This window comes from Megasphaera sp. UPII 135-E (assembly GCF_000221545.1).
Classification (GTDB): domain Bacteria; phylum Bacillota; class Negativicutes; order Veillonellales; family Megasphaeraceae; genus Megasphaera; species Megasphaera hutchinsoni.
In genome coordinates, this window is sequence record NZ_AFUG01000008.1 from 1 (window position 1) to 57671 (window position 57671).

Here is a 57671-nt window from a genome sequence, read left to right on the forward strand (position 1 = left end):
ATACAAGTAATAACTAAAACCTAAAAAAACCTCTCATGTGAGAGAGTTTTTTTTGTATGAGTAATCAATAAGCCGAGTTTTGTTCTGCTACTGCAGCGACAATCATCTATCTAGTCATGCCATTACTGACATGATCCAGCGACACAACCCGGAAGATCAGCGGGCCGCTTCATCTCTTCCCTATTCGGTCTTGCTCCAGATGGGGTTTACCTAGCCGGTATGTTACCATACCGCTGGTGCGCTCTTACCGCACCGTTCCACCCTTACCACATACGTGGCGGTACACATTTCTGTGGCACTATCCCTAAAGTCACCTTCGCCGGGCGTTATCCGGCATCCTGCCCTATGGAGCTCGGACTTTCCTCTGATGTATTCCACCAGCGATTGTCTTTCATACTCATTTGTTTATTGTATCTTACTTGCTAGCATTCGTCAATTTTTTCTTGCAATACCTGACGAAAAGCACCTATCTGTTCTACTATATCCGTAGCACCTACCAAGGCACTAATCATGGCAAAGGAACGAAATCCTTCCGTATATAATTGCCGTATATGTATAAGATCAATCCCACCAATTGTCACCACAGGAATAGGCAACGTCAACGCATAGGCTTTATCTACATCTGCAACAATATCATGCACATCCATTTTTGATGTTGTCTGATACATCGGTCCTAATCCTACATAATCAGCACCATCACGAACAGCCTTTTTCATTTCTGCTATCGTATGCGTTGATACACCTACCACAATATCTCGCTGTGCCAAACGTCGTACCCACGCAACCGGAGCATCATCTTGCCCAACGTGAATTGCCGGTGCTTCACAAGCTATGGCTAAATCAATAGAATCATTCATAATAAATGTCGCCCCATATTCATTACACCACTGACAAATATCGCGAGCTTCTTCATATTTTTCTTGCCAACTTTTTTCCTTTTCTCGATATTGAATAATACGTACACCTGCACCTAATAACGCTTTTGCTACTTGTCGATTCGTACGCCCTCTAGAAAAAGTTTCACCTAAAATAGCATATATGGGCTCTGTTCGGATTTGATGGACATGGTCATCATGCTTCATCATAGCATTACCTCCTTATAGCCTTTGTATCATATCCATTGCCGTCGGATCAACCACACACTGAATATGCCAACCTTGCTTTTCGTTTTCAGCTTCTATATTCTGTTTCATCCTATCGATAACAGGAAATTCCGTACCAAAATGGCCAGCATCCACCACTAATATCCCCTGTTTGATTGCTTCTTGTGCGGCATGGTATTTCATATCACCTGTGACGTATAAGGTTGCCCCAGCGGCTTTAGCCGTAGCAATAAATTCTGCACCACTACCGCCTAAAACAGCGATTGTCTGAATCTGTCGATCCATCGGTCCCGCATAGGACACATGCGTTAGATGTAATGCCTCTTTAACCCATTGTACCGCCGCCATAGAAGATAAAGGAGTTGCCAACTCACCTAAACGCCCCAATCCCAATGCAGTACGTTGCTGATATAATGGATAAATGTCATAAGCTGGTTCTTCATAAGGATGTACAGCAAGCATCGCTGTAATAACTTCGCCTAAACGCGACCCTTCAACAATAGTTTCTATCCGCTCTTCTTCGACTGTTTCCAAAACATCCCGTTTGCCAATAAAAGGATGAGTCCCTGCTAACGGTTTAAATCGCCCCTGCCCGGCTACACTAAATGAGCAATAACTATATGCACCAAGATGTCCCGCATCATGCTTGCCTAAGACTTCACGAATAGCATCACCATATCCCTTTGGCACGTATATGGCAATCTTATATAACGATTCCGACACACCTGGAATAAATGGACGCACATGCTGTAATTGCAAATGCTCGGCAAGGACATCGTTAACTCCACCCGTAGCACTATCTAAATTCGTATGTGCCGCATACACTGCAATATGATGAGAAAGTAATTTTTGATACATCCGACCATCATACGAATCGGTGCGAATAGCCTTTATTCCCTTCATAATAAGTGGATGGTGGCTAAAAATAAACGATATTCCTTCTGCAATCGCATAGTCAACCGTACCTTCCATCACATCTAACGTAACCAAAACCGAAGAAACGGGATCTCCCTGATTCCCTAGCAATAAGCCTGGGTTATCCCACTCCTCCTTTAAATAAAGAGGTGCTATCCCTTGTAAATATGTAACGATATCCCCTACGGTAGTTGCCATTTCATTGCCTCCAATTGTTCTACTTCCCATTGTAATTTACGAATTTGCTCTTCCATATTTTGTCTGCTTCGTTGAAAGCCATGCAAAATACGTTTTTTTTGCGAAATAAGTAAATATAATTTACGTTCTACCAATTTATCTTGCCGTTGCCAATTTATCGGACCTACTTCCATTTCCCCATACGATAATTTTTTCCCTTTTCCTGGACAGACTCGCATAACATCATATAAATGACCATCTTGCACTAGTATTTCATCTTCAATATGCCAATCATGTTCACTGATAAAACGCCGCACAGCTATCGCATCTCGCATAGGCTGTAATACCATAAAAGAAAATGTCTGCCATAAAGAAATCGATTTAGCTAATATATCCCGTATTAAATAACCGCCCATACCAGCTATCACGGCACCTTCTACTTCACCTTGCTGAATGCACGTAAGCCCATCCCCTAAACGGCAAGTAATGCGTTCTTCTAACTGAAATTCTCGAATATGTGCTTGAGCCGCTTGTAACGGTCCTAATCGGATATCCGCAGCAATAGCACGCGGCGTATATTGTTTTTGACACATATAAATGGGAATATACGCATGATCCGTGCCAATATCAGCAAACGTTTTTCCATGAGGAATCAATTTCGCCGTTACGAATAATCGTCCCGTTACTATCATACCTTGCACATCCTTTACCTATAATGGGGAGTATAGAAACAGGACTACCACTGGCAGTCCTGTTTCTATACCCTTAAAATTCTGGTTCAATAAGTCCATACTTTCCATGTTTTCGTTTATACACAACATTAATTTTATCCGTTTCAGCATTTAAGAATACAAAGAAATCATGTCCTACTAAGTTCATTTGTAAAATGGCTTCTTCCGTATCCATCGGGCGTGCCGCAAATTTTTTAACCCGTGCTATTTCAAATTTTTCTTCCGGTTCTACCTTACCTTCAATTAAGGAAGCATGAAAAACGCTTTCTTTCATCCGTCGTGCCAACCGAGTTTTATATTTATGGATTTGCCGAACCAATTTGTCATATGCCAAGTCAATCGAAGCATACATATCTTCATTAGCTTCAATACTACGTAACACAACGCCATCAATACGCAGTGTAATTTCTGCAATCTTGCGTTCTTTTTCGATAGACAACATCGTTTGAGATTGCACTTCATTGTCAAAGTATTTCAATAATTTTTTCTCATTTTTTAATACATACTCTTTCAAAGCTGGTGTAATCTCCAAATTTTTACCACGAACGATCATTGCCATAAGTCATCCCTTCCTTTCCTTGAAAATCAACAATCGATTTTCATTGCTTATTTATAGTATTCGATACGTCTATGCAAAATCCTTTTATCTCTTTTTATAATAATAAAAAATCTATCAATTATCCCCTTTTAATTATTGACATAAATATATTATGCTATCACACCATTCAGTATTTTTATATTTTCGTATAAACGGCTATATTTTGTACACTATAGTTATCAAAAAAGTAATCCCCAAAACCTACATCACTTGTATATTATTATAATTATCGCCCCCTTCCACCACAATTCATGAAGATTACCCATATAACATATATTGCACTATCGTTTAACACTTGTGTTTTTTTCAACGCTTACGCCCAGCGATCTATTCTAAAACACTTGTAAACTTAGCAAAAATAATATCACCTGCTATCTTTGTTCAATTGCACGATGGAATATACCATTGTTATTAACGAATATCTGAAGTCTTTTACTGAATCCGATACCTCCGGCGAAGTCGTTCCTACAAATGAGCGTACATCCGACATACGCCCAAAGAGCATAGGCGAGGCTACTAGCGGTGATCCTTCTACCGCTACATGCGATGTCGATCCGGCTGTACTAATGAGTTATTTAAAAATATTAAAAGACCATGACATCCTCACCGAAGAAGAATACAAAGATAAGGCAAAAAAAATAGTAGATCATCTCTAATAACAACTATGCCCAATACCACAAGAACAGGCAAACGTCATTCTTTTTCTTCAACGTTTGCCTGTTCTTTTCCTTATTCCATCCTATTTAATTAATTCATAAATTAACACAAGTTAGCTTGTTTACTTACTTTTCTCCCATATCCAAGGTAATAAATAACTAGACAAACTACCGCTACAACCGCTGCTACCATATATAATTGCGGTAATGTCAATATACCATGCAAAGATCCCAATACATACGGACCTACGCCAATACCTAAATCCAATGTAACAAAATAAGTTGATAAGGCGACACTAACACGATGAGGTTCCGTAATTTTAATACATACAGCCTGACCATTAGACATAAATGTACCATAACCTAGTCCAATAAATACACCCGCTAACAGTAATTGCCAAGACATAGTCGTTTTCGCCAAAATTAACAATCCCACAGCAAGACATACATAACAGGGATATAAAACATAATTTTCCCCTTTACTATCAAAAATAACGCCGCTCAATGGACGAGTAATCGTAATGACTACGGCATATACGACAAAGAAAAAAGTACCTGCTGCAACTAAGTTAATTTCTCTTGCATAGGCTGCTAAAAAAGCAACCACGCTCGAATAAGCGAAACCCATTAAAAAGCCCACAAAAGAAATTAACAATACTTTTGGTTCGACATAATTTTCTAAAGAAACTTTCTTCATTCTTTCCCGTTCTTCATCAGTCAAGTCTATCTCTTCTACCCGTAAGAACAAGTTCCCAATCATACATAGAACCAATAACACACAACAGAAACCTACAATAAAACGGAAATTAGTAATCTGCATTAACAACATACCTAAAAAGGGGCCAATAGCTGCAGCTAAGCTCGTACTTAACCCATAATAATTAATACCTTGTCCTCGTTTCGATGCAGGAATACACTGTGCAACAATCGTATTAGTCGCCGTCGATACCATTCCATAAGCCAACCCGTTTAAAAAACGTACTAATAACATAATGCTTAATGACGGCATATAAAAATATAATAACATGGTGATAAAATAAAATATCGTGCCGCCATAAAGAGTTCGTTTTCTTCCATATAATTCTATCGCTTTCCCAATTTGTAAACGTGCTAATAAGGTACCAACGATAAAAATTCCCGATGCTAATCCAGCTTGTCCCAAACTAGCATGAAGTTGATCCTTTGCCACCACGGCAATAATAACCATCAATAAATAATAAATTAAAAAGACAATAAAGTTAATCCCCGTATCTAAGAGAAAATCTTTATTCCAAAGTGATTCTTCAGACATAACTTACTTACATCTCCTTTTATTTGATACCATTGATTGTATACCTAATATTCCGCTTTGTATAACAAAAAATATATGATATCATTCATAAGAAAATGTGATAATATATGTCTATTGTTTATCATGCGAATCATATACATGATACGTTTCTTGAATGTAAGAAACAAAAAGTTGAATGGCGTTATAATTAGGATTCGTCTTTTTGTACAACAAATAACAAGGCAATGTAATCGGCGGAATTAAATCATAATATCCCCGTTCTACGCCCATAGCATGTAAAAATCGTTTTGGTAAAAGCGAGCCCATTCGATTTTGCTGACAATAATTCATAATCGCATAGGGCGTTGAAAACCACGCTTGTGTTTTTGGACGCACACTACTATATACAGAAAAATAGTGATCAATATAATCATGCATCACATACTGTGGCGAATATTGTGCCAACGGATTAGATGCAATTGTATCTGCCGTAATCGGTTCTTCCAATCCATCTAAATGAGGTGCGTAATACACTAAATCTTCATTGCAAAAAAAAGCCTTTTCATATGCACTAATATCTAATGAAGGTAATTCAAATAAGGAAATAATATCCAATTTGTCTTCACTCAACCACTGTAACATTTCCCGTGCTTCCATATTATATACACGCAACGCGGCACTATGATGATGCTTTTGAAAATACGCCAAATGTCGATTCATTTGCACATCGCCAAGGGAAAGCATCGTCCCTACCGAAAGTGTCTCAATATCTCCACTTAATGCCCGTATATCACATAAACAAGTTTCTAATTCACTCACCAAAGGCGAAATTCTTTCATAAAATAGTTCTCCATCTTTTGTTAAATGACTGCCCCGATTAGAGCGTTCAATAAGCTGTATTCCTACTAATTCTTCTAAGCGCTTCATCTGAAAACTAAATGCCGATTGCGTAATATTAGCAGCACGGGCAGCAGACGTAAAATTCTGATATTTTCCATAGGTAATAAAATTCTTTAATTGTTGTATACTCGGCAATTCTGACATCATTTACTCCTCCATGTCTTCATGTACTAATCGCAAAAAAAGACGACACCCCATCGTGCCGGCAGATATATATTCAGTAAATTAAACATATCATCATTGGACACAGACAATATATTTAGTCTACTGTTTCAAGTTCTTGTATAACTTGAAGGACACCATCAAACTCTTCGTCCGTTGGTGATACAAAAATAGTCTTACCATCTTCCTCTTCGACTCGAGCTATAATACCTTCTTCTTCTTCGGCTGCTAAAATATCTTTATCTACAGAAAAATCATCACTATCATCTGCAACGGGTACTAACATCGCAAACTCTTTACCTGCATATGTAAAATGTTCTTTTTCAAGACAATAAACTTCTGATCCATCTTCGCCAACCATGGTAACCAATTCTACTTCTATTACCTCGTTTGACTTATCTACAGTATGTTCCATCTATACTAGTATAACGAGTCATTCTCGTTATGCTCCTTTCTTATTAGTATATTTATTTTAATCGTTATTTTATCAATATGCAATAATAATTTTATAAAAAATTATTTTTTACATTTCATCTGCAAAAAGAGAACTTATGAATCTATTTTTGTGCATCTAAATAATTTTGTAAAATAAGAACAGCTGCCATCGTATCCAAAAATTGTTTCCGCTTTTCACGACGAACGCCACCTTCCATAAGTACCTGTTCAGCCATAATGGTAGTCAAGCGCTCATCCCAATACACAAACTCCATTTGGGGCATTTTTTTTTGCAAATAACGGACAAATACTTCGATAGCCTTAACATTGTCACCATCCGTTCCATTCATATGACGTGGTCTCCCTACAACGATACGTGTAACTTGTCGTTCTGTTGCTACGGCTTGTATTGCTAACCAATCTTCTTTTTCATTTTTTCGCTTAATCGTATACACGCCTTGTGCCGTAATCTGCAATGCATCACTACAAGCTACCCCAATCGTTTTAGACCCAATATCCAATCCTATAATTCTCATGCATTATAGCCCTTTCTGTTGTATATAAGATTGAATTAATTCTTCTAATAGCTCATCACGATTTAATCGACGAATGTTGCTTCGTGCATTATTATGGCTGGTAATATAGGCGGGATCGCCTGAAAGGAGATATCCTGCAATTTGATCCACTGGATTATATCCTTTTTCCACTAATGCATGATATACATCTTCCAGAATCATCGATGCCACGTTTTGTTCTTCATTTCGATTCCGTACAATCATCGTTTCATCTTTTACTGCCATACACTCACGTCCTTTCATACTGAATTATTTCAGTATATGATATATTGTTTCTTTACCTGCAGCCAGTGCCACTGCGATATTATCGGTATTTTTACCCCCAGCTTGCGCCATATCAGGACGCCCGCCACCATTACCACCAGCTTTTTGTGCTGCCACTTTAATAATATTACCTGCATGCAAACCGCGTTTTGTATCATTCTTAGCAACCTTGCATACAAAATTAACTTTACCTTCGTGAACCATACCTAAAAGAATAACACCTTGCTGCTGCTTGTCCATTAACGCATCAGCTAATTCACGTAAACTATCCATAGAATCACAATGCACCTCTGCTACTAATACAGATACATCGCCACACTGTTCCTGTTGTGCCAACAATGATTCCATATCCGATAAAGCCGCATCCTTTTTCAATTGCTGCAACTCATGTTCTTTGTCTTTTAATTCTGCTGTCAGCTGCTGTACACGTTGTACGACTCCATCTGATTGTGTTTTTAATATATGTGCCACTTCTTGCAAACATATAGCATCTTGCCGTGCCTTTTCTAAAGCTGCCTTGCCTGTAATAGCCTCAATCCGTCGTACACCTGTACCCGTTCCAGCTTCACTCACAATGCGAAAGGGACCAATAATCCCCGTAGAATGCACATGAGAACCACCACATAATTCACAACTAAAATCACCAATGGAAACCACTCGAACGACATCTCCATACTTTTCACCAAATAAAGCCATCGCACCTTTTTCTTTTGCTTCGGCTTGACTCATTTCAGCTAATGTAACTGGTATATTTTTCAAAATTTCTTCATTAACCAAGGTTTCTACTTCATATAACTCATCTGTCGTAACCGGTGAAAAATGAGTAAAATCAAACCGTAAGCGTTCCGGTGTAACTAAGGAGCCCGCTTGATTAACATGATTACCCAAGACACGCCGCAACGCTGCATGCAATAAATGCGTAGCCGTATGATTGCGTGCCAAAGCAAGATGCCGTTCCGTATCAACTGCTAAAGAAACAATTGTATCCGTCTTTAAATATCCTTCCATCACCGTTGCAATAAGATATAAAATCCCATTCGGCAACACCTTCGTATCGGTTACAACCGCACGTCCTGACGCCGTAGAAATAACGCCTGTATCGCCCATCTGTCCGCCACCTTCTGCGTGAAATGGCGTGCGATCCAAAATAATCGTTACCGTTTCACCATCATGAGCGGCTTCAACTTCCTGTCCATCTTTTCCCAACATAAGAAGGTGTGCTTCCGTAGCCGTTTCATCAAAAATCAATTCGGCTGAATTCAACGCCGTCGTATCTGGCGTTAAGACTTTTGCAACCACATCAGCACGGGCGGCTCTCGCTCTATCTTGCTGCTCTTTCATGGCTGTTGCAAACCCATCCATATCAATAGAAAAACCCTTTTCTCCAGCCATTTCTTCTGTTAATTCTACGGGGAAACCATAAGTATCATATAACTTGAAGACCGCACTTCCTGATAATGTTTTGGAATTACTTGCTTCTGCAATTAACGAATCAAGTAATTCCATGCCTTGAACCAAGGTCATACTAAATTGTTTTTCTTCCGTTTCAATTACTTTTTTAATTAACGCTTCATGTTCACGTAATTCAGGATAGCCATCAGACATAATAGTCAATACCGTATCCACTAAACTACTCAAAAATAACTGTTCAATCCCTAATAAACGTCCAAAACGTACCGCTCTACGCAACACACGTCGTAATACATACCCTCGCCCTTCATTAGAAGGTAAAATACCATCACTAATCATCATGGTAATAGCACGAAGATGATCTGCAATAACCTTCATAGCAATTTTTTGTTGAGGATCATCATAATTACCCTGACAGATATCCCGTACCTTTTCAATGATTGGGAAAATTAAATCGGTTTCAAAATTAGATTCTTTCTTTTGAATAACTGATGCCAAGCGTTCTAACCCTGCACCCGTATCAATATTTTTCTTCGCTAATGGTTTATATTCACCTTCAGCCGTACGATTAAATTGAGAAAACACCAAATTCCAAATTTCTAAATACCGATCACAATCACAACCAACTGTACAAGTATCTTTTCCACATCCCCGTTCGGGTCCTAAATCATAAAAAATTTCACTATCAGGTCCACAGGGGCCTTCGCCAATTTCCCAAAAATTATCTTTACATTTAAAAATACGATCTTTGCTTAACCCAATCATATCATGCCAATAAGAATAAGCCTCTTCGTCATCAGGATAGACCGTTACATATAATTTATCCGTATCCAATTGCAATACTTCAGTCAAAAATTCCCATGCCCAAGCAATGGCTTCTTTTTTAAAATAATCCCCAAACGAAAAATTACCCAACATTTCAAAAAAAGTATGATGTCTTGCCGTTCGTCCTACATTATCAATATCGCCCGTCCGAATACATTTTTGACTCGTCGTTACGCGATAAGACGGAGGTATTAATTTTCCCGTAAAATAAGGTTTTAAAGGAGCCATACCAGCACCAATCAATAATAAACTGGGATCATTATCGGGAATTAGAGGAAAGCTATGTAATGGCAAATGTTCCTTTCCCTTAAAAAATTCTAAATAAGCTTTACGTATTTCATTCCCTGTCATGTACTTCATGCTAACACTCCTCTATAATCTTATATTCACTCACATACACTTATATATTATTTTATTATAAGCGAATCCGCTTTGCACCAATATAACGAGTAGACCAATATTCACTTTCTAAATCATCTACGCGAATCCCACCACTCGTTGTAGCACTGATAAATTGATGTTCGCCGACATAAATACCTATATGAGATATATCATCCGCGATATATGTAGAAAAGAAAACTAAATCACCAGGAAGTAATTTTTCTTTTTCGATTTTTTCTCCCACTTGATACTGTTCATTCGCCATGCGTGGTAATTGTACCCCATTATGTGAAAAGACATAACGCGTAAATCCCGAACAATCAAAACCATCAGGCGTATTGCCTCCAAATACATAAGGAACACCCAAGTATTTATATGCCGAAGCAACTACTTTTTTTCCAAACCTATTAAGCGGGCTAGAAATATGTTCCTCTCTTAACGATTTAGCTAATATAAGCCGCGGTTTCATAAGTTTTCGCTGATCTGCTAAATCCCTTATCGATACACTATGTTTCTTCGTTCGCGGTGTTTCCTCTCTCACAAAAGTAGCATTTTTAACCTGTTCTTCTGCCAATAATGAATGCCGCTTTCCCGTCAGCAAATAATACGTCCAATTGCCTACAGTACCACTAGCCTGAAGATGTTGTTTCTGCTGAAAGTCGGCTACGGCTTTCGATGTTTCTGCAGAATACATACCGTCATCCTTGATATTATACCCCATTTTACGCAATTGGCGTTGTAACATCACCACATCACGGCCTGTGCTTCCTATTTTTAATGTCGTTGCCGCCGCACTACTACCGGCCATCGTCACCATCATACAGATCCCAACTACTGCGATTTTTCCTATATGCCACATAAAAATTCCTCTCCGTCACCAAAGGACCTACGAAACACGCCTAACTACCATCGATACTAAGCGATCTCCTCTGTACCTGTTTTCAGGATTGACTCTTTTTATGATTTCTTCCCATATCGTATACTTATTCTACTTATTCTTCTTTTTCGCCTAATTCAGCTCGTACCCAATATAAGGGTCGATTTTTCACTTCTTGGAAAATACGACCAATATATTCTCCAATGATGCCTAAAAAAATAAGTTGCAAGCCCCCAATAAGGCAAACAACAACCATACTCGTTGCCCATCCTGGAATAGCTTCTCCCGCAATCTTACAATATAGCACATGCAAAATAATTAAAATGCTGATCATGCCACTGATAAGGCCCGTGTACAAGGCTAGTCGTAAGGGTATTTTTGAATATGCCGTAATCCCGTCTAAAGCAAAATGAATCATCTTCCGAACAGAAAACTTCGATTTTCCTGCAAATCGCTTTGGTGCTACAAAGTTCACTTTTATTTGACGATACCCTATATCTCCAATCATACCACGGATAAAGCGATCATGTTCCCGGAAGAGAGAAAATGTTTCCAATACCCGCCGATCTATCAAGCGAAAATCCGAACCACCTGGCGTAATATGAACAGGTGATAAGGCATTAAGCAAAATATAATACCACTTTGATGTCAACCGTTTCAAAATCCCCACATCATCTGTAGATTCTCGTACAGTCTGCACAACATCATACCCTTCTCGCCATTTTTGTACTAAATCAGGAATCATTTCTGGCGGATGTTGCAAATCTCCATCCATCGTAATGATCGCATCTCCTCGTGCATGATCCATGCCACAAGTAATGGCTAATTGATGTCCAAAATTTCTTGCCAAAATCAATGCACGCACATGCAAATCCTGTTTAGTCAAGCGACTCAACAAAAGAGGTGTTGTATCTGATGAACCGTCATCAACGAAAATGATTTCAAAAGCCATATCTAAGGTAGCAACATTTTTTATCACTTCTGTGTAAAATTTTTCAATGTTTAATTGTTCATTATACACGGGAACCACTATGGATAACATTTTTTTTTCATTTTTCTTAAAAACATTCATTGTTCATTATACCATCCTACTATTTTTACTGTCAAAAACAGGACCTGCAACTGCCTATATACATATAAATTATATCAAAATTTAACATTTTTTTCTAGTTTTGCTCATAGAAAAAGCATCTCGACAATAAGTCGAGATGCTTTTTACGCCAAGTGTTCTAAACATCGTTGCAATACCAATTGAGACCCTTGCCGCTTTAATGATGAATATAAAATAGGAGTTTCAGTTTGTGAAAATATTTCTTTATATAGGGACATATTTTTTTGTCGCTCTTTCGCCTTTAATTTATCTGCTTTCGTAGCAATCAATTGCACCTTAACAGAAGAAGTAATCAACCATTCATATGCTTGAATATCAATTTCAAGACCCGGATGCCGAGAATCTACTAATAGACATAATAAACGCAATGAAGGAGACGTTTGTACATATTCACGAATAAAATGGCTCCACATTTCACGCTGCTTAATCCCCGTCTTAGCATAACCATATCCAGGTAAATCAACTAAATAAAAAGGATGTCGCACTTCTTCTCCAACAGCACGCAATTCAGCCCGATAATAATTGATAGTTTGCGTTTTTCCTGGTGCACCACTTACCCGTGCTAACCCTTTATAATTACACAACGAGTTAATCAAACTAGACTTGCCGACATTAGAACGCCCTAAAAAAGCAATTTCCGGTAACTGCTCAGCTGGATATTGCTCTTTTTTCACTGCTGTCGCCGTATACCGAGCATTAATAATTTCCAATGACTCCATATGCACCTCTACACTAACGCTTCTGCCAACACTTCATCCATCGTTTTGACAAAAACAAAATCGACATCTTTCTTAACACTTTCTGGAATATCCCGCATGTCTCTTTTATTTTCCATAGGTAATAAAATTTTCTTTATACCCGCTTGATGTGCAGCGATAACTTTTTCTTTAATACCACCTACAGGAAGGACATTGCCACGCAAAGTAATTTCGCCTGTCATAGCCACATCATGACGAATCGTACGTCCCGACAAAGTCGATGCCAAGGCCGTTGCCATGGTAATTCCCGCTGAAGGACCATCTTTAGGAATTGCCCCTTCTGGCAGATGAATATGTAAATCCATCGTTTTATAAAAGTCTTCATCAATGCCCAATTCTTTTGCTCTACTACGAATATAAGTCACACCGGCACGTGCAGATTCTTTCATGACATCACCAAGTTGTCCTGTTAAGGTGAGCCCCCCCTTGCCTTTCACGGCAACGGCTTCCGTTTCCAAGATAACGCCACCAACTTGTGTCCAGGCCATGCCCGTAACACGTCCTACTTCATCTTTTTTACTGGCTTCTTCCGAACGGAATTTAACAGGTCCCAACATTTTTTCTAAATTTTTGACAGATACCGTCATTGCTGGTTTTTCTTGTAGTAAAAGAGACTTACCAACTTTACGACAAATTGCACCAATAGTTTTTTCTAAGTTCCGTACGCCCGCTTCGCGCGTATAGCCACTAATTAAATGATGCAAAACAGCATCAGAAAAAGTAGCCTGCTTTTTCGTCAATCCATTTTCATGAATTTGTTTCGGGACTAAATATTTTTTCGCTATATTTACCTTTTCTTCTTCCGTATAACTAGAAAACTCAATGATTTCCATGCGATCTCGCAAAGGATTGGGAATATCACTAATCACATTCGCCGTAGTAATCCAAAAGACCTTGGATAAATCAAATGGCAAATCAATAAAGTGATCGACAAAGGAATTATTTTGTTCCGGATCCAAGACTTCTAGCAATGCCGATGAAGGATCTCCACGGAAATCTGAGGTCATCTTATCAATTTCATCCAGTAAGAAAACAGGATTTTTAACGCCTACTTGTTTTAATCCTGCAATAATTCGACCTGGTAAAGCACCAATATATGTACGTCGATGCCCACGAATATCCGCTTCATCACGTACACCGCCTAAAGAGATTCGCACATATTTACGATTCATTGCACGGGCAATTGAGCGAGCAATGCTTGTTTTTCCCGTTCCAGGAGGCCCCACTAAACATAAAATAGGCCCTTTTAAAGTTTTCGTCAATTGCTTAACGGCTAAATATTCAATAATACGTTCTTTTACCTTTTCTAAACCGTAATGGTCTTCATCCAAGGCATTTCGAGCTTCTTGTAAATTTAATCGATCACGTGTTTCCTTTTTCCACGGCAATGCCAAAACCCAATCTAAGTAAGTACGCACAACAGCTGATTCAGCCATCATATTCGACATACCATCCAAACGCGAAACTTCCTTCAATAGAGGTTCTTCTATTTTCTTTGGTAGTTTTAGCTTGGCAATTTTTGATCGTAATTCTTCTATTTCAGAATCTCGATCAACCGTATCTCCCAGTTCTTGATGAATCACTTTTATTTTTTCACGTAAATAATATTCTTTTTGTTGTTGATCCATCTTTTCTCGCACTTCGCGGTTTAACGTAATTTCTAATTTCGCAATTTCAATTTCTGAATCAATAAATTTACGGACCAATTCCAACCGGTCCACCACATTCATAGTTTCTAAAATCTGTTGCCGTGCCACATAAGAAATTGGCAAGCGGCTGGCAATAAAATCGGCTAACCTGCCTGCTTCTGTAATATCTTTAGCCCGTTCTTCAAGGTCATCGGAATTACGTAAATTATCTGCCCACTTGACAAATTTTTCTATAACAGTACGACGCAACGCTTCTTCCCGTTGTGCATCATCATGTATTTCCTCTTGTTGTACGGCAATCATTTCAATATACTTTTCTTTTTTTCGCATACCTTGCAACTGTACCCGGGCAATACCATTGAGCATTACCCGTACGAGATCTCCCGGTAAACGCAATACTTGATCTACCTGTACAAGTGTTCCTATATCATATACATCTTCTAATGATGGCTCATCTTCATCTGGATCTATTTGTGTAGCAACAATTAAATAACGATTATCTTCCATTGCCGCATCAAGGGCTGCTAATGATTGTTCTCTGCCTAAGTCAACATGACTTAACCATTTAGGATAAACAACAATGCCACGTAAAGGAATAAACGGCAAAGTCATAATTGTATTTGTGTCCATGTACTCACCTTCTTCATTTTAAAATAAAACTCATTTCAAAAAGAGAAATGAGTTTTATTTTCACTGCTATATCAACTGCCTTGTTTTAATACCAGTTCTGGTTTCTGATTATCCGTTACACAAGACTTATTGACGATACATTTTTTGACATCCTTACGACTAGGTACTTCAAACATAATATCTAACATAATACGTTCTATAATTGAACGCAGTCCCCGTGCTCCCGTATTACGTTTTAAGGCTTCTTTCGCAATTTCTCGCAAGGCGTCTGTTGTGAATTTTAACTCAACATTATCCATTTCCAGCATTTTTTTATACTGTTTAACCAAGGCATTCTTAGGTTCTGTCAAAATATGTACCATGGCTTCTTCGTCTAAAGGATTTAACGTAACTAAAACTGGTAACCGACCTACCAATTCAGGAATTAGTCCAAACTTTTGTAAGTCCGTAGGTAATACCTCTTTCAAAGTTTCTTCCAACTTTTTTTTGCTCTTCGAGTGAATATCGGCACCAAAACCCATTTTTTTATCGGCCGTTCGTTTTTGAATCGTTTTTTCAATTCCATCAAAGGCCCCGCCACAAATAAATAAAATATTAGTAGTGTCAATTTGTAGCATTTCCTGACTCGGATGCTTTCGTCCACCTTGAGGTGGTACACTCGCAACAGTTCCTTCTATAATCTTTAATAATGCCTGCTGAACACCTTCACCAGAAACATCTCGCGTAATCGAAGGATTTTCAGATTTTCGTGAAATTTTATCAATTTCATCAATATAAATAATACCACACTGTGCTTTTTCAATATCAAAATCAGCCGCTTGAATTAATTTAAGTAAACAATTTTCAACATCTTCACCAACATAGCCAGCCTCAGTTAAGCTAGTTGCATCGGCAATAGCAAAGGGAACATCCAACAATCGAGCCAACGTTTGTGCCAATAAAGTTTTCCCGCTCCCCGTAGGTCCCAACATGACAATATTTGATTTTTGCAATTCTACATCATCTTTTTCTGTATTCGATCGCAATCGCTTATAGTGATTATACACCGCAACAGATAATGTCTTTTTCGCAGCTTCTTGACCAATAACATATTCATCCAATGTTGCTTTAATTTCTTTTGGCTTTGGTAATTCTTTCAAAGTAAAGCCGCTAGACTCTGCTCTCTTTTCTTCATCCATAATCTGTCGGGCCACCGATACGCACTCACTACATATATATATATTATCAGGGCCTCCAATTAACCGCTCTACTTCTTTTTTTTTGCGGCCACAAAAACTGCATCGCGGTTCTTCATTATGAGTCATCTGGTCCCCTCCCTTTTACCTACTGCTCTGGCTTCGGACGAGTTAAAATGTCATCAATTAACCCATATGCCTTAGCCGCTTCTGCCGTAAGAAAATTATCTCGCTCTGTATCCTTTTCAATTACCTCTAACGGTTGTCCCGTATGAGCAGATAAAATACCATTCAATTCTTTACGCATTCGCAATATTTCACGTGCATGAATTTCAATATCCGTTGCTTGTCCTTGTACACCGCCCAACGGTTGATGAATCATAACTTGAGAATGGGGCAAAGCAAATCGTTTTCCCCTTGTACCAGCAGCTAATAACACGGATGCCATACTTGCAGCCGAGCCAATGCATATCGTAGAAATATCGGGTTTAATATACTGCATCGTATCATAAATAGCTAACCCTGCCGTAACAACGCCACCTGGACTATTAATATACAAATAAATATCTTTATCAGGATCTTCTGCTTCTAAAAACAGCAATTGTGCAATCAACACATTCGCCATATGATCCTCAACTTGTCCACTCAAAAAGACAATTCTATCCTTTAACAAGCGTGAATATATATCGTAACTACGTTCTCCCTGTTCCGTTTGTTCTATTACCAAAGGGACATACATATTCATATTAGGCACCTCCAGACATTATGCTTCTGGTTTTTCTTCTGGTTTTTCTTCAACCTTTTCATTTGTATCAATAGCTTGCCCTAAAATAAAGCTAGCTGCTTTTTTGCGACGAACAGATTGAATAAGCAGTGGAACCCGATGTTCTTTAACAATAATTTTATATACTTCTTTAGGATCAGCACCAAAATTTTGTGACATCGTAAAAATTTCAGCATTCAAATCTTGTTCTGTTACATCAATATTTTCTGCTTTAGCGATACATTCTAAAACCAAATCCATTTTGACATTTTCTTTGGCTGGTTGAGCGTATTGTTCTTTCAATTTTTGAATATCCTGTTTTGTATATTTTAGATACGCATCCATATTCATGCCTTGTGTTTCTAATTTCATCGCCATTTCATCGATCATCTGATCCACTTTATTGTCAACCATCACTTGCGGAATATCTACTTCGGCGTTTTGAATGACCGTCTTTAATACTTCATTATTAAATTTTTCTACAGCTTGCAATGATACTCGTGCAAAAATACGTTTACGTAAATCTTCACGTAATTCTGCAATGGTTTCAAATTTTCCTGCTTCTTTAGCAAATTCATCATTTACTTCAGGATATTCTCTCCGCTTTACATCTTGTACAGTAACCGCAAAAACAGCTTCTTTGCCAGCTAAACTTGCTTCATGATATGTTTCAGGGAAAGTTACCTTAACATCTTTCGATTCGCCCGCTTTCATTCCCACTAACTGTTCTTCAAAACCGGGAATAAAACTGTGTGAACCAATTTCGAGCGGATATGCTTTTCCTTCGCCACCTTCAAATGCAACTCCATCAATAGATCCTTTAAAATCAATGATGGCAAAATCTTCATTTTCAATAACCGTTCCTTCTGGTGCCACTAATAACTTAGCATGTTGTTTTTGTAAATTTTTTAATTCTTTATCAATATCTTCATCGGTAATATCAACAACGTCTTTACCAATCTTAATTCCCTTGTATTCTCCTAATGTAACTTCTGGTTTTTTAGTTACCGTAGCTTCAAAAACAAAATCGGCACCCTTTTCAGATGAAATAATATGAATTTCTGGATCTGTTACGGGTTCAATAGCTTGTTCGCTTAATGCATCGGGATAGGCCTTATTCATAATGGCTTCTTCAATTTCCTGTTTAACAGCCTCTTTTCCAAGAAAGCTTTCCAACACCTTCCGTGGTGCCTTACCTTTACGGAATCCAGGAATATTCACTTTACCTGCTAACACATTGCAAGCGCGGACAGCAGCTTTAGCAGCTTCCTTTTCCGGTACTTCAATATGCAGTATTACTTGATGCCGGTCTACTTCATTAACTGTTACATTCATTATAAATATGTCCTCCTTATGGGTCATGCCCTACCTATTCTCTAAAATATTATATTACGTTCTCCATAATATCATATTTTTACTCTTTTTACAATAAATAAAACAGCCCTTTTAAGTATATTTTCTTTTATTATTCAAAACGATATTATCTTAACCCTCAAAAAAAAAGAAAGAACCAGTTTATATAAAAACACTACTAAAACCGTTCTTTCTTTATAGTCTATTTTCTCATTATTCAACAGTCACACTTTTAGCTAAATTACGAGGTTTATCTACATCATTTCCCTTTACAATCGCCGTATAATAAGCTAATAATTGCAAGGGTATCGCCGATATAATCGGCACTACAAACGAATCACTCGCAGGTATAGTAATGATAGAATCAACCGTTTTTTGTACTTCCGTATCACCCGTTTGTACGATCCCTATCACCCGTGCCTCCCTTGCCTTGACCTCTTTAATATTACTAATCATTTTCTCTTCTACATCTTTTTGTGTAGCTAACGCTATCACCGGCATTTCCGGTACAATAAGTGCTAATGTCCCATGCTTTAATTCACCGCCAGCATACGCTTCTGCATGAATATAAGAAATTTCTTTTAATTTCAAAGCACCTTCCATAGCTAATCCATAATCCATGGATCTCCCAATAAAGAAAGTATCTTCTTTCTGCTTAAATGAATTTGCCAAAGACTTTATTTCTGTTTCTTGGTCAAATATATGCTGACATTGTTCGGGAACACGTTGCAAATCGCGAATAATTTCCACTTCCCGTTCATGATCTAATGTTCCTTTTTTCTGCCCCATATATATTGCTAATAGCAATAATGCAACAAGCTGTGTTGTATAGGCTTTTGTCGAAGCTACCGCAATTTCTGGTCCTGCCCATGTATAAATCACTTGATCAGCTTCGCGCGAAATAGATGAACCAACAACATTAGTAATAGCTAATGTACGTGCACCTTTTCGTTTTGCTTCTTTTAATGCCGCTAAGGTATCAATCGTTTCACCGGATTGACTAATGCTAATGCTTAACGTTTTACTATCTGTCAACGGATCACGATAACGATATTCCGAAGCAATATCCACTTCTACGGGTATACGTGCTAATTTTTCTATAAAATACTTCGCTAATAAACCTGCATGATAAGCGGTACCACAAGCCGTAATCATAATTTTCTGAATAGACTGTACATCCTCTAAAGTCCACCGCAATTCATCAAATTGAATTTGCGTTTTTTCCGGAGTTATACGACAACTTAATGTATCGCGAATGGCCTTGGGCTGCTCAAAAATTTCTTTAAGCATGAAATGATCAAAACCGCCCTTTTCAGCCGCTTCAGCATCCCAATTAACAACAAATACTTTCTTTGAAATAGGTACGCCTTCAAAATCAGTAACCCATACACCATCTTTTTTGACAATGGCAATTTCTCCATCATTCATAATATATGTATTACGAGTATACTTCAAAATAGCGGGAATATCCGAAGCAATATAATTTTCGCCTTCTCCCAGGCCAATAACCAATGGATTATCTTTTTTACAGCATATAATCCTATCTGGATCTAACCGACTCATAAACACTAGCGAATAGGACCCTCGTAATCGTTTCAATACCTTCCGCACCGTATGTTCAAAATCACCATCATATTCATCAGCACATAAATGAGCAACAACTTCTGAATCTGTTTCTGATTTAAAAACATAGCCTTTTGCAAGTAGTTCTTCTTTTAATTCCATATAATTTTCAATAATGCCATTATGAACAATCGCAAAATTGCCCTTTGCATCTACATGCGGATGAGAATTAACATCCGATGGACCCCCATGTGTTGCCCAACGCGTATGACCAATACCTATCATTCCCGCTACAGGATGCTGATTCACATCCTCAATTAAATTAACAAGTCGTCCCATTTTTTTTTCGCACACTAATTTTTTGGTCATGATATACGGCAATCCCGGCTGAATCATATCCCCGATATTCTAATTTAGACAACCCCTCCAGTAAAAAATCAGCCGCATTGCGCGTACCAACATATCCAATAATGCCACACATATTGTAACCTCCTAAAACTCATCATACAAACTATATGAGTTTATTCTCACTCCCGTAACAGATTTGTCCCTCTTGTTGCCAAAAGGTTTTGCCATTTCCTAACGACCGGAGTTGCCGAGAGGTATCCGCTGACTTTTCGATACACCTCTTCCTCGTCTACCCAAAGGGTACCAGCGCTATCCATTTTACGAAGGATTTCCAAACGCCTGCAAAAAAGCAGAAATAGAGTAATATTACTCCATTTTCACATTTTAATATATTTACTTATAAGGGTCAATACCTACTTACTATGCCCCATTTCATGCTCAATAACCACCGCAATATCATCAACAATATGTTGTAATTGTTCTAGATCCGGACCTTCTGCCATAACGCGGATAAGTGGTTCTGTCCCCGATGGTCTTACTAAAATTCGCCCATCGTTGCCTAATTCTTCTTCGCCCGCTGATATAGCCGCCATAATCAAATTGTTCTTTTCCCAGCCCGACTTGGTTTGCACCATTACGTTCTTTAATATTTGCGGATACCTAACCATCATTGCACCCAATTCTGATAATGGCCGGTGCCAATGTTTCATATTGCGTAATACCTGTACAGCTGTTAACAATCCATCGCCCGTCGTATTATGTTCAAGAAAAATGATATGCCCCGATTGTTCTCCCCCAATAGAGTAACCATCTTTTCGCATCCGTTCTAATACATATCGATCCCCCACAGCCGTAACAACACTTTGACAACCATGTTCCTGCAACGCTTTATGAAAACCGATATTACTCATAACAGTACCTACTACGGTTTGCTTATTCAACTTCCCCTCTTCTTGTAACCGCAACGCACATAGCAGCATAATCTGATCACCATCTAAGGTATTCCCTTTTTCATCAATAATCAAACAACGATCCGCATCACCATCATTAGCAATACCAATATCAGCACCTGTTTCAAGCACTTTTTTACGTAAACTTTCCATATCAGTTGAACCACAGTGCTCATTAATATTAATACCATCTGGCTCATGATGAATAGAAATTACTTCCGCCCCTAACCGTTCAAACAAGACGGGACCAATAAAAGAAGCAGACCCATTTGCCGCATCATGTACAACTTTTAAGCCTTTTAATGTAACATCACACGTTTTAAATAAAAAATCGGCATATTCTTTTTGTAAATCGCTCCATACGGTAATCGTTCCTATATCACTACCGATTGGTCTGCTTTTAATTCCCGTTCGTTCATCTTTAAGCATAAACTCTTCAATCAAATCTTCTGTTTTATCCGGCAATTTATAGCCATATGCATCAAAAAATTTAATACCATTATATTCAAACGGATTATGCGAAGCGGAAATCATAACCCCTGCATCCATATGATGAACCCGTGTTAAATAAGCAATAGCTGGTGTCGGAATCACCCCCGTCATATAGCAATTTCCACCAGCTGATGCAATACCAGCCGCTAAAATACTTTCAAGCATCGTACCTGAGCGACGTGTATCACGACCAATCAAAAATGTAGGATGTTCTTTCTCTCTTCCTAAAATATATGCTGCCGCTCTCCCCAAATGATATGCTAATTCCGGTGTCAATGAATCATTCACTACACCACGTACACCATCTGTACCAAACAATCTAGCCATTTACTTATCCCTCCACGGTTTAAATTTACTAATAATTTCTAAGGCGGTTTCCATGCCATCTAAAAAAGCACTCATAATACCTCCCGCATAGCCTGCACCCTCCCCTATGGGATATAAGCCAGGCGTTGAAATAGACATACGATCTCGCCCTCTCTCTAACCGAACGGGTGCACTCGTTCTCGTTTCCACCCCTGTCATCACCGCATGCGGAGCAGCAAAACCGTTTATTTTGCGGTCAAAATACGGCAAAGCCTGCATAAGCGTGCGGGATACAAATGGAGGCAATACCTGATGTAAATCCGTCCAAGTTATCCCTGGTCTATATGTATGAACCCCTTGTGCTACCCCCTTATCTAACTGTAAAAAGTCACCCACCGTTTGTGCCGGTGCTCGATAAATGTTACCACCTTGTACATATGCAAGCCTTTCATATTTACGCTGATAAGCCACACCGCGTAATGGATCATCCCCTGCAATATCTTGTGGTGTAATATTTACTACCAAAGCACTATTCGCAACTCCACTATCACGGCGATATAAACTCATACCATTCGTCACGACTTGCTTTTCCTCAGACGCAGCTGCCACAACTATCCCGCCGGGACACATACAAAAAGAGTAACAATCTCTTCCCTCGGGACTATGATATACCAGTGCATATGAAGCCGGTTCCAATCCAATATCTGTTGCTGCTGCACCATATTGACTATGATCAATCACGGCTTGTTCATGTTCTATCCGTACCCCCATAGCAAACGGTTTAAAATTCATTGCCACGCCTTGACGTTGCAACATATAATACGTATCTCTAGCACTATGACCAATGCCTAATACAACCACATCCGTATCATATGCAGTCGTGCCATTAACCACTACACCCGTGAGATTTCCTTCACAATTACATACTATATCGGTCACACAACTTTCAAAACAAACGTTTCCACCCGCTTGAATAATCAAATTTCTTAAATTTTTAACAACTACCCGTAACTTATCTGTACCAATATGCGGATTATAAGCATATAAAATCTCCTTTGGTGCTCCTGCTTCCACTAAAATATTTAAAATCTCACGAATAAGCGGATGATTAACACGCGTAGTCAATTTACCATCCGAAAACGTACCGGCTCCACCTTCACCAAATTGTACATTCGACGCCGAGCGAAACTTACCCGTTTGCCAAAATTCCTCAATATGTTTTGCCCGTACATCGACCTCATACCCTCGCTCTAATACAAGTGGTGCATACCCTTCACGAGCTAAAACTAATGCCGCTGCCAAACCAGCCGGTCCCATACCTACCACAATAGGTCTATGGGCAAAGGTACTAGTGCCATGTATAATAGCTCGTTGCGAGGGTTCTTCATAGACATGAATATCATTATGATTGCCCACATTTTGCCGAATTTTTTCTTCATTACGAACCTTAACATCTACCGTAAATACAAGATAGAGATGAGGTTTACGCCGGGCGTCAACAGAACGTCGTACTATACGTAACGCTAAAATATCTTGTTTTTTACACCGCAACCGTTTTGCCACCAACACGCTTAGCTCTTTTTGTAAGGGTACCTCTGCACGAATATTACTAATTCTAAGCACACTCGACTCTCCTTTATGACTCATTTTTCCGAAGTGTAATATGAACAGTATTAGGAATAACCGTAAGACCATTCGCGAAAGGAATATCTACTTGCCACCGCTTATTATCCCCTCGTCCCGTTACATGAATGGGCGGTAAATCCAATTGTGCAAAAGGAACAATCGTGTTTTCTGCACCGCGAATCGTAACCGTCTTCGGAGTTACCTCAAAATCACTTTGTTGTATACCCGCAGGCAAATTTCCCTGCATATGCACCACTACGGGAACCTCTTTACTAACCCCATCATGACCAATCGTAATAGCCACACTGCTTTGCCAAGGTGTAATCGTTACGCCATCCACTCTCGTATCATTAGCACGAACTAATTTCACTGGTGCCATCGCTGTAAAACTTTCTGCTCCCTCTGGCAACGTTACTTCTACAATCGCTTTATCTACTTGACGAAGAAGCCGAGCCGCACCACTAATCGTAACTTTTTCCGGCAACACCGTAATTTGTTTCACATACGATGTATTCGTCAATTGCCCTCGCAACCGAGGTTTAACTGCAATTTCTTTTACTGCATACAAATCAACTCGGATAGACGCACGTACCGTTCCCTGCTTTTTTAACTCCGTACCAGCCGGAATTTCAACATGAATCGGTACTTCTGATACGCCTTCTTTAACTTCGCCTAAATCTACATAAGCTTTAATCATTGATGGATCCACATTAATAATTGTATTACGCGGACCTGCTAAACGAACGTATACCGACCGCGGAACATCAGAGGCGATATAACGCGAATTCAAATTTTCTACCACAACAGGCACTGTATAACTACCTTCACTCATCGGATTTTGTTCCCCGATAATAGCAAACCACAATACAATTGCTACAAATAAACAAATTAATTTTACTTGCCATTTCTTTTCTATTCGTATCATTACTTTAAGGGCCTCCATTTTAAAATATTTACCAAGCCCTGCGGTGCGGGACGCAAAAAATTAAGCAACACTTTATGTAAACTCTTTGCCTCTAAATGACGATAAATATGTCCTCCATACGTATACGAAATAGCACCCGTTTCCTCACTCACAACTACCACAACAGCATCCGTAATCTCACTAATACCAATCGCAGCACGATGTCTCGTACCTAACTCTGTAGATAAAGAACGATCCGACGTCAAAGGGAGTAAACACCCAGCAGCCATAATTTCATTTTCCCGAATAATAACTGCGCCATCATGTAACGGCGTATTGGGAATAAAAATATTTCCCAGCAATTCCCTCGACACAATACCTTGAATAAAAATACCCGTATCAATATAATCATTTAAACCAACTTCCCGTTCAAAGACAAGCAATGCCCCTGTCCGCGTCTTAGATAAGGATTCCGTTACCGCTACTACCTCATCCACTAAATGTTCCAACTCTTCTGCATTAATCACTTGTCCTGAACGAAATAAATGCCCACGACCAATTTGCTCTAATGCCCGACGCAATTCAGGTTGAAAAACAACAGGCAATGCTACCAAAATAACCGTCATTCCTTGTTGCAACAACCAATTAATAACATGTAAATCTAAAACCTTGCTGACCACCGTAACAATACCTAAAACCAAAAGTCCTTTGATTAAAGCAACGGCACGAGTATTATAAATCAAATAATATAATTTATATAAAACAAACGCAACCAATAAAATATCAATAATATCCAATAATCTAAAGCTACTAATCAATCCCTGTAATGGAAAATACATGGACATGGTTTTCTAAACCCCCTACGACGTATACATAATATAATTTATTATAACACACATACTTTAAGTATATAACCTATTGTCTAAAGTCTTATTAATATGCCTTACACATATATTTTCATATGCACTAATGATACATACCAACCTTCTTAGCTTTGCCAGAATAACTATATACTGCCAAGGCAATGCTACCGCACTTTTTAACACCACCGCTAACATATACAACAATCTAATATTAGCCACGAAACAGTATAAACTCACTTCTATTATAGGTATTATAACAAGAATGACAATTTTTTTAAATCCTCACCACGAGTCTTTCTCCTTTCTGTTATATTCCTATCCTTTTATATCATTGCCACCACCTACATAATCAAAAAATCTATGCGTAAATATTAAAAACCGCCTACATCTATAAGCGGTTTTATGTTGTATTTCGTAAACATTAAATAATAAAACGATACCTTGGGATCTTGATAAATTCTGTTATTTGCTTTCATATATGACGACAACCTACCAATATATTCACTAATTCTGCTTCCTAACTCATCTGTTAAGTCCTTGTATTCTTCATCAGTCAAAAATATGTTTTTATATATTCCATAAGGCTTTTGCCCTTTCTAAAATTATTCTTTCTTAACTCAATATTACTAATATTATTATAATTACTCTCCGATTTTCGGAAGTCTGGACTTCGGCTTATCGGGAATCAGAGTTTGTATTATTAGTTATATTTAAAATTTATATATACTCACTTCCTAGAAAAAAAAACAGCCTTTTAAGCTACTCCTATAGAAAGTACAACATGAGTTTATCTTATTTTTGTATTTCCTCATACCAGTTGCAAAACTACTCTTACGTCCATATAATTTTTCTGAGTCTTTTCCGGGTATAATAAAACCGCGAAGACCAGTCTTAATTTCAAAAATCCTAACCAAGTTGTATCGGAATACTTCTCAACGTGTAACATATGTGTTGACAACTAAGATAAAAAAATACGATGGTACCGTCAGGAACCTTGCACTGAAATCAAAAAGGCCGCATCAAAGGAACCGTCGTGATCCCACGTACCGTGTACGGTATCGAATTTTAATAAATCCGCCATAATCGGTCCTACCGAGCGATTATGGACGGCGGCAATTTCCACTTCCGCATGTGCCAACGAAGTCCGAAAGGTACATCTGCCGATACGACCGAAGCCGCTGATGCCGATTTTTACTGCCATTATACATCCTCCTCACAGCACACATAATTATACGCCTATGTATTTCATAATTCCACTATAAAATATACACGTACAAGCCTCTCTGGTAAACGATTCTATAAAAATCTCCTCCAAAAATACGGCCGTTTGCAAGTAAAAAAGCCCTCTATTTAATAAACAGAGGGCCGGAAAAAGCGTGCTTATTTATTTTCAATTAAAGTTACAAAGACTATACTGTCGGCGGCGGCAACTGCCTGAATGTAATTTTGCCCGTTGAATTTCAACATTTTTCCCGGAACGACTTCATAATTTTCTTTGCCGTTAATGCACACTTTCATTTGTCCTTTGACTACGGTAAAGAGAACCGTGGCACCCGGATGATGATGGCGGGGAATCACGTCGCCTCGTTGCAAGACTTTTTTTACCACCTTGAACGACGATTCATTAAATACTAACCCCGTTTTTTCTCCTATAACGGCATGCACGGCAGTCGTTGCCTGCGCCGTTGCATCGACCGGCGTCGCGGCAGCGGCCCATGTACTACCGCCGACCGATGCTGAAACAGTCGCCGAAACGGCTAAAACGGAAAGAACTTTTTTAAGATTCATACTGCGTTTCCTCCTATATAATAATCATTATCATAATAATGTTATCATGTGCCGCCCTTTCCCGTCAATACACGACAACAATCGGGACGCCTTTTTTGCCCTCCTCCTTTCCGGTCCCGCCCGGTGCGTCGCCGAAATATAAAAAGAGGAACCAAACAGTTCATCTATTACGCCCATATCAAAGTGAAACGGCACACCGCTTTTCGTAACCAACCAATCCACATTCTCCCGATTAATGATGTAGATATGCACCGGTGTCCGTAATGCCTGTAATCGTTTCTTCTCTCCGCCGGTTACTACCGAATAGGTTAAATGCTTTAAATGCTCCCATTTCCGTATTTCTTCGGGCCATGTGGTACTTGCCACCCTAAGCGGGGCAATAACGAGGGTGCGGGAAACCTCAAAGGAATCCAGCATCAGTTTTTTTATAGCCGTAAGGGTAATGACACTCTTACCTAACCCCATCTCCAACAAAATGGCCGAAACGATTTAAAAACATATTACAATGCCGCAAAAGCTAAACCCCTTTTATGCAGATTATTCAGTTAGTGTGTCACCAAACATCTCGATAAATTGATTTTTTTACTTTGGTAAGTGAATTAAATTTGAAATATGCTAATCTCACCTAATCAATTTCAAGAATATTCATACTTCAAAGTGTTTGGATTTTTATAGAAAGATGACAAAATCCCCTCACTTTATAAAGTAAAATTTGCCCTCTTTGGTAATCAGAATTTTTATTTTTATATAGTATTTTTGAGTTTTAATGATTAACTTGAACATAAAAAAGGACTTATGCTATTAGACATAAATCCTCTGAAATAAAATAAATTTGTTTTTTACCTATAATTTAAATTTATTTTTTATGATAATTACCAGTATCAAAAAGGTCTGTAAATTTTTTCTATACAAGCATTAGACCTAAAATAATGCATAGTAATTTTCTCCAACTATTCAACCTGTTGTTAATTCATCTAATGTATATTTCCTTCGTTTTTTAGTTCATTTTTTATTTTATAAACAACAATAACAGCTAAAACAAATGACAAAATATCCGCTATTGGTTGGAGCAAATATATCCCAAACTTCCCATATAAATTAGTAAGTAAATATAAAAGAGGGATGTAGAAAATACCTTGCCTTGAAATCGAAATTATCAACGACCAAAAATATTTACCTATGTTTTGCATCAACATACTACTTATCGCATAATAGGCTAACAATGGGATTGTTATACATTGCATTCTAAGTAGTTTCACTCCTATAGAAATAACTTCACTATCTTTAGACATCGCAATAACAAAATGTTCCGAAAAAATATATAGCACCACTGCTGATATAATCAAAAATATAGTTCCAACAACAACTGTCAAATTAAATGCTGATCTAACTCTGCCATATTTTTTTGCACCATAATTCATTGCACAAATAGGTTGAAACCCTTGCCCCCATCCAATCATAATCATATAAGCTATGGCAACTATTCTTGAACTAACGGTTAAGGCTGCAATAATACTGTCCCCAAAGTTCGCTGCAACTCTATTCAATAAAATGAGAGAAACACTTGTAATTACTTGCCTTGAAAAGTTAGGCATTCCTCCTACAAGAATATGGTATATGCGTTCTTTACTACATTTGACATTTTTCAAAGAAACAGGAATATTACCATTTCCTTTTGCCAACATAGTAAGTGCAATACACGCAATTATTTGACCTGTCAAAGTTGCATATCCAGCTCCAACAAACCCGAACTTGAATATAAACATAAATACAGGATCAAGAATCATATTGCTGAACATTCCTAAAAGTAAACCTATCATTCCATCTTTTACATTTCCACAAAGTCGTAATTGATTATAAATAGTAATTGAATACAGACTAAATGGAACGCTTATTATAATCACCTTTATATACTGAGTAGTAAATTTAAATAAATTAACAGAAGCATTCCCACCAATGAACTTTGTCAAGTCTGATATAAAAATCCACGACAGTATAGCTATCAAAAATCCACTTATAATAGAAAAGGCTATTCCTATGGAAGAAATAATTGTTGCCTCTTCTTCATCTTGTTCTCCAAGTTTTTTAGACATAATATTACCGCTACCATATCCAAACCAAAAACCAATAGCCTGAATAATACTCACGAAGCTAAAAACAACACCAATAGCGGCTGTCATCGATTTATCATTTAAAAGTCCGACAAAAAATGTGTCTGTCAAATTATAAATAACCATAATTAGCATACCAACAATTGTCGGAACAGACATTTTTACTATCAAAGGTAAAAGTGGTTCACTTAAAATCTTTTGCCTTCTCAATTCTTTTTGATCTATTTGATTTTTTGATTTCATATCAGCAACCTTTGACCTCGCCGGTATTACCATCTACTTGTATGGTATCTCCGTCTTTGAATTTGGTAGTTGCAAAACCAACTCCAAGAACTGCCGGTATATTATATTCTCTTGCAACAATTGCAGCATGGCTCAAAGCAGAACCTGTATCTGCCACAACAGCACTCGCCAGCTTAAATAATGGAGTCCATTCAGGATCTGTAAGATGACAAACTAATATATCTCCTTTTTTCATTTTATAAAATTCTTTGGGACTATTTATTAAACACACCTTTCCAACTGCAATGCCGGTGCTTCCACTTACTCCCTTTAAGACATCTCCATCTGTTTTAAAAATCAATAACTTTGAAGCTTCCCAAACTTTTACTGCTAAAGGAAATTTTTCGTTTCTCCTATTTATTTTTTCCTTATCTGATTCATTTAAATTACCTCTGTTAATTGCTTTAAGCAGTTCTTTATGAAAAAGATTAGCCACTCCAGTTTCTATGTTTTCATCACCCAAGAGTATAAAGTTAATTCTTCTAACACACTTTCTCACATAATAAAATAGTGTTTCCCACAAATATTGACTTTCTTCACGAACCACATGAAAATATCTAAAATATTTTATCTGTTTTTCTACATCCTGATACTTTCTACCATAGATTTCCTTTACGCTCTCCATAAGCTTAGAAAAATCCTTTATATCGTTACTTTCATTACTATTTTCATTTAATATGGGGCGTAATATATTTATCAGCCTATCAGGATCCTCAAGAAATGTTTTTGCAGATAAACAATAACAATTATAATCAGATTTAAAACCATTATCTTTCATAAACTCATCTGATATATTCTTAAAATCATTAAACTTTTTATATAATTCCTCAAAATTATCTCCGGAAATTATTGCTTTTTTTAAAGCTTCATTTTTTCTTATCTCACGAGCCATTTTATAGACATCATTTGTAACCACTGATGTTTTATTATCTAAGCCCCAATAAAAATCAAATGATGAATAATTGCTATTTACTTTTTTTATTATTTTGGTAAATTTCTTGCTATTTAAAACTGATGGAAATAATGCATATTTGAATCTATCATAAGCAAGCTTTTGCAAAAGAACATAACTTTCTTCTAAGAAATTTCCACACTCCGTCAATGTCATATTTTCAAAATTTAAGTGCTTGATTTCTTCTATTTCAACTTCATATATATTCATAAAATCTTTGCACTTCTTATAACAGAACTCAAAATCTTTCATGTTCTTTAAAAGATTAAAAAATTTAAAAATATTCTTTCCAATTCGCTTTCCGTCATCAGAAAAAGTTTGTATACCATCATCATCTATAATTGGATTTCTTGGTAAAATAATTCCACCTTCTGACAAAATGTTTACTTTCTGATCATTAATTGCCATCAAATAATCGAAATCAAGGACTCTATGTGCAAAAGGCATTTTTTCTAAAAAGAATGACATTACTTCTTGTGTATCCTTTTTGATTTTTTTACCCTTTATATACTTCTCTATTAAATCATTGCCGGTTATATCATTCTTGGAATTTTTTAATGTGGTAATCGCTCTCGCTTGTAAAATATAGACAATATCATTTTTGATAGCCCATTCAATATCCATAGGCATACCATAGTGTTTTTCAATCTCTAAACCGCACTTCATAAGTTCAAGTATTTCTCTATCATTTAATGCACGAGTTTTTCTTTTATCAGAGTTTACCGATACTTCAACAGTTTCCTTATCCCCGTATATAATCTGAGTTTCCTTGCTTCCAATGTTTACTTCAATTATATTTCCTGATTTGTCAATAATGTAGCTATCCGCTGTAACTCTTCCGCTTACAACGCTTTCTCCTAAGCCGAAGCTTGCATTTATTTGCATCTCATTTTCTTTTTTGTTTACCGGGTTTACAGTAAATAAAACTCCTGATTTTTCACTCTCTATCATTTCTTGAATAACAACTGCAATAGAAACTGAAGTTTGATCATAACCTTGATGAAATCTATAGCTTACAGCTCTATTCCCCCAAAGTGAAGCATAACAATTACGCACCCCATTTAATACACTTTCAATACCTTGAACATTTAAATATGTTTCTTGTTGTCCTGCAAAACTGGCATCCGGTAAATCTTCTGCCGTTGCTGAAGAACGCACTGCAACTCTTGTATTATTTCCAAGATTAAAATATTTTTCTCTTATTGCATTTTCCAATTGCTCAGGAAATTTCCCGGACTTTATCTTTCCTCTAAAATGCTCAGCTTCATTTAGAAGTTTTCTTTCATCATCTACTGATTTTTTAATTCCATTTTCAATGAGGATATCAATAGCATTTACTTTTAAAAAATCTCTATATGCGTCTGCTGTTATAACAAAACCACTTGGAACATTTATTTTAGCCGAAGTCATTTCTCCAAGATTAGCTCCCTTACCTCCAGCAACTAATACATCTTCCTTTTTTATCTCATTAAAATCCAGAATCATTGCTATCACCTTCCTTCTTACAATTAAATTTCTATATATCTAGAAACAATGCTTTGTATATAAATATTAAGCACTTCCTCAAATGTATCTTCATTAAAATGGAAATAATTTGAACATAGAACAAAGCTTCCTACAAAGGCATTTGATAAACCTTGCTTGTCTACGCTTTTTACTACATTGTTTTTGTACCAATAATCTATTAACCTATCCAAAAAATCCCCATATAGATTTTTCACTTTCTTTGAATCTTGACTCGCAAATATTCTAAATGCCTCTTGATAAATTTGCTGATTTCTAATTTTCTCAGTCATGTCTATTGAATACTTAAAAATTACCTCTGAAAGGAATTCTTTAGGATTCGTAAGTGAATTTGAAAATTCTTTTTCAATGTTCTCCAATTTTTGTATTGATCTATATGCCATTAAATCAATGACAAGAGATTCTTTATCTTTCCCAAAATTATAGAAACTCCCTTGAGCTATTCCGACTCTTTTTGTCAATTCCGAAATGCTAAGTGATTTTGTCCCCTTCTCATGAAATAAATCAAGAGCTGTTTCCATAATACTTTCTTTGATTTTTATCTTTTCTTCTTCTGTAAATGCCTTTCCCATATTTTTATCCTCCGAGAGTAGTTTTTTATCTATGAATTTCATAATTTTTATTCATAGATATTATAACTCTTCTTCCTGACCATATCAATGAATATTATTTTTTATATTCACAGATAGCCTCAAATTAAATACATCATTATAATTTGGTATAATATAGCTATAAATTCAAAACTTGCTTAACGCTTGATATCTAATTTATTCTTATGTAGCAAGCACAATAAGTGTACGGACACTTACGAAAAAATTAATGGAGCAGACCTTTACGGCATGCTCCATTTTTTTACGCACCTAACCACACGAAAGTTTACTTGAGTGTTTGGTAGGTGCTATGCAAGGACTTCCCAAGAACTAATATAATTAGCGATTGGTTGAAGTCTACTGCTAATTTTTACCTTGTACCCTCGCCTAATTATCTCTACAACTCAAATAAATTTTCGTTGGAGATAATTGGCTGGGGCAAACTCTTAGGGAGAACCCTAAGACCCCGAAATATATTTTATAAAGGAGAATAAAATGGCAAATAGATTTAGAAATGAAAGAATAGAAATAAAACTAACCAAAGAAGAAAAAGAGATTTATGTAGTAGATTTAGAACCATTTAGAAACCTACAATGGCTACTTTCAAATGCCACAAATAATATAAACCAGATTGCAAAAGCTACTAATACAACTGGCATTATTTACAAAAATGAAATCGAATCGATGAATAAACAGATAGAAAAATTATCAAGAGAAATATGGCAGATCCATTCCCTACTTCTTAATAAAGCAAAAGAAAGTTCTGGTGATTAGTATGGCAATTACAAAAATACATCCAATAAAATCAACACTTAATCTTACCATTTCATATATTGTTAATATAGAAAAAACGGATGAAAAATCCAAGAAAGAATATATTTAGCTATTAAACTATTAAAAAGCGAGTAGGAAATATTATTGATATATCTAATAATAAAAAAGCTCAATCCTCTAAAGGATATGAAGTTTGGGCAAGAAAACATAAAAAACAATGGCTGACTCGATAATTAAGCTTAGAGAGCAAGGAATTAATTCAATTACACAACTCGATGATCTAATCAAAAAATCTGCTGATGATAGACAAGACTTATTAGATAAAATAAAGAAGATTGAAACTGAAATGAAGAGTTTATCCCAGAATATGGAAAATATAAATACTATAAATAAGTATCGTGAAATATATAAATATTACAAGAAAAATCCTGAAGATAAGCAATTTGCAGAAGAATATTATAGCGAACTTTCCGTCTATAAAATAGCCGCTAAAGAAATTTTAGAAAACTACACAAAAGAAATATTAACAAAACTCGATAAACTGCAAGAAAAAAAGAACACCCTTATGCAAGAGTATTCTTTGAATAAAGAACAATTTTCTGACCTTGTTCAATATAGGAAAAACTATGAAAATTATTATGGAAAAGAAGTCGAGAGGTAATATGATACTATTAGCTTAAAAAAAAAATCTTCTGGTAATAAGTAGGATTTAATTCTATCTCTATTAAGAAATTTTTTATCACACACAATAGCTACACTGTGTTTAGCTCTTGTGACTGCAACATAAAAACCCGCTCTGCTTAAATCAACCAATTTATTTTCGGAATTTTCTATCCACTTTAATATTGGGCTTGTAGGGTAAATTAATACCCTTTCAAATTGTAAACCTTTAGAGTCGCCAAAATTATATACACTATAATTTTCATTAACCTTTGTTCTTTTATCATGTCTAAGTTGAACAGGATTATATATTTCAAGGTATAAGTCTACTTTTTCTTTAGATATAAAAAATATTCCTTCATGGTTATCTTTGAATTTACTCGCTGATTTTATTATAAGATTATCATTGGATATTTTTGAAGCAAAATCACATATTTCTTGATTAGATCTATGTGAACAATTTAAAGTTGATTCATCAATTTCAACATTTAAATGCGAATTTTCATTCTTAAAGAAGTTAACTATTTTTCCACTATTATATTTTTTATATTTTGATGTATTATGTGTACTATAAGTTGCTTGTCTATAGTCTCCAACCATAATCAAATTTATACCAACCTCAATTAAATATTTTAAAACATCTAAATCATATCCTGCTAAATCTTGAACTTCATCAATATATATTAAATTATATATTTTTGAAATCCTAGTAAAAATATAACCTGGATTTTTTTCTTCCATGAATATAATCGCATCAGATATTTTATCTGTATAAATTAGATTTTCTTTATTAATAAAATAATTAGGATCATTTCTTTTTATAAATCTAGAACTCTTACCGTTGACAGGTACTATTCCATTAATTCTCTGACTAAACATTATATCTTGATATGGTCTTAATCCATGTTTCAGTAAAAATGAAAACCATGTTAAAATTTCAATATTTTTAGGAATTATTCCATTTATTTTAATTATTTTCTTTTTTATAGAATCACAATTTGCATTTGTATATGTTGTTATCAAAATTTTCTTATCTTTATTTTTTAAAGCTTTCTCCACAATTAATGTTGTCTTTCCTGCTCCAGCAGCAGCTATATATAATTTATTTAGCATCTTCTATTACTCTGTTTATATAATCTGGGTATTGAATTTTCGATTCTGATTCAAATATGCTAATTGCACAATTTGTTTTGTTTTTCTTCATATATTTTAATAGTGAGTCATTATCTTTTTTATCAGTTTTAAATATACTATTTAGAGTTTTCAAATCATTTGCTCTTAAAATGCATGGCTCTAAAGTATTGTAGTTAAAATCATCCATATCTCCACTATACCTCTTTTTATCATAGTATATTTTTATATTTTCATTAGATTCATAATCTTTGTATTTTTTCATTAAAGCTTCTATATCTCCGTCATTATCTGTAACTACATAGAGATTTAAGTCTAATTTTACACCCAATTCCAAAAATCTTAAAAAAGATGTTCCAACAGAAATTATATCGATACCATTAAAAATTGGTAATTTGCCATATTTATCTTTATATGCTCTCTGTAATATTAGTTCGTCCGAAGGACCTTCAACTAGTATAGCTTTATCACATAATAAAACTCGTAATGTGTCGTATCCTGAAACAGCTTTAAAATATTTTTCTGTATCACTACTTAAATTTGTAATTTTAGAGCTTTTTTTGTTTGATAAGAGTATTAAATTTTCTAATCCTAATTTGTTCAAAACAAAACTACTATGAGTCGAAATAATTATTTGACTAGATTCCTTATTACTATTTTCTTGTAATATATCAATTAAATTATTCATGTTAGAATATGACAAGTGGTTTTCTGGCTCTTCAATTAAAATTATTTTATCTTTATTTGTATTAATATTATTTAATGCAAGCTCAGTTTTTAATAAGCATTGTAGTCCTCTGCCAGCATTCGAATATGGAATACTATCAAATTCTGTTATCATACTTGATTCCCAGTTGAAATTACTTCCTAAATTAACACCTAAACTAACTTTTTTCCCAAAATTTGATTTGGATTCACTTAATTTTTCATTAATATTTTTAACACTTTCATTCTTACTAAAATCATCTTTAATTTCTCTAAAAGCTTTTGATATGGAAATTAAATCTTCGTTATCTAATGTCCCTCTTATCATATTAGAAATATATTCATCTGAACCATCCTTATATTTATAAGAAGAATTATCTATTAAAAATGATTTCGAAGGAATACTTCTAGTAGTAATATTTTCTCTATTAAAGCCTATCCATTCACTTTTATAATATTCTATAGGTAAACTGCTTAATTCTCCTTTTTCTATAAATAGTTTATATTCATCTTCATATGAATTATCAAATAATACTTTAAAAGCAAATCCTATTTCTTCTTTTAATCCTAAATCGTTACCACTCCCCTCCAAATTTGCATTGTCTAATTCAGAGAAGTATATTTCTATTATAATTTCTGGCAATATACTAAGACTGCCGGAATTAATATTTGTTAAAAACTCATCTACAACTTCTCTATTGAATAAATATTGAGATAATTCACGATTAATATAATTACCTCTATAAAAACCAGTTAACGCTAAATGTATAGCTTCAAGTATAGTTGATTTACCCTCTTCATTATTACCTACCAAAATATTTATTCCACCATTTAAGTCTAATTCAAACCAATCTTTAAAACATTTAAAATTTTTAATCCTAACTTTTTTTATCAATTTTCAATCTCCGTTTATTATGTCAATCATTTTTAATACACTCCATAATGTCTGATATGTCGCAATCCAATGCCTCACGAATTCTGAGCAAAACATCAGCAGTTACATTCTCAACATTCTTTAATTTATAAAATGTACTCCTACTTACATTTGCTTTTTTTCATAAGCTCATTATGTTGCATATCTAAATCAATAAGTTTTTTAAATAACCTTTTATAACTTAATTGCATATAACCTCCAAGATTTTTTAATAGCTAATCTCGTACATATATACATTTAAAATGTACTTATGTTTGTTATTGCATTCTAATTAAGTATAACATTAACTATAGTTTATTTTCAATCACTTGATATATCACTTTAAATAAGCCAAAAATAAAAGCAGTCCAAAGACTGCCGAATTTTATCCCTCGTACATTCGCTGTAATATTTCTTACTTTACTTAGTTTTTTTTCATCTGTTCTAAAGCTTTTTATTTATCCTAATATGGTCTTTTCATCTTTATCTTGACTCTTTACTTGTTCTTTTGATTTTAATAACTTAGAATACAATATACGAACATTCCTATATATTTATTATCTTTCTTAATTCTTGTTTTATTTTTTCGAAGATTTTACAGTATCTCCTTGTTTTAATTATTCTAATTCTTTTTTCTTTCCTATTAATTGCCAGACAGTGTCTGTTAAATTACATCTCATTAATCCTATTTGATAAAATTATTACCACATCAACAACCCTATCAAAGGTCAAATCTCCAATATATTTATTTTCATTAAAATATACTTCCCATAAGGATCTTAGGTATGAATCTTCTTTTATGTCCTCGATTATTTCCTCATAGTCTTGCATTTCCTCCTGACTTTTTCTTTTCTCGGAAGTTCTTTCTATTGCTTCTTTTAAAATTTTATAATCTATATCATCTTTTTTTAGTTTGTAGAGGATGTATAGGTCGTAAAAGTCTCTCATTCGTGTTGTTGTTATATTTCTTCTGATTATGGTTTCGTATTTTTCTGCGAGAATTGTTTCTAGTGGATATGCCATTATTTTTATATCTTTTTTGCTAAAGATACAAAGATAGGTGTATTCTATCTCCCTTGGTGTTATTGCATCTCCTGTTGTTAGGTCTAGTTTCATTGGATTTTTTACTCATTCCTATTTTTACTAATAGCCATCAAAAGAGCACCTACCATTTGATAGATGCCGTTAAATGAATTTAAATTATTCTTTTACTATAGGAACCCATAATTCCATTTTATAATCTTCTGAATTAGGGTCTCCATCTCCATATACTTCAAAATCGGGACTTTCATCATGTCTATATCCTTCTTTAGGGAAGAAATATGAAATAATATACTTCCATCCTTCGTGAATACACTTTGGTATAGGTCCTTGTAAGCTTACAATAGCATACTCTTTTTCAGGAATGCTGAGTATATTTAAACCTAACTCCTTAGCTTTTACCTCATCCTTCAAATCAAAACCAGCTAAATATATAAATGAATCTTCTTCATCCATTATATAGTCATATCCTACGCCAAAGAGTTGACCATTCCCAAGCTCTTCAAATTTTTCTCTTGGTACTTTTTCAACCAGTCTATCCCAAACTTTTGAGAAATTTGAACTCTTAGTCACATCTGATTTAATACCGGCTACTTTAAACGCTTTCTTTTTCTCAATTTTAATATCCATTTGATTTCCTCCTTGAACTGAAATTGAAAAGTAGATTCTTGGGAAATATTGATACTTTTCTCCTTTTTTTACTTGACCTGGAGTTAGCTTATGAAAACTTTTAAAAGCTAAAGCAAAAGAATCTTGAGAATTATAACCATATTTTATTGCGATGTCTATAATTCTTTTATCTGAATTTTTTAAATCAATTGCAGCATTTGTCATCTTTCTTAACCTTATATATTCAGATAATGAATATCCTGATATGATTGAAAATATTCTTGAAAACATTGGAAATGAATATCCCGTTATCCGTGTTATTTTCTTTTCACCAAGTTCATTAGTTAAGTTATCTTCAATATAGTCTATTGCTAAGTTAAATGATTTCATTATATCCATATTTCCACCACCTTTCATTTAAATTGTACAAGGATTTATTAAATTATACCCGATAATGCTAATACAAATATTATAGCCTCACATGTTTATACTATTTTTCTTCTCTGCCAGACTTCTTATCTTTCCCTTTATACTCTCGATATTAATCACGATAATACCTCCATATATTTTCTAATTTCATCTTCTATTTTAAATAGTCTACTGTATTTTATGAGTCGTCTTAGATTTTTATTTGGTGATTTAAAGTATCTTTTTAAGGCTTCTATAAAAATTTGCTTATCTATTTTATCTCTGTCGATTATGATGTTACAAATTGTTCGATCTATATCATAAACTGGGATAAGGTTGTCTTGTGGTGATTTTATTTCTGTCTTACCAATCTCGTATAAGTCTTTTTTTACATAGTGAACTTGTATATCCACGTATCTTTTCTTGATATGGCTTGCATTGTAGCCTTGAGGGTTCCAGCTTGATTCGAAGAAGTTTAAACCGCTGCCTATTAGCTTTAAAATGATCTACCTATTTTATTCTCTCCAATAAAAAAAGACGGCATTACATCATTAAATGATTTCTCCATCATTAAAAACGGGAGCCTATATAGCCACATTTCCCGGCTATATAGGCTCCCATTTTACAACACAAACCACCGACTTTCCCTATTAAATCTCACTCTATATAAGCAACGTTACATCTTCGCGGAAAGGCCAATACGAATGACTCTGCCATAAATCCCCAAACTTGGTGAGTCGTAATTAAAGATGTTATTAACACCCGCATAGATGGAATAATTTTTATTTTGTTGCCGTTCAATAAGCATGTTCCAAATGCCATAATTTTTCGGAATACCGTCGGCTATATCCACGCGAATATATTTTTTATCGAAAATATCAATGTACTTCGTACTATATTCTCCCCAGAACGAACCGCTCCATTTATCTTTTTTATAGCGTAACGTGAATAAATACTTCATTTCCGGTTTCATCGTCAGCCGTTTGCCCGTTTTGGTTTCAATCGAATGGAGATATGTAGCCGAAGCGGTCATTGTCCAGTACGGATTAATGTACTGTGTATATTCCGCTTCCACCCCCGACAAGGTGACCCGATCCAAATTATTATAACTATAAATCCAATATATCGAATCATTTCCCTGCAAATTAGCAGGATGATTCGGCGGTAACTTTCTATCCGTTCGGAAAAAATTCATATAATCGCGAATATTATTATAAAATGCCGTTATCTTCGCTTTACTTTTATGATACTTTTTTTCCAGAGAAAGGTCCATCCCAAAGGCCTTTTCAGGCTGTAACTGCGGATTGCCTTCCCACCACCAACCGGGATAATAATAAATGCGCTTATCTTCCGGATCCTCAGGATTTAAACAATAATTGGTTTTCGGGCCTTTTTCCCAAAGTACACTTAAAGGCATCATTAAAAACGCATGATACCGTTCCATAATACCGGGTGTCGAAAATCCCGTACCAATGTTAAATTTGATTTTCGTATTCTTGTGTGCATACACCGTGCCTATTTCACCACTGAACTGATTTCCTGTCGTATGATGTGTATACCGAATAATCGGCAAAATACGCCACTGCTTATTAATCTGCCAGTCATCGGCAAGAGAAATATTCCATTCACGCATATCGGCACGATACATAGGAATTGCTTTTATCCCCATATTTTTTTCTTTAGTTAACGCTTCTGCATTAGGATCAAATAAATCACCCGATCTGGTCAATCCCTCATAATCTTGCACCCGATGTCCCGGCACGATCATCCGCGAGCCCATGCCGTAATTAGTCTTCACCTGGGTTGTCAAAGTAACCCCATGTTGCTGATTAGGATACCCTTCCCAAGTCAGTTCATACGTCCGATCATTACTTTCCATATAATCAGTCTTATAAAGATTATACATAACGGTCCGCAAGAGAGTGGCAAAATGCTTGTGATACATCGAATCTTTTATGCGCAAGCGAAGTTCGCCCTTATCCCAAAAATGACGCACCGACAGCATATGATTATCGCGAATAATATGATTCATGCCCTGTAAGTAGGTCGTCCAAAAGAGATCTTTATTTTTGTCGTTGACAAAATCCCATTCCATACCTATATTAAGATGCCCCAAATTTATTCGCCCCAAAAAATTACGCGTCTGCGTATCATCTATCATCTTATCATAGGCATAAGAGATTTCGGTCGAGTCTTGCGGTTGCCAATAAAATGTCGCTCCCCACTGACTGCGCTTACCAAAATAATTATCGGAAATCCGACTTGCCTTCTTCGGTGTCTTAGCCGTTTCCATTTGTTTCAAAATTTCCGATTTTTTGAAATCATGATCAGGATCATTAGGATCGTTTAAATCGAAATCATAATCCCAATACGCATGATTATAATGCGGTGCCGTTTTAGACCACGAACCCCATAGTTTTACTTGCTTATGCGTGTCTACCAGATTATATCCCATATGATAGGTCTGTTCCCCTTGATGGTCATGTGCCGTCTGTCGTGCTTCCACCTCAAGATAGCCACCCGTTTTTTGCGGACGTTTCGTAATAATATTAATCACGCCCCCAATGGCATCCGCACCATAGCGAGCGCCGGAAATACCGTGTGTAATTTCAACACGTTCAATGTCCTCCGTTGAAAATCGTTCCAATTCATTGGCTGCCCCCGATAGTTTTGCCAGTTCCCCGCTTATTTTCATTCCATCCATCATAATGGGAACGTGCCGACTTTCTGCTCCTCGCAGAGAATAATTCGTTCGATTCATCGGATCAATACTAAACGACATCCCCGGAACCGCTTCCAGGACATCACGTAAATTTTGCATCTTTTTTTCTTTAATTTCTTTTTTGCCGACAACGGTTACCGTTTTCGGTCTTTTTTGAATCATTTCTCGTGCCGTTTCCGCCTTTACTACGACCTGTCCCGTCGTATACGAAGCCGCATCAAGCATGCCGCCCATGCCGATGCTACTAAATAAGATCGCAACCACGGCCATATAAGCTCGTCTATTCATACTTTTCTCCTTCATTAAAATACTACCTTTAAGGAAACACTCGTATATTCTTGCGGTTCGCTTGTTTTTTCCCGATAATTAGTTTCACCTTTATTATCATCAGGCCAACGAATTTTGTTCCAAGGAGCCACGCGTTCGGGTGTACGATTTATCCAACTGGAACTAATCGTTTGTGCAACGGAAAGCGTCACATTCTTAGCCAAACGATAATCCAGGCCCAGTCCCACCGATTTGATATTATCAACATCTTTACGCCACGATGCCGAAGAGCCGCCTACTTGTGCACCCTTGTCGGCATGCAAATATTCAACCCACATATCCCAAGAACCGACTTTCTCCTGTACATTACCAAGGGTAAACCGGCCTAACCACATGGCCGGTTTGGCTTTCATGCCACGCTCATCGGCCATCACTTTTGCCGCATCATTTTGCTGTACCTGTTCATAATTTAAGAGTAAACGCCCTTCATGAGGAAAGAGAAAATCCAAATACGTTCCCCAAAGCGATGTTGCACGGAAGGCGGACTGATAGGTTTTATGTGCTTCCGTCCCATCGGGCAAGGAACGATATTTGGCCGGTACCATAAATCGACTATAATAAAGACCTATGCGTGTATTTTCATTCAGTGCCGTATCCCCCGACAGAAAAGCCGTTTTTACCTGAAGGGGTGCCGTTGTATATCCATATATTTTACTCCACTTATTACCCGGGCATTCCACCATTTTCTGATTGCCCTGCTCATCAAAAGCATAGACCTGTGCCATCGTAGTATCGCCGCTCTTTAATTTACCATAGCCGGCAGTAAGACCGCCTTGGCCGGTTTCATGACGAATAATCGCACCGTCCAAAACATCCCCGTACTGATACCCTTTGCCCAATGTGTAATCATCGAATCGTCCTACTTGCAGAAGAACCTGCTTCAGCGGCCGATAATTAATATAGGCACGATTAATAAAAGTTTTAGTGGCCTGTGCCGTTTCGTTACTGCTAAACTGTTGATTATCCGTTGTAACCCCCACATGCAGACTTACCCTTTCGTTTACGGGTGCATCCGCCCGCAAATTTACCTGATAATCCCAAGCTCGCTCACCGCTATATCCCACATCAACTTCATAATATGCTGTAGCGTACTTATCAAACTTTTTAGTCTCATAATCCCACCGGAAATATTCATACCGCCCCAACATAGCTTTCTGATGCCGCCAACGCAAACGGGCATCTCCCGATACGGTTACCGTACCTACGCGGGATTCTAATTGATCCACTCGTACCCCCAGTGTTTGCAATTCCGTTGCAAATTCCCGTGCCAACTTATAAATAACTTGCTGTTGCGATGTATTCGCCCGTGTTACTTGCGCTAAAGCTTTCGCCGTAATTTCTGCTGCTTCATAGCGAGTAATGGACCGATTTCCTTCAAACTCTTTCCCATTTACGCCTTGAATGATGCCGGAATTTGCAAGATCTGCCACTGACCGATATGCCCAGCTGTCAGACGGCACATCGACAAAAGGATTTTCTGCATAAGCACCACTAAAACCTATTAAGGACATAACCGCCAACGTTATGCTTATTTTTTGAAACTTTTTCATATACTCCCCTCTCTCTATTATGATATTAATTCTTATTTTCCTTTTTAATATACCCCCCCCCGAGTACTTTTTCTACTCCATTTGGACATAAAATAATCCAATCCGACATTTTTCTCACATTTTTCACTAATTTTTTATTTTTTATTAATAATATGACAATATATTCCACCATAAAATTCTTGTAAAAAACAACCGTCTATGAAAGCTTCCTATTGTAACGCAACAAAAAAATGGATGCCACCTATAACGTACAGGCGGCATCTATTTATTATCCAACTACATAATCGCTATAGCTAAGATACTGCACATAGATCATTCGTGCTTTTATTTAATCAAATGCTAGACCAATATTTTTAGTGCTTTCACTTCTTTTTCTAATTTTTGTTTTTTTCTTTCCATTCATTAATTGCTACTATATTTCTACTCTTGTTGCTTTTATTCTTTTGTCTCCCTTAAAGGAAGAGAAACGCCTGTATTGAAAATGTGTTCGCTCGTACCTTAACGGTAAAGCGAGTCTGCTTTTTGAATTTTGTAGCTTCGTATTTTTTAATACCCTGCCGACAAGATGTTGTTTTTACAACCAACCGGTGCGGATCATAAAAAAACGGCATACTTCGCATTTCGCCGCGAAGCTGCCGTCTTTACCGGGCGCCTTGAAAACGCGCCTTGCCGATTTATAAATATTTTTTCACTGAAATATTCAGCCGTACCTGCTCTTCCTCTCGCTGTACCCCCGTTCGATACGTCACGGAAGAATGAATGCTGTAGTTATTTTTTCTTTCCCTATCTATCCCGATTGCCGTTTCTGTATCTAACTTTTTACCGTCTGTATAATTCAAATACTTATTGAACTTAACATATATATCCCGATACATGACCTTCATACCGACTCTAAATTCTCGATCCCGTATATCCGCCCGGGCAATTTTTCTTTGCAAACTGTCCGTATACGGATCCTGTACATAGTGATGATATGTATACTGTACTTCCGGCTGCATCGACCAATGATTCCGCATCTGAATCTTCCGCCCTACTTCCAAGGACAACCCTATATCATCCGCCCGTACGGAAGCCTTTTGACTACGATATACACCGTCATTCACCGTATGTATATCTCTACCGAAAACCGCATACTGACACAACGCATCTACATACAGTCCATGCGAAAAATACGTTGTCTTGCTTAAACCGCCGCCAAGCATCTTGGTACTTCCATTCGCTACATGAAACCCTGCTTCATTACGAATAAAGGTACCATTTTCATCCGTAATAGCTCTTCGTATATATTGCGTCTCTTCTTGCCCATAAAAGAAATACATCCCGCTAATGCTCCCATCCTGTCCGATTGTATTCCTTCCGACACCTAACACCTGACTATAGGAATTCTTAAAAAACCTTTTCCACCTTTCCTCTATTTGCCGTTTCCCATCTTTATCGACTTTCCATTTCGATATCTTAGCGGTGCCGAAATATTTTCGATGTATCCGATTTGTCGTATACGTTGTCCACCACGATGATTTCTTCTCTTTTCCCGCTGCCGCCACGTTTCGCCGCTCCAAGCTCATAATGCCCGCTTTCGCCAAATCAAGACCGTTATCCGTGTCGGACGGTAGGATGTGTATGACATTATTAAGTAATGCAAATCTTCCCTTGGTATCGCCAATTCTATACGTTTTCCCATGAACATTCCACGTTACAGCATAGGATCCCACCCATCCCCCATTTGCCATGCGCGGAATCGGCCATTCCCATTCGGTCACGTCCGTACCGTCTTGCGGATTCTTCGTACGGTTACGCAAAATAAAAGGACCCGCATTAGTTATCGGTACATTAGTTTTCAGCTTATATATATCCGTGTACTCATCTCGAGGACGAATCATGACGGCTACCCAATAGTCTTTCCCTTCTATCGTTTCTCTTCCCACTTCCATATAATCATCCGTATCCGTCAATTCATGCACTGTTCCGTCCGGATGGATATACCGATATGTATTTAAATCATTTGCCGCCGCAACCTCGGTCATTAATAAGCAGGCTGCGACCAAAACACTATATACCATTTTTTTCATGCGATTTCTCCCCTTCTTGTCATTCCTTTACAGATGCCATCGACACACCGCTTAAAAGTGAAATTGTGCCCAAAACCGATAGGTCTGTTGCCGTTTTTTATACGTCTTGCCGCTCTTTCTTGAACGCCACAATACCTGCGTGCGAGAGGAAACTGCCGCCCCCAACTCGCCGTTCTGATGAAAATGTCGTGCCACCCCGACTTCATATTCCGTTGCCACCGGCAAACGATGCTGATTATACCACGAAAAATATCGGTTCACCTTCGCATAAATCCCCTTATACGCTACCTGCAAACCGACACGGATGTCTTCTTCATGTCGATATATACGCCCGAATTTCCTTTGCAAACTGTCCGTATACGCATGTTGATCATACAGATGATACGTATACTGCACTTCCGGTTGTAAAGATACATGAGACATGACCTCTATATGCCGCCCCGCTTCCACCGACAGTCCCACATCCGCTCCCTGTACGGACGCTTTTTGACTGCCATATATGCCGTCATTTACCGTATGTATATGACGGTCAAATACGGCATATTGCCCCAGCACTTCTCCGTACAGCCCGTGTGAAAAAGGTTTAGTCTTACGAAATCCCACGCCGAACATATCCGTCTTGGCATTGGCTACATGAAAGCCGTTCGGATTCGTAATCCGCTGTATCCTTTCATCAAGAACGGACGACCTGAAATATCGACCGGCCTCTTGTCCGTAAAAGAAATACATACTGTTTACACTCTTATCACGCCCCGTGCGATTGTTACCGATGGTCCATACACGAAGCTGCGTTTCTTTCTCAAACATCGTATGCTTCATTTCGGTTTTCCACTTCCCCGCCGCATCTCGTTCCCATAACAACCGCTTGGTTCCCACTACCCGCACATTTTGTATATGTGCCGACGTATAATGGGTCCACCACGCTGCCGGCTCCGTCACTGCGGACACCTTCCCATGTGTTTCACCATTCTGTAAACAGATCTTCGCCAAATCCACATTTGTATCCCTGTCGGTAGGCTCTATATGAATGGCATTATTAAGCAATACCATAGTTCCCGGCGTCTTCGGTATAGAAAACGCTGTTCCGTCTATGGTTCCCCATATATGAGGGGATTTTTCCCAACCATATAAAGAACGAGGAATTTCTTCCTCCATTTCTGTTATCTGCTCCCCCGGCTGCTCCGGATCAGGCATCCGCTTGGTAACCGTAAAACCACCGTGCTTAGGCAACGGCGCATTCGTTGCCACTTTACCGATAATCGTATCCTGCGACTTAGGTACCGACGAAAAAGCCACCCAATACGTTTTTCCTGCAACCGCTACTTCTCCCACTTTCGTATATCCCGCATCCGTAATATTGACAATCGTACCGTCCGAATTAACATAACGATATGTATATAAATCATTTGCCGTCACCGTACCGGTCATCATCACCGTTAGTACTGCTAACCACCATACAGCCTTTTTCATCCTGTACAACCTCCATAGTTTTTTAAGCTAAGATTTATATATTTTACTATTATTTCTGATAAATATGCAAGTCATATATCCTATTTTCTCTATAACCCTACCGTAATTAACAAATTTTCCACCCGTCTGCTTCAATAAATCTCGAATGACCTTACTTTTTCCCGAACCAGGATCGCCGATAAAGATGAGAATTTTTTGCCTCTTCCTATATCACCTGCTTCCATCATTTTAAACCCTCCGTATCTATCACTATGAAAATTACTTTCGTTTGTTAATATCGACTTACTCGTATCTTTATTTTCTAGAACGGCAAAGAGAGTTATTATCTGTTCTGCATATCCAATATCAATCTGTTAATAAATTGTTAGATATTGACATTTTATAGAGTTCTTTTCTCCCATGTTTTCAGTAATACATCGTCTTACGTTTTGCCGTTAGTCATCCTTCTCAACATAAATACGGCGGCTTAGGAAGCTAGTTTAAACAGATACAGCTTAATTAAAACGCCGCTTTGCTTTAAGTACACCGTCTTTACATATATCTAAATCGATTCTTGAAATTTTATATACCCAACTGCTCCAGCTTGGTAAGGTACATTTAATTCTGCCCGTAACCACACATAGTAAATGCCTTGCTGTTTGTCATCGTTTGTTCTCCCTATATTGTTACACACCTTTCACAACTGTATAAATTTTATTTTTGTCTATCTCTATATAGCCTATAAATAATATAAAACACATTACAATGTACCATAAAAACCGAGTATAGTCTATCTTTTCATATATAGATAAAAACGAATATCCTAAAAAAAAACGTAGCGAACAACAAGCAAATTTACTTCACCTATTGTCCAAATCAACAGAATATCCTATAATACACATATTCAATTATTATTATTTTTCTCAAAGGAGAGTGTACTATGACAAACAATTCTGGTTTTTTGAATCGTTTATTCCATTTACATGAAAACGGAACAAACGTGAAAACGGAACTCTTAGCTGGGATTACGACCTTTATGACAATGGCATATATTCTGGCTGTCAATCCGACAATTATGAGTATTACCGGTATGGACAAAGGTGCCGTGCTAACCGCTACCGCCTTAGCCTCTTTGGTAGGCACGCTATGCATGGCCATCTTTGCCAATTATCCCTTTGCTTTGGCTCCCGGTATGGGACTAAACGCTTTTTTTGCCTATACGGTAGTTTTACAAATGGGATACACTTGGGAAATGGCATTAGCAGCGGTTTTCGTAGAAGGGATTATTTTTATTGTCTTATCCTTAACCAATGTTCGTGAAGCTATTTTTAATGCAATTCCCCTAACCTTAAAAAAAGCCGTTTCTGCAGGGATTGGTTTATTTATTGCCCTTATTGGTCTCTTAAATGCACAAATTATTGTTGCCAATCCTGCCACAAAAATATCTTTATTTTCCTTTAAACATTCTTTACTTAACGGCTCCTTTCATACCGTTGGCATTACCGTCCTCATTGCCATGATCGGAATCTTATTAACAGCGGCATTAATTGTTCGAAAAGTGCGTGGCAATATTCTTTTGGGTATTCTCTTTACTTGGATTCTGGCAGTCATTTGTGAATTAATAGGCTGGTATGTACCAAATCCCGAACTTCATATGTATAGTGTCATTCCCAATCTTTCCGCCGGTATCGCCTCCTTTACGCCCGTCAGTTTATCCCCTCTGCTGGGCAAACTCGATTTTACCCGCTTCTTCTCCTTGGACTTTGCAGTTGTCGTGTTTGCCTTCCTTTTTGTAGACATCTTCGACACTTTGGGAACATTAATCGGCGTATCTTCCAAAGCCAATATGCTGGATAAAGAAGGAAAATTACCCCGTATTAAAGGGGCCTTAATGTCCGATGCCGTAGCCACTTCCATAGGTGCCTTAATAGGTACCAGTACCACTACCACCTATGTGGAAAGTGCTACCGGCGTCAGTGAAGGCGGACGCACCGGCTTAACAGCTGTATTTGTAGCCATATTCTTTGCACTTTCGCTGTTTCTGGCACCGATTTTTATGGCTATTCCTGCCTTTGCGACCGCCCCGGCATTAGTTATCGTAGGGTTCCTCATGTTGACCTCGGTAACCGGCATTGACTTCAATGATTTCAGCGAATCAATTCCGGCATACATTACCATCATCAGCATGCCATTTTGTTATAGTATTTCTGAAGGCATTTCCTTCGGTATTATTTCTTATGTAATCATTAATTTAGCTACCGGACACTACAAAAAAATTAGCCCTTTAATGTATATTTTAGCTATCATTTTTGCCTTTAAATATGTTGTCTTGTAACTACCTAACGCCGAATCCGCCGGACCGGTTCCACAAGAAAAAACCAACCGCCTGACGGAAAACGTTTACACAAAAACACAAAAACCGCTATGACCTACATGATCATAGCGGTTTTTATTGTGGTCTGTATTATCTTAATTCACAAGCGAATTGTTCTTTCAACGTTTGTATAATGCGGTCTAAATCGCCTTGAATATCCGTTTCCGTAAGTGTTCCTTCACTTGATCTAAATACTAATGCATATGCCAAACTTTTATACCCTTTAGGTACTTGTTCCCCTTGATAAGAATCAAATAAAGTAACTGATTCTAAATAAGAGCCGCCTTCTTTTTGGATAATATCCATAATTTGTTGATGCGAAACCATTTCAGGAACAAGAAAAGCTAAATCTCTACTCATAGCAGGGAATTTATCTATCTTTTGATAATTCGGTAAAAATTGAACATATGGCAACAACGTGTCGATATCAAATTCAAACATATAAACAGGACCGTCCACATCATATTGATCCACCCCTTGTGGATGCAGCTCTCCAAAACGGCATAAAACGTGATCATCTATCACATATTCCGCTGCTTTTCCCGGATGCAACGGGGCAAATGTAGAGCGTCGTAACGTTGCTTGAATGCCAAAGGTATGCAGAACATACTCAACAATTCCTTTTACATCATAAAAATCATATTCTTGTGCCACATCGTTCCAAACTTGGCCTATTCGTTTTCCATATAAAAGTCCCATCACTTGCTGATGTTCTTCCGGTTGTTCTACCAAAGGCAATGCTTTCGGTATGTATACTGCCCCTATTTCATAAATAGCAACCGTAGGATTTTTAACCGCTTGATTTCTCGCTAAAACATCCATCAAAGAAGGTAATAAGGTAGTCCGCATGTAAGGATATTCTTCTGTAATCGGATTTAAAATAGGAACAGCTTGATATACTTTATCGTCTTTCTGAAATAATAATTTTTCCAAAGACGGAGTATTCATAAAGCTAAAAGTTACTGTTTCACTTAGTCCATAACGACTTAATACATCAGAAAATTTTTCTCGCAACTGATGTGAACGTGTTTCCGTTCCTTCCGTAATATGACTCCATGGACGAGTCGATGGAATATTTTCATAGCCATAAATACGAGCTACTTCTTCTGCAATATCAGGCATTTCAGTACAATCACCACGATAAGAAGGAACCGTAACGTTCAACACGTTACCTTCTTTTTGGACAATAAAATGCAATGTTTGCAAAATAGAAATCATTTGTTCTTCGGCAATATCCGTACCTAAAAACTCGTTAATCTGTGTAGCGGAACAAGTAATATGTCTTACTTCTTGTTTATGTGGATAAACATCAACAATACCAGCTGCCGTTTCACAAACCGCTATTTGTTGTAATAATTGAACGCAACGATTTAACGAAGCAATACATCCTTCCGCATCAAGTCCCCGTTCAAAACGTGCAGATGCTTCCGAACGCAATCCCAAAGTACGTCCAGTATGCCGAATATTAGATCCCTTAAAAGAGGCACATTCCAAAATTACGGTTTTCGTTTCTGCCGTAACTTCCGTAGCCAAACCACCCATAATTCCAGCTACACAGGCGGCTTTTTCCGTATCTCCAATAACTAACATATCTTTATGTAAAATGCGTTTTGTTTCATCTAAGGTCTGAATCTCTTCCCCTTCAGCAGCACGACGTACCACAAGATGATGATCTTTTATTTTATCATAATCATACGCATGCAAAGGGATACCTAATTCCAACATGACATAATTCGTTACGTCAACTATATTATTAATCGGACGTACCCCTGATTTACGCAATCGCATTTGTAACCATAACGGCGATGTACCAATCTTAACATGCGTAAGAACACGTGCCGCATAACGGGAACATAGATCCGCATCTTGCACAGATACAGTCAAATAAGAATCAACCGGGTCTGCCGATTCAGTTAACGTGATATTAGGATACGTTGCTTGTGCTTTACCCAAAACAGCAAATTCTCTGCTTAATCCCACCATGGAAAAACAATCGGCCCGATTGGGTGTTAATTCATATTCATAAACAGTATCGGCAATACCCAAATACGTTACCAAATCTTCTCCTACGGGTGTATCCGCCGGTAAAATCCAAATACCTTCACGTTCTTCGGGCAACAATACCGTATCATCAAAACCAAATTCTTTCGCCGAACAAAACATCCCTTGCGATAATATTCCCCTCAATTTTGATTTTTTAATCTTTACACCCCCAGGTAAATGTGCTCCATGCACAGCAACAGGAACAATATCGCCTTCTTGAATATTATGTGCCCCTGTTACAATTTGTAGGGTTTCCTTTCCCATATCAACTTGGCAAATCAATAATTTATCCGCATCAGGATGTTTTTCAATCGTATTGATTTTTCCACTATATACTTTACTAATATCTTGCCCCCAATATTCTACCTGTTCCACAGGAATGCCAGCAATCGTCAACGTATCTGCAAATTGTTGCGGATCTGTAATATAATCTATATTTACATATTCTTTCATCCATTGTAATGAACTTTTCATATGACTTCCTCCCTACCTTAAAACTGTGCCAAAAAACGCATGTCATTTTCATAAAACAGCCGTAAATCATCAATACCATATGTAAGCATCGCAATGCGTTCTACACCCATACCAAAGGCAAATCCATTGACAACGGTCGGATCATACCCATTCAGTCGTAAAACATTAGGATGAACCATACCACAACCTAAAATTTCTAACCACCCTGTATGCGAGCATACGCGGCAGCCCGAACCACCACACATGACACAAGAAATATCCACTTCTGCACTAGGTTCCGTAAAGGGAAAATAACTCGCACGAAAACGAACTTTCGTTGATGCGCCAAAGATTTCACGTAAAAAATCTTCTAACATACCTTTTAAATCAGAAAAACGGATGTGCTTATCTACAATAAGTCCTTCCATTTGTTGAAAAACTGGTGAATGGGTAGCATCATAATCCCAGCGGTATACCTTTCCAGGTACAATAACTTTCACCGCTTCATTCGCTGCGTGCTGCTGTAATACACGTGCTTGCATAGGCGATGTGTGCGTACGCAACAAAATAGAATCAGTAATATACATCGAATCTTGCATATCTCTTGCCGGATGATCATCAGGAAAATTCAAACATTGAAAATTATAATAATCTGTTTCTATTTCTGGTCCTTCTACTAAGGAAAATCCCATTCGCAAAAAAGCCTGTTCCATCTTTTTCCGCGTAATATGCAAAGGATGTTCATGTCCTATTGCGGAAATTCTTCCAGGTAAGGTAATATCTATCGTTTCCGCTTGCAAGCGTTTAGCTAATTCTTGTGCCTTTACTTCTTCACGACGTGCTTCAATCCATTGTTCCACTTCAGTACGTGTCGCATTAACTAACTGTCCAAAGGCAGGGCGTTCTTCGGGGGACAAATTTTTCATGTTTTTCATCAATCCCGTAATTTCCCCTTTTTTACCTAAATACTTCACCCGTATGTCTTGTACATCCTGTATTTTTTTACATGCTGCTAGTTGTTTTTTTACCTCTGCCTTGAGGTTTTCCATATTTGTCTGCATATTCCTACCTCCTAAAAAAAAGATTTCTACCCCCTAAGGGGCAGAAATCTATTCTGCGGTACCACCCTAACAAATTCTCAGGTGCTCAATAACGGGAGCTCCCGTTTTGCCTACTCTATTCAACAAAAAGCTCAAAAGTGAACGTATAAGATTTCAACGTAACGTTTCTCAATCAATGAACGCTTTTCCTGTATCGCGAAAATATCTTATACCCTCTTTATCATCACTATATTAACCATATTGTAGTTATTATATCAATATAATGTCTTATTAGCAATAACCATTCGCTGAATTTGGTTAGTGCCTTCATAAATTTGCATAATTTTAGCATCACGCATGTATTTTTCAACAGGATAATCTTTCATATATCCATATCCACCCATAACTTGTACAGCATTAGTAGTAACACGCATAGCTACATCCGATGCATAGCATTTTGCCATAGCTGCCTGTCGACTGAAATCAACACCTTGATCACGCATCCAGCATGCTTTTTGCACCATCATACGTGCCGCCTCTACTTCAATCGCCATATCCGCTATCATCTGCTGTACCATTTCAAAAGATGCAATAGGTTTACCAAATTGTACCCGCACCTTAGCATATTCACTACACGCTTTAAATGCTGCCTCAGCAATACCGACGGATACAGCACCGACTAAAGGACGTGCTGCATCTAATGTGTTCATAGCAATTCTAAACCCCTGTCCTTCTCTTCCCAAACGCTGTTCTACGGGAATAAAGCAATCTTGAAAAATTAATTCGGTCGTATTAGAAGCGCGAATCCCCATTTTATTTTCTGCTTTGCCAATCATAAATCCAGGTGTACCCTTACGTACAATAAACGCTGTCAAACCACGTATGCCACCAGTTTTACGCGTATTAGCAAACACGACAAACATTTCTGCCAAAGCACCATTGGTAATAAAACACTTCGTTCCATTTAAAACATAGCCACTGCCATCATCTGTCTTTATTGCCCGCGTAGATACAGAACCTGCATCTGATCCTGTTCCCGGTTCCGTCAAGGCAAAAGCCGCTAACCGTTCACCATTAATCACATCAAAATATTGTTTCTTTTGTTCCGCTGTCCCTGCAATAATAACCGGATACGATGCCAAAGCATTAGCTGCTACAGTCGTAGCAACACCAGCACATCCCTTACCTAATTCTTCATACAGTGCAGCAATAGTAACCGTATCTAATCCAATTCCGCCATACTCTTCAGGAATAACTACACCTAGCAACCCTTGTGCTGCTAATTTTTCTAAAAGGCCGTCATGAAGTTTTTCCGTTTCATCCATTTCTGCCGCATAGGGAGCTATTTCCTTTTCCACCAGTGCACGCACCGTACGAATTATATCTTGTTGTTCTTCCGTATACGAAAAATTTATCATTTTACCAACCTTCCTTTAATTCCCTTTTTTGTCTTTTTGTAATATATAAAAGGACGCACGTCCCTTTACCACTAACTCTGTTCGTTCATTAAAAAACTCACATTCTACAACAACCGTCCGTGTTCCTTCACGGAGTACCTTACCAACCCCTAATATTCGACTTTCCACAGAAATAGGACGAATATAATTCATATTAATTTCAAGCGTTGTCACATGATGCCCTAATGTTCGACAAGCCATCCCCATCACGCTATCACAAAAAGATGCCAAAATGCCACCTGATGCAATTCCCTGCGTATTAACAAATTTGGGTACAATACGAAATTCTAAAATAGCTAACCCTCGCGATAAACGTTTAAAAACAAATGGTAACTGCTTATAATAAGGGGCCTTATTGATTATTTCATGTGTAATATATTCCCAAATCTTTTTTTCTTGCTCTCTCTTTTCTTCTATATTCATACCTTCACCCATTTGCCGTCGTAGACATAACAAAAAAAGTACCACGTCCATGTGCTAAATACCGTTTGTTATTATCATAAAAATCACAAAGACCTACGACAGTCGTTCTACCTTGATGAATTAAATGGACATGTGCATAAATAATTGTATCTGGTAATGCTGGCGACAAATAATTCATTGCCAAATCTAACGTCACTACAACTTTACCGCAAGCCTTACAAGCTAATGCCATCGCCGAATCAGCCATTGCATACAAAACGCCACCATACATAGTTTGATTAGGATTATTCCAAGTTACCCCTTTATTGTGAAATGTCAGAACCAACTTATCATCTTCTGCTTCTATCACTTGAAAATGCATAAAAGAATCAAATGGATTTTGTTGTATTTCTGCATTTAATAACTTGATATCTATTTTCATAAATATCCCCCTGCAAGTAAATAAACACTTTTTTATTTTACTATACGTAATATAAAACGTCAAATTTAAAGCAAAAAAAAAGCTATGTCGAAACACAGCTTTTTCCAATACGCTTGACCTGGTCTTTACCCCCACACTCGCCTGCTGGAACTTTCGCTCTTAGATGTTCATCCCCCACTACTCACTCTCTCGTTTTATACGGCAGGACTTACTTCTAGGCCGCACTATGATCAGAATTTTCTAAAATTCCTTACGTGGATCGCTTTGCCTGCGACTGGCATCGACTTTCAACCACAAACACGTATCTTCTTTAGTATACGTAATACATAAATATATTGTCAAGATAATACGCTATACCTTCTAAACTTATGAGGATACACGGATAAATTGACTAAACACATAATTTCCATAGGCCAACCCCAAATCGCTAAGACAAACACCATCTTGTGTTTTCTCCAATAATCCTTGCGTACATAAACGCTCTATTTCCTTCCCAAATTCATCTTCTATATTCGTCTGAAACTGCTTATAAAACGCTTGATAAGATATCCCCCGCCGCATACGCAAAGCTAAATAACAAAAATCTTCCATCCCCTGTTGAGGAGAAACCTCAAATTGATGAAAAATACATTTATCTTGATTACTATAGCGAATATATTGTGCTATACTGCGTACATTTTCCCAGCGCCGCCTTCCATCAAAAGAATGTGCCGCTGCACCAAAGCCAATATAAGGAAGATATTTCCAATACTTACTATTGTGAATAGATTCATAGTTTTCTTTAGCATAAGACGAGATTTCATAATGATAAAATCCCCATTCGGCCATTTTAGAAAATAAGATAGTTTTCATTTGCTCTACCGTCTCTTCCATTGGCAACAATATACTACCTTGTTGCACTTGCCGGTATAATAAGGTATGTTCTTCTACAATAAGGCTGTAAATAGACGCATGAGTCACGGGAATAGTGGGAATCATCTCGATGTCTTGTTGAAACATTTCCACGGTTTGTTCAGGTAGCCCATACATCAAATCTAAAGAAATATTCGTAATCCCCGTTTTAGGAATCCCTTCAAGCAGTTGATATGCCATCTTCCCTGTATGAGGGCGACCTAAATATCGTAATACATCATCTTGAAAAGATTGTACCCCCACAGAAAGGCGATTGACACCGATTGTCGCTAACTGACGACACATATCAAACGTAAGACTATCGGGATTAGCTTCTACTGTAATTTCCGCATCTTCGGACACAATAAATTGGTGCCGTAAACAAACCAGTACTTTTTCTAATAGAGCCACTGGCAAAAGAGATGGTGTTCCCCCGCCAAAATAAATTGTATCAGCGTGCCGTTCCCCCTGATATGTTTCGATTTCTCGACATACGGCCTGAATATATTCCTCGTACAGTGATTCACAGCCACTATACGAGGGAAAATCGCAATAGGCACACTTGCTAATACAAAATGGAATGTGAACATACACCCCAATCACGATTCATCAACCTTTAATACCGCCATAAAGGCTTCTTGCGGAATTTCTACCGTCCCAAACTGTTTCATCCGTTTTTTGCCTTCCTTTTGCTTTTCTAAAAGCTTACGTTTACGTGTTATATCTCCGCCATAACATTTAGCCAAGACATCCTTTCGCAGTGCAGCCACATTTTCACGGGCGATAATCTTATTACCAATAGCTGCTTGTACAGGAATTTGAAACAGTTGCCGCGGTATAAGACTTCGCAATTTTTCAACTAATGCACGCCCACGCCGAGCCGCAAAATCACGATGAACAATAACACTTAATGCATCCACTACTTCGCCATTTAAAAGAACGTCCATCTTCACCATCGGTGATTCTTGATACCCATGTAACGCATAATCTAACGAAGCATACCCTCTCGTAGCTGATTTTAATGTGTCAAAATAATCATATAAAATTTCACATAAAGGCAAGTCATATACTAAGGAAACACGAGTATCATCTAAATAATCCATGGTAATATACTGACCACGACGATGTTGTGAAATTTCCATTACTGTTCCGACCATTTCTTTAGGAATAATAATGGTTGTTTTTACCAACGGC

At 37.2% G+C, this 57671-nt stretch carries 46 protein-coding genes, 1 other RNA gene and 4 pseudogenes (1 of these 51 running past the window's edge); 4 read left to right on the plus strand and 47 right to left on the minus strand.

The window, feature by feature from the left end; genetic code table 11:
* Positions 1–53: 53 nt before the first annotated feature.
* The 5 genes from rnpB to raiA all read right to left on the minus strand — a co-directional run bounded on the left by rnpB (position 54) and on the right by raiA (position 3485).
* An RNA gene (rnpB, locus tag HMPREF1040_RS07670) (RNase P RNA component class A) lies at positions 54–400 on the minus strand.
* A 22-nt stretch (positions 401–422) separates the two neighbouring features.
* Positions 423–1085 carry a thiamine phosphate synthase gene (thiE, locus tag HMPREF1040_RS01430; protein ID WP_007392279.1) on the minus strand — a complete coding sequence of 221 codons (663 nt, stop codon included), beginning with the start codon at positions 1083–1085 and terminating at the stop codon, positions 423–425.
* A gap of 12 nt (positions 1086–1097) precedes the next feature.
* Positions 1098–2216 (minus strand): Nif3-like dinuclear metal center hexameric protein, encoded by a 1119-nt coding sequence (locus HMPREF1040_RS01435; protein WP_007392155.1) that lies wholly within the window; start codon positions 2214–2216, stop codon positions 1098–1100.
* Positions 2201–2887 carry a class I SAM-dependent methyltransferase gene (locus HMPREF1040_RS01440; RefSeq protein WP_007392214.1) on the minus strand — a complete coding sequence of 229 codons (687 nt, stop codon included), beginning with the start codon at positions 2885–2887 and terminating at the stop codon, positions 2201–2203. The genes HMPREF1040_RS01435 and HMPREF1040_RS01440 overlap by 16 nt, the downstream gene beginning before the upstream one ends.
* 73 nt (positions 2888–2960) lie before the next feature.
* Positions 2961–3485, minus strand: a complete 525-nt coding sequence (raiA, locus tag HMPREF1040_RS01445; protein WP_007392166.1) for a ribosome hibernation-promoting factor, HPF/YfiA family — start codon at positions 3483–3485, stop codon at positions 2961–2963.
* 431 nt (positions 3486–3916) lie between these two features.
* Between raiA and HMPREF1040_RS08025 the strand changes: the two genes are divergently transcribed.
* Positions 3917–4180, plus strand: coding sequence for a hypothetical protein (locus HMPREF1040_RS08025; protein WP_141557785.1), 264 nt, complete (start codon positions 3917–3919; stop codon positions 4178–4180).
* Between the two features lie 103 nt (positions 4181–4283).
* Here the strand turns inward: HMPREF1040_RS08025 and HMPREF1040_RS01450 are convergent, their stop codons facing one another.
* The 25 genes and pseudogenes from HMPREF1040_RS01450 to HMPREF1040_RS01565 form a co-directional block, all read right to left on the minus strand.
* The gene (locus HMPREF1040_RS01450) at positions 4284–5471 is read right to left on the minus strand and encodes an MFS transporter (protein WP_007392205.1); all 1188 of its coding nucleotides are present in this window, start codon (positions 5469–5471) and stop codon (positions 4284–4286) included.
* 111 nt (positions 5472–5582) lie between these two features.
* Positions 5583–6497 carry a LysR family transcriptional regulator gene (locus HMPREF1040_RS01455; protein WP_255261325.1) on the minus strand — a complete coding sequence of 305 codons (915 nt, stop codon included), beginning with the start codon at positions 6495–6497 and terminating at the stop codon, positions 5583–5585.
* Between the two features lie 112 nt (positions 6498–6609).
* Positions 6610–6927: a DUF1292 domain-containing protein gene (locus HMPREF1040_RS01460; protein ID WP_036257295.1), complete on the minus strand. Its 318-nt coding sequence runs from the start codon at positions 6925–6927 to the stop codon at positions 6610–6612.
* A gap of 142 nt (positions 6928–7069) precedes the next feature.
* The gene (gene ruvX, locus HMPREF1040_RS01465; RefSeq protein ID WP_007392246.1) at positions 7070–7483 is read right to left on the minus strand and encodes a Holliday junction resolvase RuvX; all 414 of its coding nucleotides are present in this window, start codon (positions 7481–7483) and stop codon (positions 7070–7072) included.
* Between the two features lie 3 nt (positions 7484–7486).
* Positions 7487–7747, minus strand: coding sequence for an IreB family regulatory phosphoprotein (locus tag HMPREF1040_RS01470; protein WP_007392239.1), 261 nt, complete (start codon positions 7745–7747; stop codon positions 7487–7489).
* 24 nt (positions 7748–7771) lie between these two features.
* On the minus strand, positions 7772–10372 hold the full coding sequence (gene alaS / locus HMPREF1040_RS01475; protein WP_176604702.1) for an alanine--tRNA ligase: 2601 nt from the start codon (positions 10370–10372) through the stop codon (positions 7772–7774).
* A gap of 64 nt (positions 10373–10436) precedes the next feature.
* Positions 10437–11261 carry an NlpC/P60 family protein gene (locus HMPREF1040_RS01480; protein WP_007392238.1) on the minus strand — a complete coding sequence of 275 codons (825 nt, stop codon included), beginning with the start codon at positions 11259–11261 and terminating at the stop codon, positions 10437–10439.
* Positions 11262–11394: 133 nt separating this feature from the next.
* Positions 11395–12351: a glycosyltransferase family 2 protein gene (locus HMPREF1040_RS01485; RefSeq protein ID WP_007392156.1), complete on the minus strand. Its 957-nt coding sequence runs from the start codon at positions 12349–12351 to the stop codon at positions 11395–11397.
* A gap of 143 nt (positions 12352–12494) precedes the next feature.
* On the minus strand, positions 12495–13109 hold the full coding sequence (gene yihA / locus HMPREF1040_RS01490; protein WP_007392157.1) for a ribosome biogenesis GTP-binding protein YihA/YsxC: 615 nt from the start codon (positions 13107–13109) through the stop codon (positions 12495–12497).
* 8 nt (positions 13110–13117) lie between these two features.
* On the minus strand, positions 13118–15427 hold the full coding sequence (lon, locus tag HMPREF1040_RS01495) for an endopeptidase La (protein ID WP_007392141.1): 2310 nt from the start codon (positions 15425–15427) through the stop codon (positions 13118–13120).
* A gap of 71 nt (positions 15428–15498) precedes the next feature.
* Positions 15499–16731: an ATP-dependent Clp protease ATP-binding subunit ClpX gene (gene clpX, locus HMPREF1040_RS01500; protein ID WP_007392223.1), complete on the minus strand. Its 1233-nt coding sequence runs from the start codon at positions 16729–16731 to the stop codon at positions 15499–15501.
* 19 nt (positions 16732–16750) lie between these two features.
* Entirely contained in the window at positions 16751–17347 is a 597-nt protein-coding gene (clpP, locus tag HMPREF1040_RS01505; protein WP_007392237.1) for an ATP-dependent Clp endopeptidase proteolytic subunit ClpP, read from the minus strand.
* Between the two features lie 18 nt (positions 17348–17365).
* On the minus strand, positions 17366–18700 hold the full coding sequence (gene tig, locus HMPREF1040_RS01510; RefSeq protein WP_007392191.1) for a trigger factor: 1335 nt from the start codon (positions 18698–18700) through the stop codon (positions 17366–17368).
* A gap of 231 nt (positions 18701–18931) precedes the next feature.
* Positions 18932–20762, minus strand: a pseudogene (gene glmS, locus HMPREF1040_RS01515) (glutamine--fructose-6-phosphate transaminase (isomerizing)).
* Positions 20763–21042: 280 nt separating this feature from the next.
* Positions 21043–22398 (minus strand): phosphoglucosamine mutase, encoded by a 1356-nt coding sequence (glmM, locus tag HMPREF1040_RS01520; RefSeq protein ID WP_007392140.1) that lies wholly within the window; start codon positions 22396–22398, stop codon positions 21043–21045.
* Positions 22399–24000 (minus strand): NAD(P)/FAD-dependent oxidoreductase, encoded by a 1602-nt coding sequence (locus tag HMPREF1040_RS01525; RefSeq protein ID WP_007392229.1) that lies wholly within the window; start codon positions 23998–24000, stop codon positions 22399–22401. It lies immediately after the preceding gene.
* Between the two features lie 13 nt (positions 24001–24013).
* Positions 24014–24928 (minus strand): YbbR-like domain-containing protein, encoded by a 915-nt coding sequence (locus HMPREF1040_RS01530; protein ID WP_007392194.1) that lies wholly within the window; start codon positions 24926–24928, stop codon positions 24014–24016.
* Entirely contained in the window at positions 24928–25746 is an 819-nt protein-coding gene (gene cdaA / locus HMPREF1040_RS01535; protein WP_036257327.1) for a diadenylate cyclase CdaA, read from the minus strand. Before cdaA ends, HMPREF1040_RS01530 begins: the two co-directional genes overlap by 1 nt.
* A gap of 470 nt (positions 25747–26216) precedes the next feature.
* Positions 26217–26434 (minus strand): annotated as a pseudogene (locus HMPREF1040_RS07805) (replication initiator protein A); the annotation flags it as partial.
* Between the two features lie 321 nt (positions 26435–26755).
* Positions 26756–26971, minus strand: coding sequence for a glyceraldehyde 3-phosphate dehydrogenase NAD-binding domain-containing protein (locus HMPREF1040_RS01540; protein ID WP_007392185.1), 216 nt, complete (start codon positions 26969–26971; stop codon positions 26756–26758).
* Positions 26972–27150: 179 nt separating this feature from the next.
* Positions 27151–27558, minus strand: a complete 408-nt coding sequence (locus HMPREF1040_RS01545) for a cupin domain-containing protein (RefSeq protein ID WP_007392181.1) — start codon at positions 27556–27558, stop codon at positions 27151–27153.
* Between the two features lie 30 nt (positions 27559–27588).
* Positions 27589–28023 (minus strand): SNF2-related protein, encoded by a 435-nt coding sequence (locus tag HMPREF1040_RS01550; RefSeq protein WP_141557786.1) that lies wholly within the window; start codon positions 28021–28023, stop codon positions 27589–27591.
* Positions 28024–28532: 509 nt separating this feature from the next.
* Positions 28533–29912, minus strand: a complete 1380-nt coding sequence (locus tag HMPREF1040_RS01555) for an MATE family efflux transporter (protein WP_007392193.1) — start codon at positions 29910–29912, stop codon at positions 28533–28535.
* Between the two features lies 1 nt (position 29913).
* Positions 29914–32388, minus strand: coding sequence for a PEP/pyruvate-binding domain-containing protein (locus tag HMPREF1040_RS01560; protein ID WP_007392152.1), 2475 nt, complete (start codon positions 32386–32388; stop codon positions 29914–29916).
* Positions 32389–32411: 23 nt separating this feature from the next.
* The gene (locus HMPREF1040_RS01565; RefSeq protein WP_007392267.1) at positions 32412–32999 is read right to left on the minus strand and encodes a TetR/AcrR family transcriptional regulator; all 588 of its coding nucleotides are present in this window, start codon (positions 32997–32999) and stop codon (positions 32412–32414) included.
* 513 nt (positions 33000–33512) lie between these two features.
* Between HMPREF1040_RS01565 and mobC the strand changes: the two genes are divergently transcribed.
* The gene (mobC, locus tag HMPREF1040_RS01570; protein ID WP_007392228.1) at positions 33513–33791 is read left to right on the plus strand and encodes a plasmid mobilization relaxosome protein MobC; all 279 of its coding nucleotides are present in this window, start codon (positions 33513–33515) and stop codon (positions 33789–33791) included.
* 217 nt (positions 33792–34008) lie between these two features.
* Positions 34009–34452, plus strand: coding sequence for a hypothetical protein (locus tag HMPREF1040_RS01575; RefSeq protein ID WP_036257299.1), 444 nt, complete (start codon positions 34009–34011; stop codon positions 34450–34452).
* Here HMPREF1040_RS01575 and HMPREF1040_RS01580 read toward each other — a convergent pair.
* The 10 genes and pseudogenes from HMPREF1040_RS01580 to HMPREF1040_RS01625 all read right to left on the minus strand — a co-directional run bounded on the left by HMPREF1040_RS01580 (position 34428) and on the right by HMPREF1040_RS01625 (position 47396).
* Positions 34428–35564, minus strand: a complete 1137-nt coding sequence (locus tag HMPREF1040_RS01580) for a UvrD-helicase domain-containing protein (RefSeq protein WP_007392218.1) — start codon at positions 35562–35564, stop codon at positions 34428–34430. The genes HMPREF1040_RS01575 and HMPREF1040_RS01580 overlap by 25 nt on opposite strands.
* Positions 35554–37182 carry an ATP-dependent endonuclease gene (locus tag HMPREF1040_RS01585; protein WP_007392268.1) on the minus strand — a complete coding sequence of 543 codons (1629 nt, stop codon included), beginning with the start codon at positions 37180–37182 and terminating at the stop codon, positions 35554–35556. The genes HMPREF1040_RS01580 and HMPREF1040_RS01585 overlap by 11 nt, the downstream gene beginning before the upstream one ends.
* Positions 37183–37204: 22 nt before the next feature.
* Positions 37205–37412, minus strand: a pseudogene (locus tag HMPREF1040_RS01590) (helix-turn-helix domain-containing protein).
* Positions 37413–37661: 249 nt separating this feature from the next.
* Positions 37662–37751 (minus strand): annotated as a pseudogene (locus HMPREF1040_RS08270) (DNA-binding protein); the annotation flags it as partial.
* 118 nt (positions 37752–37869) lie between these two features.
* Positions 37870–38316, minus strand: coding sequence for a nucleotidyl transferase AbiEii/AbiGii toxin family protein (locus HMPREF1040_RS01595; RefSeq protein ID WP_007392150.1), 447 nt, complete (start codon positions 38314–38316; stop codon positions 37870–37872).
* Positions 38317–38400: 84 nt separating this feature from the next.
* Entirely contained in the window at positions 38401–39249 is an 849-nt protein-coding gene (locus HMPREF1040_RS01600) for an AraC family transcriptional regulator (protein WP_007392222.1), read from the minus strand.
* A 685-nt stretch (positions 39250–39934) separates the two neighbouring features.
* Entirely contained in the window at positions 39935–42268 is a 2334-nt protein-coding gene (locus tag HMPREF1040_RS01610) for a TonB-dependent siderophore receptor (protein ID WP_007392199.1), read from the minus strand.
* 14 nt (positions 42269–42282) lie between these two features.
* Positions 42283–43857 (minus strand): S-layer homology domain-containing protein, encoded by a 1575-nt coding sequence (locus HMPREF1040_RS01615; protein WP_007392170.1) that lies wholly within the window; start codon positions 43855–43857, stop codon positions 42283–42285.
* 674 nt (positions 43858–44531) lie between these two features.
* Complete coding sequence (locus tag HMPREF1040_RS01620) at positions 44532–45926, minus strand: autotransporter outer membrane beta-barrel domain-containing protein (RefSeq protein ID WP_007392168.1); 1395 nt, start codon at positions 45924–45926, stop codon at positions 44532–44534.
* A gap of 51 nt (positions 45927–45977) precedes the next feature.
* A complete protein-coding gene (locus HMPREF1040_RS01625) occupies positions 45978–47396 on the minus strand; it encodes an autotransporter outer membrane beta-barrel domain-containing protein (protein WP_007392145.1) in 1419 nt (472 codons plus the stop codon).
* Positions 47397–48315: 919 nt separating this feature from the next.
* Here HMPREF1040_RS01625 and HMPREF1040_RS01630 point away from each other — a divergent pair.
* Positions 48316–49710 (plus strand): NCS2 family permease, encoded by a 1395-nt coding sequence (locus HMPREF1040_RS01630; protein ID WP_007392280.1) that lies wholly within the window; start codon positions 48316–48318, stop codon positions 49708–49710.
* 129 nt (positions 49711–49839) lie between these two features.
* Here the strand turns inward: HMPREF1040_RS01630 and pheT are convergent, their stop codons facing one another.
* The 7 genes from pheT to lepA all read right to left on the minus strand — a co-directional run.
* A complete protein-coding gene (gene pheT / locus HMPREF1040_RS01635; RefSeq protein WP_007392264.1) occupies positions 49840–52266 on the minus strand; it encodes a phenylalanine--tRNA ligase subunit beta in 2427 nt (808 codons plus the stop codon).
* 17 nt (positions 52267–52283) lie between these two features.
* Positions 52284–53306: a phenylalanine--tRNA ligase subunit alpha gene (gene pheS / locus HMPREF1040_RS01640; RefSeq protein WP_007392178.1), complete on the minus strand. Its 1023-nt coding sequence runs from the start codon at positions 53304–53306 to the stop codon at positions 52284–52286.
* Positions 53307–53560: 254 nt separating this feature from the next.
* The gene (locus tag HMPREF1040_RS01645; protein WP_036257333.1) at positions 53561–54700 is read right to left on the minus strand and encodes an acyl-CoA dehydrogenase family protein; all 1140 of its coding nucleotides are present in this window, start codon (positions 54698–54700) and stop codon (positions 53561–53563) included.
* An 18-nt stretch (positions 54701–54718) separates the two neighbouring features.
* On the minus strand, positions 54719–55165 hold the full coding sequence (locus tag HMPREF1040_RS01650; RefSeq protein WP_036257335.1) for a PaaI family thioesterase: 447 nt from the start codon (positions 55163–55165) through the stop codon (positions 54719–54721).
* Positions 55166–55169: 4 nt separating this feature from the next.
* Entirely contained in the window at positions 55170–55586 is a 417-nt protein-coding gene (locus tag HMPREF1040_RS01655) for a PaaI family thioesterase (RefSeq protein ID WP_007392269.1), read from the minus strand.
* Positions 55587–55952: 366 nt separating this feature from the next.
* Positions 55953–57080, minus strand: coding sequence for a radical SAM family heme chaperone HemW (hemW, locus tag HMPREF1040_RS01660; RefSeq protein ID WP_007392270.1), 1128 nt, complete (start codon positions 57078–57080; stop codon positions 55953–55955).
* Positions 57077–57671, minus strand: partial view of a translation elongation factor 4 gene (gene lepA, locus HMPREF1040_RS01665; RefSeq protein ID WP_007392253.1) — the final stretch only. The gene runs 1208 nt beyond the window's last position; only the last 595 of its 1803 coding nucleotides appear in the window; its start codon lies off the right edge, out of view — the gene reads right to left on this strand; it ends in the stop codon at positions 57077–57079. The genes hemW and lepA overlap by 4 nt, the downstream gene beginning before the upstream one ends.

Bases quoted from the DNA above. Each gene is read 5' to 3' on its own strand.
- HMPREF1040_RS01440 (WP_007392214.1), bottom strand. From the start codon at position 2,887: ATGATAGTAACGGGACGATTATTCGTAACGGCGAAATTGATTCCTCAT.
- HMPREF1040_RS01460 (WP_036257295.1), bottom strand. From the start codon at position 6,927: ATGGAACATACTGTAGATAAGTCAAACGAGGTAATAGAAGTAGAATTG.
- HMPREF1040_RS01545 (WP_007392181.1), bottom strand. From the start codon at position 27,558: ATGAATCTTAAAAAAGTTCTTTCCGTTTTAGCCGTTTCGGCGACTGTT.
- HMPREF1040_RS01435 (WP_007392155.1), bottom strand. From the start codon at position 2,216: ATGGCAACTACCGTAGGGGATATCGTTACATATTTACAAGGGATAGCA.
- clpP (WP_007392237.1), bottom strand. From the start codon at position 17,347: ATGAATATGTATGTCCCTTTGGTAATAGAACAAACGGAACAGGGAGAA.
- cdaA (WP_036257327.1), bottom strand. From the start codon at position 25,746: ATGTATTTTCCATTACAGGGATTGATTAGTAGCTTTAGATTATTGGAT.
- HMPREF1040_RS01615 (WP_007392170.1), bottom strand. From the start codon at position 43,857: ATGAAAAAGTTTCAAAAAATAAGCATAACGTTGGCGGTTATGTCCTTA.
- HMPREF1040_RS01610 (WP_007392199.1), bottom strand. From the start codon at position 42,268: ATGAATAGACGAGCTTATATGGCCGTGGTTGCGATCTTATTTAGTAGC.
- HMPREF1040_RS01600 (WP_007392222.1), bottom strand. From the start codon at position 39,249: ATGGATATAATGAAATCATTTAACTTAGCAATAGACTATATTGAAGAT.
- HMPREF1040_RS01540 (WP_007392185.1), bottom strand. From the start codon at position 26,971: ATGGCAGTAAAAATCGGCATCAGCGGCTTCGGTCGTATCGGCAGATGT.
- HMPREF1040_RS01575 (WP_036257299.1), top strand. From the start codon at position 34,009: ATGGCTGACTCGATAATTAAGCTTAGAGAGCAAGGAATTAATTCAATT.
- HMPREF1040_RS01625 (WP_007392145.1), bottom strand. From the start codon at position 47,396: ATGAAAAAGGCTGTATGGTGGTTAGCAGTACTAACGGTGATGATGACC.
- lon (WP_007392141.1), bottom strand. From the start codon at position 15,427: ATGGACACAAATACAATTATGACTTTGCCGTTTATTCCTTTACGTGGC.
- HMPREF1040_RS01560 (WP_007392152.1), bottom strand. From the start codon at position 32,388: ATGATTCTGGATTTTAATGAGATAAAAAAGGAAGATGTATTAGTTGCT.
- HMPREF1040_RS01450 (WP_007392205.1), bottom strand. From the start codon at position 5,471: ATGTCTGAAGAATCACTTTGGAATAAAGATTTTCTCTTAGATACGGGG.
- HMPREF1040_RS01485 (WP_007392156.1), bottom strand. From the start codon at position 12,351: ATGAATGTTTTTAAGAAAAATGAAAAAAAAATGTTATCCATAGTGGTT.
- HMPREF1040_RS01455 (WP_255261325.1), bottom strand. From the start codon at position 6,497: ATGATGTCAGAATTGCCGAGTATACAACAATTAAAGAATTTTATTACC.
- glmM (WP_007392140.1), bottom strand. From the start codon at position 22,398: ATGGCTAGATTGTTTGGTACAGATGGTGTACGTGGTGTAGTGAATGAT.
- raiA (WP_007392166.1), bottom strand. From the start codon at position 3,485: ATGGCAATGATCGTTCGTGGTAAAAATTTGGAGATTACACCAGCTTTG.
- HMPREF1040_RS01480 (WP_007392238.1), bottom strand. From the start codon at position 11,261: ATGTGGCATATAGGAAAAATCGCAGTAGTTGGGATCTGTATGATGGTG.
- thiE (WP_007392279.1), bottom strand. From the start codon at position 1,085: ATGATGAAGCATGATGACCATGTCCATCAAATCCGAACAGAGCCCATA.
- clpX (WP_007392223.1), bottom strand. From the start codon at position 16,731: ATGACTCATAATGAAGAACCGCGATGCAGTTTTTGTGGCCGCAAAAAA.
- mobC (WP_007392228.1), top strand. From the start codon at position 33,513: ATGGCAAATAGATTTAGAAATGAAAGAATAGAAATAAAACTAACCAAA.
- HMPREF1040_RS01630 (WP_007392280.1), top strand. From the start codon at position 48,316: ATGACAAACAATTCTGGTTTTTTGAATCGTTTATTCCATTTACATGAA.
- HMPREF1040_RS01595 (WP_007392150.1), bottom strand. From the start codon at position 38,316: ATGAAACTAGACCTAACAACAGGAGATGCAATAACACCAAGGGAGATA.
- tig (WP_007392191.1), bottom strand. From the start codon at position 18,700: ATGAATGTAACAGTTAATGAAGTAGACCGGCATCAAGTAATACTGCAT.
- ruvX (WP_007392246.1), bottom strand. From the start codon at position 7,483: ATGAGAATTATAGGATTGGATATTGGGTCTAAAACGATTGGGGTAGCT.
- pheS (WP_007392178.1), bottom strand. From the start codon at position 53,306: ATGCAGACAAATATGGAAAACCTCAAGGCAGAGGTAAAAAAACAACTA.
- HMPREF1040_RS01655 (WP_007392269.1), bottom strand. From the start codon at position 55,586: ATGAAAATAGATATCAAGTTATTAAATGCAGAAATACAACAAAATCCA.
- HMPREF1040_RS01470 (WP_007392239.1), bottom strand. From the start codon at position 7,747: ATGGCAGTAAAAGATGAAACGATGATTGTACGGAATCGAAATGAAGAA.
- alaS (WP_176604702.1), bottom strand. From the start codon at position 10,372: ATGACAGGGAATGAAATACGTAAAGCTTATTTAGAATTTTTTAAGGGA.
- HMPREF1040_RS01550 (WP_141557786.1), bottom strand. From the start codon at position 28,023: ATGGGGTTAGGTAAGAGTGTCATTACCCTTACGGCTATAAAAAAACTG.
- HMPREF1040_RS01530 (WP_007392194.1), bottom strand. From the start codon at position 24,928: ATGATACGAATAGAAAAGAAATGGCAAGTAAAATTAATTTGTTTATTT.
- HMPREF1040_RS08025 (WP_141557785.1), top strand. From the start codon at position 3,917: ATGGAATATACCATTGTTATTAACGAATATCTGAAGTCTTTTACTGAA.
- HMPREF1040_RS01565 (WP_007392267.1), bottom strand. From the start codon at position 32,999: ATGGGAAAGGCATTTACAGAAGAAGAAAAGATAAAAATCAAAGAAAGT.
- HMPREF1040_RS01650 (WP_036257335.1), bottom strand. From the start codon at position 55,165: ATGAATATAGAAGAAAAGAGAGAGCAAGAAAAAAAGATTTGGGAATAT.
- HMPREF1040_RS01620 (WP_007392168.1), bottom strand. From the start codon at position 45,926: ATGAAAAAAATGGTATATAGTGTTTTGGTCGCAGCCTGCTTATTAATG.
- HMPREF1040_RS01580 (WP_007392218.1), bottom strand. From the start codon at position 35,564: ATGCTAAATAAATTATATATAGCTGCTGCTGGAGCAGGAAAGACAACA.
- yihA (WP_007392157.1), bottom strand. From the start codon at position 13,109: ATGGAGTCATTGGAAATTATTAATGCTCGGTATACGGCGACAGCAGTG.
- HMPREF1040_RS01555 (WP_007392193.1), bottom strand. From the start codon at position 29,912: ATGAAATCAAAAAATCAAATAGATCAAAAAGAATTGAGAAGGCAAAAG.
- pheT (WP_007392264.1), bottom strand. From the start codon at position 52,266: ATGAAAAGTTCATTACAATGGATGAAAGAATATGTAAATATAGATTAT.